Source organism: Nocardia sp. CDC159 (assembly GCF_023740735.1).
In the GTDB taxonomy this organism is placed as follows: domain Bacteria; phylum Actinomycetota; class Actinomycetes; order Mycobacteriales; family Mycobacteriaceae; genus Nocardia; species Nocardia pulmonis.
In genome coordinates this window covers 287,312-344,333 of sequence record NZ_JAMRXH010000005.1, presented here as the reverse complement: position 1 = coordinate 344,333, position 57,022 = coordinate 287,312, and the positions used below count along the sequence as shown (strand labels likewise).

The following is a 57,022-nucleotide window of genomic DNA, read 5'->3' as shown; positions in this document are numbered from 1 at the left end:
GGTTGCCGCCCTCGGCGCCGGTCATGTCCCCGCCCGCTTGGTGCCCGCTCTCGAACGACTTGCCAGCAGGGTCCCGGTTGTGCTGGCCTCCCGAACCGGTGCCGGCTCCGTTCTCGAATCCACCTACGGTTTCCCCGGTTCCGAGCGCGACCTCATCGCCCGTGGCCTGCTCCCCGCGGGGTACCTCAATCCGCTGAAGTCCCGCATCCTGCTCGCTGCCCTGCTCGCCACCACACGAGACCACACCACCCTGCGAACGGCGATCGCAGCCGCCGGTGGTTACACAAACCCCGAAACCTGGCCCTGGCCCACCGATTCGAGCAAGGACGCCTGATGCGTGCCCGCCAACTCACCCTCGGCCGGACCTTCGGTGTCGCCTTCGACCACGGCGACGACTTCTTTCCCGCCCTTACCCAGTTCTGTCGAGAAAACAATCTCCGCAGCGGCTACATCCCCTCGTTCATCGCCGGTTTCAGCGAGGTCGACATCGTCGGCGCCTGCGACCGGCTCGACAATCCTGACGCACCCGTCTGGTCGAAAGTGCACCTGCGCAACGTCGAAGCCTTCGGTGGCGGCACCCTCGCCTACGACCCGGACACCAGCGAGATCAAACCCCACATCCACGTCGCGGTCGGGATAAAGGAACACTCCGCCACCGGCTACACCAGCCATCTTCTCGGCGCCCGCGTCCAGTTCCTCACCGAGATGCTCGTCATCGAAGTCACCCACCCCCAGCTGCAGCGCACACCCCAACCGGACCTGTTCGACGTCCCTCTTCTGCGATTCGTCTGACACTGGGCCAAGGAAACCGATCAGGGGGCAACAAGGTCTCCCCAGCAGTTGCCCCCTCCCCACGCGGTGAGCCGGTGCCCCATGAGCGCGTCGAGCTGGACGGGATAGTCGGTGGCTTGATTCTCAGGCGTTTGGCCAGGGCAGGGCGGCGTTGGATTGGAAGTCGTCGTGGCTGGATCGTCGGATGACCGGAACTGCCCCCACTGCCGCGGGGCTGATCGAGCAATGGGCGAAGCCCAGGGGGAAGGGTCACGGCACGGATCCTCCTACTTGGTGGTCAGAGCCCACGTATTTCAGGCGCGCCGTCGTCCGACGCTGATGATGCCGATCCACCATTGACCAAGGCCGTGGACGTAGTCGGTGGATCACGAGCTTGCGGTCGGCGTGCTTGCGCGAACTCTGCGAGAATCGCGGCATGGCCGAGGCGCGCGCAGGACTTGTCATTTGGGATGTCGACGGCACGTTGATTCCGGCCGACTTGCGTTGGCTCCGTAGGGCTGTCGCTCACACGTACGGTTTGCAGGAAGCGGATGTCGTCTTTCCATCGCAGCGAGTGCATGGGTACACGGACGAGTCCATCGTGGTCGACACTGCGATCGCCTCGGGCCTTTCCCCGGAGGTGGCCGAGGGTGGGGTGTCGCGCTTCCACGAGGTTCTGGCAGAGGTCATGGCTGAGGGGGAGCAGGAGCTGGCTCGGGACCAGCCTGCGTATCCGGGTGCTGCGGAGTCACTGGCGGCCTTGCAGAAGGACGGCTTCGTTCAGACCGTGCTGACCGGGAACCTGCGTGTGGCGGCGGAGGCGAAACTCAAGGTCGCTGGCTTGGACCGGTGGGTGGACTGGGAGATCGGTGCGTTCGGCTCGGACGCTCGGGATCGTTTCGACCTGCCCGCAGTGGTCGCCGAACGCTTCCAAGCTCGATACGACAGCGTGCTCGACCCCGCTCGAACCGTCGTCATCGGCGATGCGCCCAACGACATTGCCTGCGCTCGTCACGCGGGCTTCCATGTGATCGCGGTGGCTCACCGCATCGGTCGTGATGAGCTCGGCCAGCATTCCCCGGATGTGATTGTGGACACGTTGTCGCCGGATTTGGTGACGGCTGCGGTGAATACGGTTGTCGGGTCGGACGGTCACTGACTGTCAGCGGTTTTGATCTGGTCGTCGAGTTGGCGGACCGGGGGTTCGTGCTGCCACGGTTGTAGACGTTGGCGGGCACGCCGTGCTCGTTCGATGCCTCGTAGGTTTCCCATGGCGTTGAGCGTGGCGTAGGCGTTGCCGAGGATGCGGCAGCCTTCTTCGAGCTCGCCCGCTGTGGCGTAGGCGCTGGCGAGGTCGACATAGGCGGCCAGGCCGACGCTCTTGTTCGCTCGATCGGATACGCTCACTACCTGATTCAGCGCGGTGAGCGCTTTCTGGGGTCTGTCGAGAAACAGCCAACAGGTGCCTTCGTAGACAGGTAACCGCGCGGCGGTCCAATCGCTGAACAGCCCGGTGCGGTCGGCGTCACGGATATGTTCGGCGGCGCGGTGAGCGCGGCCGAGCGCATCCTGGCATTCTCTGGACAAGCCGAGCACCGCATACGCCTGAGCCTGCTCGGCTGCGATCCTTGCACGGGCGGCCGGTGACAGAAGGCGATCGACAGCAGCCGCCTCCGACAGCAGCCGCAGGCCGTGCACGATATCGCCGTCGATGCCTATGAGTGTGGCGGCGTCGGAGGTGAGATTGCTTTCGAACAATCGTGCCAGCGCGCCGAGTGCCGGGTCGTGCAGCTCGTCTGCGAGATGACGGGCGGACGCGCAATTCACCAGCGCCATATTGCGATTGCCCATCGCGCTCCACAGCCGACTGGCGACGATCGACGTTTCGACCAGAAGCGCACCGAGCTCTCGCTTGGCCTTTGCTGCTGTCACGGCACGAAACAGCGCTGCCACTGAATCACGTTGGACAGCAATAAGGTTCAGTAGTGCGTCTGGGGCAAAGCTCTGCCGGTGTTCGGCGAGAAGGCGAGTGACTGCGGCATAGCTGTGGAGAGCGCGGGCCGTGACCTGCCCTGAGCGGACGAGTGCGTCCACGGGCTCGGAGAGGGCAATGGTGACCGGAAATATTGGCGCAGCGGGGTTTTCGTCGACGAGTGCCTCGTTCGCCGCTGTTGAATATTCGATCTGAGGTCCGGCGGTTGTTGCGGCTGACGTGGTCAGTGGCTCTCGGGGGTATACGGAATCTCGCAGCTGGAGAGCCGTAATGCCGTCATCTGTAGTCTCAGGCTGATGCCGCGAGGTCGCGGTAGTCGTCGTTTGCGCAGGTGTGCGCTGGGATTGTTGTTGGCTTATGGCCCGTTCGCGCAGGGCGCTCAGTTCGCCGTGTGCGCCGAATGCTGTGTCCATGGCGGCGACCAGCTGGGCGGAAGGGATGTTGCTGTCTTCCCATTCGGCCATGGAGACGTACTGACGCGAGTAACCGATCACGGTCGCCAGCTGGCGCTGGGTCCACCCGGCATTCTCCCTGCGTCGCTTGACTTCTCGTGCAAGTTCATTTGCCACCGACCGCCCGTCACCGGGGTGCGGGGCGGCGTCCCCTGGCCGATCACCCCTGCGCATGACTCATTCTCACCATCGGTGCGGCCGGTGGCAAACCGCTATTTGCCTCATTTGCCATCTAGCCGACGCGCCGACGGCCTCGGTTGGCTGAGGGGCAGAAGCGGCGTGGTCCACGCTGCCGGGCTGATCGGAGAAATAGCCTATGACCACCGCAACAAACCGTGTCCCTCCTACATCGGAATGGCCGCCTTCCCCGACGTTCTGGGCGGAGTCGTTCTTCAGTGCGACGTCGTCGGCGACGGCGCCAGCGTTGTTCTCGCGGCTCGTCCCGGCCAATGTCCTCGGCACCGCGGAGGTCGTTGGCGGCCTGCGGCGCCTGCGTCGCGCGCACGCCGAAGGGGAAGCGGCCAGCGCCCGCATCCGGGTCTACGTCGGCGAGGAACGGCGCGACGAGGTCGTCGAGACCGTGCTGACAATGCCCTGGCCGGACTCGGAAGACGTGCTCGAATGGATGCAACGCGTTTGCAAGGCCGAGCGATTCAGCCTGGTCGTCAACAACCTCGAAACCACCTCGGCCGCCTTAATGTCGAGTCTGGGTACCTTGATTCAGTCCGCCTTCTCGGGGTGGGGAATCCCGATCGGCGGCTGTGAGCAGGTCGCATTCGTCGGCAACTACGCGGGTACCGCATTCGGGATCCACGAGGGGTTCGAAGACGCGTTCCTCGTGCACCTCGGGCCGGGAACCAAGCACTTCTACTGCTGGTCACAGGAACGCTACCGGGAACTGACCGGCGGCACCGAGCCGCTGTTCGGCGACTACCGATGGATGCTCGAGCATGGCGAGTGTTTCGACCTGACACCAGGGGATGTGTTGTTCCTACCTCGGCGCGTCTTCCATGTCGGCGTGCAGGACGAGTTCTCCATGTCGGTGGCGGTCCCGCTCTACACCTACCCCGACACCCGGCTGCTCGCCCGGTCGATCTTGCCGCGACTGCTGGAAGCGGTCGCCGCCGGTGATGACAGTGTGCCCTCACCCATGCATAACCTCGCCGAGGGGCCCGAGCCCGTCGCGCAGGCGCTGGCGAAAACTGCGGAAACCCTGATGAGCTCGGCGTTGGCGCAGCTTCACGACCATGTCGGTGCAGTCGTCGAACAGCAGTGGGCCGAGCTGCTGAGCAACGGCGGATGGGAGATCGCCGAACACGATCTGACCAGAGCCGACGCGGCGCGATCGGCGCGCGAGGCCCTGGCCGCGGGCGGTACCCGGCTCGCAGTCGTGGCGCCGTTCCGGCTGTCGTGGACTCAGGCCGACAGCGACCTCGACATCGTGCTGCGCGGGTCGCGGCTGCGAGTGCCGGCATCGCCGGTGCTGGTGGAGGTGATCACCGCGCTGGCCGACGGTAAGCCCATTGAGATCCCCGATGCCGCAAGAGATTTGCCCGCCCTGCAAGACCTCCTGCAGACCGGCGGCGTGGAAATTCTCGTCGACGAGCCGAGGTGACCGGACATGACACAGCAATCGACAGTCGACGCCTATCTGGACACGCACCCGGACACGAAGGCCGTGATCGAGAAGGTGCTGCTGAACGCTCCCGACGTGACCGGGGATGAGCTGATCGACAAGCACCTGGCGCCGATGATGGACGGGATCTTCGAGCTCATCACCGAACAGATCGCGCCTCAGAACCTTTCGGTGCAGCAGGCCGAGCTCTACATCAAGGAATTGTCGGTGTTCGCCCGCTACAACGCCCAATTCCTGCGCCGCGCAGCCGCATCGGTCGAGGGGGCGTGCTTCGAGCTTGCCCACGAGTTCCGGCGCAACCACCTTGAGGAGGGCGGGGAACGCGGACACATCCCCGCGCACTACACCCTCTACTCCGGGGCCCTGCTGGCCGACCTCGGTCTACGCGTCAACGGGCATGTGCCCGCACCGGAAACCCTCACCCTGTTGACGTTGCACGACCTGCTCGTCGAGGGCTCCTCGGCCAGCACCATCTGCGGAGGCTACTACGCCACTGAAGGCGTGGCCATCAACGAGACCGTGCTGCTGCGCTCGATCACCGATCGCTACGGAGAACTGACCGTCGGTGCGCCCAGCGCGCAGCTGCCCGCACTGGATTACTACTACCAGCTGCATTTGGACGAGGAGCACGAAGCGGCGGCGGGGGACGGGCTCAGCGTCGAGGCTGCGCACATCGAAGGGATCGCGACCTTCATCCGCAACCGCGACCTCTACCACCTCGATCTGCCGCAGATCCTGGATGGCTTTCTCCAGATCCTCGAAGGCATGGCGCGGTGGTGGGGCGAGCTCACCGTCCGCGCGCACAGCCTCCCCTGACACCGGCACCACACCGGTGCCGGTCCACAGAAAAGGAGATCACCAGTGAACATCCTCAAATCCGGCGTCCGCCCGGACGCCACACTCAAATCCGGCGTCCGCCCGGACGCCGGACTGAAATTCGGCGTGCGCCCGGACGCGATACTGAAGGCCGGAATCCGGCCGGACGCTATGAAGTCCGGCGTGCGGCCCGACGCCTAACCAACACCTGATCGGCCCGGCACCCAGCGCATACGGCTCGGCGATGCCGCGCTGAGTGCCGGGACTCCGCCCCACCCGGCTCGGTTCGGAGCGCTGATGCGACGCGGTGAGCGCCCATTCCCGCGGCGGCAGCACCGTTCTCACGCACACCTACCGGACCTGCGGTGAGGCCGGGGCGCTGGCGGCGGTCCGGGTCGCCGCCAGCGTCACCGATCCGGGGTTCTCCTTCGACGAGGGATTGGATTCGATGAGCATTTCCACAGGTAAACCAGCGCGCCGTCGCCCGACCGCCGGCGCATCGGGCGCCATTCGGCGTGAGTTCGGTAGCGACCTGGTGCACCGGCTCGACCAGCTGTGCAGCCATGGCCGGTCCGAAGGCCCGGTCGATCTGTCGCGGGACTACCTCGCCGCCGCTGTGGCCGCCGCTGTGGGCACTCTCGTCGGCGGGCCGATCGTACCGGCATTGTGCGCGGTGTATGTCGGTGTCCGCCAACGACATCTGTCCAACCTCACCCACGAATGCATACACACCAAGTTCACGCGATCACCCCGGGCCAACCGAATCTTCGGTCACCTGATCACCGTCACCCTCGGTGAACCGTTCACCCCCTACAAGCGCAGCCACCGCGTACATCACGCACGCCTGGGCTCTCCCGACGACCCCATGCTGCGGTCCTACATCTCTCGCAACGCCAACCGCCGGTGGCCGGACACGACCGCGTTCGTCGTCCACGTCATCATCAAGAACGCCGCCTGGGAGCTCCCCAAATTCGGATTCCTCACCCTCGCAGCTAAATCCCGCGACGAAACCTGGACCGCGGCCGTCAGCCGATGGACCGCCTGGGTAGCGGCCATCGCACTCGCCGCAACCTGCGGACACCTGACCGAGTTCGCGCTGTACTGGGCGCTGCCGCTGATTTGCGTGCGCCCGGTCATCACCTGGCTCACCGACCTGGGCAACCACGCCGGACTGATCGAGTCCGACGACCCGATCCTGCAGACCCGCGGTTGGACTTCCCACGCCCTGACCCGCCATTTGCTCGGCGGCCACAACGACGACATGTACCACCCGATCCACCACTGGTGCCCCAACATCGGGTGGCGCCAACTCCCCGCCGCAGCCGACATCCTGCGCGCCGAGTTCCCCCGTTGGCCCGAGGTCCCCTGGTGCAGCGGCTTCTTCTTCCGCCGCCGCTCCACCCCGGACCGGCCATCGGTGATTGAGGACATCGTCGTGCGCCTGAACAGCCAAACCCAGCAGACCCGACCGATTCCCGGGCACCACCCCGCACGAGAAGAGCGCCACGAAAGGCAATGAAGGTGAGCATCTTTCGTCTCATCGACCACCTTGTGAAGGACCGCATCGCCATGCTCCCGCCGAACGGAGGGGCCCACAGTTTCGACGAATGGTCACGCCTGATCGAAGTCGTCGTCGGTGAACCCGCCCACTACACCTCCCACGACCTGGACACCTCGTTTCGACTGTTCTACTTCGACAACGTCCGCCCCACCGCCGCCTACGGCGCCCGGCCCGGCCGGGAGCTCACCATCCCCCGGCACATGGTCGACGAACTCGAAGAAGACGTCGAAGGATTCGCCGCCGCCTTGGCCGAGTGCGGCGTGAGCGTGCTGCGGCCCCAGCCACTCACGCGACGATCGACGATTTCCTCGCCACTGTGGACCGCGCTGGAAACGCCCGCCCTCAACGTGCGCGACCAGACCATCGTGCTCGGCGACGCCATCGTCGAGACCGCCCCGCACGTGCGTGGCCGTTTGTTCGAAAACGACTATCTCAAACCCATCTTTTACAACTACCTTTCCCGCGGCTCACGATGGCTGGCAATGCCTCGCCCGGCGCTGGCCCGGCACTCGCTGGATCCCGGCTACTTCACCGAGCAGGGCATCGATGTGTCCGGTCTTCTCGACGACCCTGACACCCACGACCTGCCCGGCCTCGGTCACGAGCTGGTCTTCGATGGCGCACAATGCATCCGCCTCGGCCGCGACGTCCTGGTCAACGTGGCCAACGCCAACCACGAACTCGGCTACACCTGGCTGCAAACCACCTTCCCCCACCTGCGGTTCCACCGCCTCGACGCTATCGCCGACAGCCACATCGACTCCATCGTGATCCCGCTACGGCCCGGCCTGCTCCTGCTGCGCGCACCCGCCTACCGCGAACAGCTGCCCGCCGCGCTGCAGCGCTGGGACGTCATCTACCCGCCCGAACAGGACGAATCGCAGTTCCCCGACTACAGCAGCTTCGGGTTCAACCTCGCAAGCCGCTATATCGACATCAATGTGCTGTCGGTCGACGAAGGCACCGTGGTCGTCAACTCACTGTGCCCGGACCTGATGCGCACCCTGGAAAAACACGGCCTCACCGTGATTCCGGTCCGCCACCGTCACCGCCGCCTGTTCGGCGGCGGCTTCCACTGCTTCACCCTCGACACCATCCGTGCCGGCGAATGCGAGGACTACCTCCAATGACGACCCCTGCCACACCCCCAGCCACGGCCGAGCACACCATCGCCCTCACCGACCCGATCAGGTACACCTCCGATCTGCTCCGCAAGATCCGAAACTATCTGCACGACAACGGGTTCGTCGAGGTGGTGACACCGGTGTTTCGGCAGGCTGATGATCTCACCGGCAAACGTGCCACCGCTGTCCTTGGTGCGGGAGGGTTCCTGCGCAGCATGATCGGTCCCGCGCTGCGCTACAACCTGCAATACGCGCCGCGCATCTTCGAGATCGGGCCGTGCTTCCGACCCGAGCGCCCGGACGCGACCCACAGCCGCGAGTTCACCATGCTGGACCTCTACGCGGCCAATGAGGACTTCGCGTTCCTGTACGAGCTCGCCGAAGATCTCATCGCTCTGGCCTACCCAAAGCCATTGCCGCACATCTCCGTGGCCGAGCACCTAAACCGTGACTTCGGTGTCGACCTCACCCGGCACTCACCGCAGAACCTCGCCGACGCCATCGCCCGACGCCTCGCCCTGCCGGCGACAACACCGATGCACGAGCTGATCGACACCGCGATCGCCACCCACATCGAACCCCTCACCCGAGGCACCGCCGCGTTCCTCGTCGACTACCCACTCGGCGGCAACGAGCCCTGCGCCCGCCGCCGCGACGGCACGACGGCAATCATCGACCGGTTCGAGGTATTCATCGACGGCCTCGAAGTCGCCCATGGCTACCGGGACGAAACCGACCACGACGCGTTCATCGAACGCGCCACCACCGCAGGGCTCTACAACCGCGAACAAGCCCTCGTGCTCGACGCCATCACCGCGGGCGACCTCCCGACCCGCAGCGTCGGCCTCGGCATCGGCATCGAACGGCTGTGCATGGCGGCCACCGGCATCGACGAGATCCGCACCTTCCAGCAGTCCCGCTGTTTCTGAACCACCACCGGAAAGGCTACTTCACGTGAAAGCCTATGTGGGCCAGTCGATTCCCGTTGACCTGGACGAACAGCTCGTAACCGCCGGGCGTGAGGCGCCGGGTCGCCGTCGACCGCATCGGCCGCGTCTTCGTCACCGCCACCTTCTGCCCTGCCCGCAGATCCACGGACTTGAGCTTGTACACCGACTCCCCGTACCCCGGGGGAGACCGGCGCGGGTGCCGGATCACGTAGTCGATCAGTACCGATTCATCACGGGGAGAGGCGATCACGAAACTGAAGGTCAGCGGATCGCCGACGGCGATCACGGTGGAGTCGAGGGTCAAATCGAGGACCCTGGCGGCTGGCTCGGACGACAGCCCGAAGTACGTGAAAGCCGCCGGATAGCCCTGCTTGATCAGCGTGCGCAGCGACTGCTTGGCGATGAAGGCCATCTCCGCAGCGGACTGGGCCCCCGCCGCCCGCCACCGCGTCAGCGTGGACAACACCAACCCAGGGTCTATGCGAGAAATATCGTTCAGGTGGTTGGCCACCGAAGTGGTCACGAACCGATGCCGGTCAGCGAACAGATTGTCCAGGACCGGAATCATCGTTGCGAACGGAATCTCGATACGTGGCGACCAGGGAAGCAGCGGGCGCGTACCTTCGCTGGCAAGCCTACGGACGTGATAGTCCGCATCGCGACTCCACTGCAGCACGGCGGCCATGGTCTCGTCCGGGAAAGCGTTCAGGAAGTACCGCAGCGCGTCCTCGGCAGAGAAGTGCTTCGTCATCTCCGGCAGTGCCCGAAGAGACGTCTGCAGCGCCGCCCGGGTACACCCATGACGTGCAACAAAGTCCGAATAGGGAGCGTAGGTGTAGATGCCGAAGTCGGGTCCGTGAAACGTCCGATCGTCATGGCGTGGGAGCGCGGACACGATGATGTCGACAGCATCGGAGTAACGGGCCGGGAGGAACGCGGCGAGGTTGTCCGCGACGCAGGCCACGCGCGCCTTGAGCTCCAGATGCGGCAGCTGCCCCATGACCGAACCGACAAAGCCGTCGGCGTCGAAACCCGACCAGACGGCTGCCAGCTCCGCAGCGATAACTCCCACCCGCTGCCGGTTCAACGCCGACTCCTTCAGCGGGACGCCCTCGGCCATGCCGCGAGTGTACTGCCCACACAACCACGTCAGCGTCTTCCACGACCGAGGGGACGGGCGAATCCCGAAGCCGCGGCACGACGATTCGCGAATACTCCTGCGCTGCGCTGTCCTGCCGCGCGCCATCACGTAGGCATGGTGAGGGAGCTGCTTGCTACAAAGGGGTTGCGGATATGAACCACTACCAGATCACCGCTCTCGCCGCGACGTTCGGGGCGAAGGTATCAGGGCTCGACCTATCGCGGCCTGTCGAACCGGAGTGCGCTCATCGCCTCGTCGCTGAACTGGAAGCCCATCGCCTCCTCGTGTTCGAAGGGCAGGACATCTCCCACGCCCACCACTTGGCCGTGAGCCGCTTGTTCGGCTCCCCGGAGAGCCACGTCCAAAGCCAGTACACCGTGGAAGGGTTTCCCGAGATCGTCAAGATCAGCAATATCTTCCAAAACGGACGGCCGATCGGGCTGTATGACGGAGACGACGAGGAGGAGTGGCACACCGACTACTCCTGGAAGAAGCAGATGAGCACTGCCTCGCTGCTGTATTCGGTGATCGCTCCCGAAGCAGGTGGCGCGACTCGATTCGCCGACACCACCGCGGCCTACGACGAACTCGACAACTCGATCAAGCAGCGAATCGCCTGCCTGCGCGCAGTGCACTCACTGACGCACCTTTTCGACCGGCAACTGGCCCAGAACCCCGAAAAAGTCCCGCTGACCGCCGAACAGCTGGCTCTCGTACCCGATGTCACCCATCCCCTGGTGCGCCGGCATCCAACCACTGGCCGTGATTCACTCTTGCTGGGCAGCATGATCATTTGCGGCATCGCCGGAATGGCGCCGACGGAGTCCGAACCGCTACTTGCCCAGCTCCTCGCCCACGCCATCTCGTCCAAGTACGTCTACACCCATCAGTGGGACGTCGGCGACCTGGTCATCTGGGACAACCGTGCCACCATGCACACGGCCTCACCCTGCGACCACAAACGACATCGGCGGCTGCTGTACCGGACTACGGTGATGTGAACGGCTCCCCGTCGGGCGGAAAGCACGGTCTAGATTCCGATCGGCATCCCGGGGTTCTCGACCCCGATGTGAGGATCGAAGCGAAGCGCTCTAATCCCTTCTATGTCATCGACTCTGAAAGGAATGCTCATGTACGAGGGCGGTTGTCTGTGCGGCAACATCCGATTCCGCGCGGCGGGTGCGCCGGACTTCCCGCACTTGTGTTCGTGCCCGCATTGTCAGCGTCTGTCCGGCGCGCCCGTGATGTCGTGGGTGGACTTCCCGATGGACGGGTTCGAGTGGACAGGCCCCGGCGGGGAGCCCACCTGGTTCGACACCTTCCCTGGCGAGACTAAGCGAGGCTTCTGCCCAAAATGCGGAAGTTCCGTCGCCGCTGAAGATTACGGTGACGCCATCGTCGGAGTCACCATGATGAGCCTCGATAACCACGACGGGCTGGAACCGGAGAGGCAAAGCTTCCGGGAGAACGCAGTGCCCTGGCTCGCACCGATCCAGCCGCGCTCCTGAGCACGATTCGAAGACGCTTGACGCGTTGTACTGACCTCTCAGGAGGACTCTGGTGAGCACGAAGGCGCCCAACTCGGCACGCGACGACTCACACGATCGGATCGCCGGCATCGACTGGGCCCGACTCGGTGCGCAACTGGACGCGGTGTCACGCCGATACGCGCAGCAGCACGGCATCCAGCGCACCCAGGACTGGATGGTGATGAAAGTGGCAGAAGAGGCGGGCGAGCTGATGCAATGGTTCCTCGCCGAAACAGGACAGGGCCGATCACGGGGCAAATCTCCCGAGGAGCTGAGCGCCGCGGTCGACGACGAGCTCATCGACGTCCTCGGTCAGGTGCTGCTCCTCGCGTACCAACGCGGCACCGATGTCCAAGCTGTCCTCGACCGGAAGTGGCTGCGGCGCCAGGAAAGCGATGAACCCTTGCCGGTGTCGACCGAACTGATCGCCCGAGCGGTCATCCGGTCTGGCGACCGCATCCTCGTGGTACGCGAGCACGGAAAGCACTACTGCATGCTGCCAGGCGGGCATGTCGAGCCCGGCGAGCCGGTCGAGGACGCTCTGACCCGAGAGCTCTCCGAGGAGCTGGGCGTCACCGCTCGCGTGGGGGACTGGGTTGCCGTGATCGAACACAGTTACGTCGACGACACCGGTACCGCCCACCACGAGCTGAACCTGGTGTTCACCGCTGCGATCGTTGGGAACCCGGACAGCCGGGAAGCACACTTCGAATGCTTCTGGCTGCCAACGGATCGCATCGCCGCCACCGACTTGCGACCACACACGATGAAAGACGCGCTATGGGACACCGCGGACAGCCCGATCTGGCGCAAATAGAGCCACGTGATCTGCCATTTTGTCGTCATTCGACGCCGACTACACATCGATGCTCGGGGTGAACTGAATTGAGAGACTGAACTCATGGGCAGGATTGAGTACTACTACGACTCGCAAGCTCCGAAGCCGAATTCCCTTGTGGTGGCCTGCAACCTGCTCGTTACCGACGATTCCGGAGCGATCCTGCTGCAGCGCCGCCGCGACACCGGCCAATGGGCGCTACCGGGCGGAGTTATGGAGTTCGGTGAGACCGCCGCCCAGTGCGCTATCCGTGAGTGCAGCGAGGAGACCGGCATCATAGCGGAGATCACGGGATTCCTTGGCGTGTACAGCAATCCGAATCACATCGTCGCCTACACCGATGGTGAGATTCGCCAGCAGTACGAGAACACCTACATTGGCCGACCGGTCGCCGGGGAACCGACCGCCAACGAGGAGGCCGACGGAGTGGCCTTCGTGAACCCTGTAGAACTGGACCGTTACGACATTCACCCCAGCATGCGACAGCAGATCGGCGACTACCTTTCAGGCAACTACCCGTACCTCGGTTGAGTCGCTGAAGATCCGCATTCAGGAGTGGCTGTGGCGGTGAGTTGTTCGAGGAGACCCAATCTGATGCACCAAGGCTCAATTTGCTGGCGCAGACGACTTATTCCGTCGTGCCCAATTCGTCGGTGTGCCTGATCGGAGGATGACTGTCGCGACTGAGGGAAGCGGCCAGCTCTGGCCATGGTCGACGCAAGCGATCGGTAAGGCCGATTATTTACGTGCGTCGGCTTTATGACTGGCATGCAAGCGGCGCCACGCCACCGTGCTGCTGGTTCGGCTGACATGCCGATCATCGCGAACTACCATCTGAGCCTTCGGATTCAGGGAGGGAGCATCGGTGATCGGTCGCGAAGCGTTGCGTGGAATCGTTCTCGAAGAGGTGCTGGCGCGGTTGCTACAGGACAACGGCTACAAGCTCCTCGTGTCCGAGCATCAGGATCCCGACGCACTCAAGCAGGCCCAGCACGGATTGCTGGTGCGGGGGCGCGGCGGCGAGCATCAAGCCGACGTCATCGGCGAGCTCGACCTACCCGTACCCTTCTCTCTTCCACTGCGGCTGTTCGTTGAAGCCAAGTTCACCAAACAGAAGGTCGGAATAGCGGTGGTGCGCAACGCCCACGGCACCATCCACGACGTCAACGAGCAGTACTCGTCCTTCTCCTCGGGCGCGCATTCAGTGCCGATCCGGCGATACCAGTACAGCTACACCTTGTTCTCGGCCAGCGGATTCGCTCCGGAGGCGCAGCGGTATGCTCTGGCCCAACAGATCTCGCTCGTCGATTTGTCGAGCTCTGGCTTCGCTGAGCTTCTCAGTCTTGTCAGCGAAATTGCAGACGCGACACGCGATCTCGCGATTACGCAAGGGATCAACCGCTTCCCAGTTGGGCAAGTGCGCGCAGCCCTCCGGCGCGCGCTGGGCACGTGGACCGGAGGATTCGAAACACCCACTGAGAGCGACGAGACAGACGCACAGGTCGAGGGGGCCCCGGAGAAGGGTGTCTCGCCCTACATGACTGTGGGTCGCATGCCTGGCAAACATAGTTCGCAAGTGCTGCCGCAGGCCCAGCTCATGACGATCGTGACTCAAATGCACAGCGACCGGCTCGGTGACTTGATCGTCGGGTTTCCCTCCGCGCCCTTCATCCTGGTTCTGAGGATCGAGTCCAGGGCAGACTTCGGGAACTATCTCGCCCAGAACCCCGGCTCGGAGATCGCCGTGCATATCGAGTTCGCCCATCGTGGAAAGCATGACGGCGATTGGGTCATCGTCCCCGCTGATGGGTCGCCGCAGTTCCGCCTGGTTTTTGCGCTGCCGGAGCTGCTCGCTGACTGGCTGCTCAACAGCGACGGCCCCGCAGCACCGCGGGTACGCGACATCAAGCGAGGCATGCTGTCCTCGATCGTCATCTTCCGATTCGGCAGCCGACTCCTGCGCCTGCTGTACGAGCCGCACCGCCGCCGGTGAGTCCGACACATGCGAACAAGGTGTAGCTTCGGGTGTGCACCCTGCAACGAGGCCGATCGGCCATGTCGCCCCTCTAGAAGCCGCCAACGATGTTCACTGGCGGCCAGCAGGCGCGGCGATAGCCCGAACACTGCGAACGCACTTTCATGCCGTCTATTTAGCGTTCGCCGGTCCTGCTTGCTGCCTGAGCTGGACGCGGACACGGATCGACAGCCCTCTGCATAATGTTGCATTAGACGCTGACGCAACCCTGTTGCAGGACTCGATCACCGCTGGCAGACGAGTTCTCGCCGACTCCACCTGCTACTGGACACCGCCACCACTGGCGTGATCGCCGTGACCGACAACCGAGAAGCAATGGCTGGTGCGCGATACCGCGGCCGGCTCGACGAGCTGCGGTGCGGCACGGCCGAACACGCGAGGGAGCTTGCCCGGTACGTGGAGTCGATGCGGGCGCATCGCAATCAGCCAGGCGCGCAGGGATTCTGGGTCGCCAGCAGCGATCCGCGCGCGGCCGAGGAGGCGATCACCGGGTGGCGACCGCTGGCCGAACTCGACGCGTTCGCCGTTCTCAGCGACGGTGCCGCCCGGCTGGTCGACCGCTTCCACCTCGCCACCTGGCCGCAGGTGCTGCAGGTCCTCGCCAATGATGGGCCGGGCGAGTTGATCAGCCGTGTCCGCGCGGCCGAGCACAGTGACCCGCATGGTTGCCGCTGGCCTCGCGGCAAAGCCCACGACGACGCGACCGCCGCCTACGTCCCCCTCACCGGCCCACCGGCTTGATGCGCGACCGGTCGGTTGTGTCGGTGCCTTGCGCCACAATCGGTTCGGGTCGGCTGACGGTGCGGCCCCTGGGCTGTTCATAAAGGGAGCGGGGGTGCTGATGTCGGAGCGACCCAGTGATCCTGTGGTCGATCTTCTGGTGTCGGTGGCGCGCGAACGCGGGTACGTCTGTGGCTGTCCTGCTCCTGGGGTTGTCGAATTGGTCGGGCCGTACTCGTTTCGGCGGGAGGTGGACGCGATCCGGCGGGAGCTGGCGAGCCACCCGCGGGAGCAGTGGCCGAGGGTGATGGGCGATCTGTTCGACACCTCCGTGATCACCGCCATGATGGACGCCGAGAATCCCCTGAACTGCGGCGATTTCGGGGCCATGCGGGGGTTGATCAGAACTCGGCTCGACGGAGCCGCAGGAGGCGAGCTCGGTACCGTGCGGCGGATCATGGCGCCGGGGCTGGTGCAGCGGGTGCTGATCGATCGGGTGCACACGGTCGAGTCGGTCACCTACGACATGCTGCGGGACTGGCCGATCGGCGAATACGAGCTCTTCGCCTTGTCCGAGTACAACGTTCGCGCCGACGACGGTGTCGACATCGTCAGTGAATGCATGGATGTGCCGATGGGCGAGGGGCTGCCGCCACTGTCGCTGTTGTCCGGCCCGGAATACCTGACCGCGCACGCCCTGTGGCTCGGCGAATACCCGGTCACCGGTCCGAGCGGGGATGCCGTGGTGATCCTGCCGTCGAAGGAGTGGGTATACGCCTACCCCGTCATCGATCTCGACGTCATCCGGGAAGTCAACCTGCTGGCGCGGATCGCCGCCAACGGCTACTTGGAACGACCGTGGCCGATCAGCCCGCACGTGTACTTGTGGCGGCAGGGGCGTCTGAAGCTGGCGGCGACCGTCGCGCAGGATGACGACACCGTCCGAATCACCCCCACCGAGGACTTCCTCGCCTACCTCAACACGCTCTCTGCTCCGCCGGGCAGGAGATGACCGAGCCGTTGCCCCTGGCGAGAAGCAGTGAGGTGAGGGTTCGATTCACTCCGCCTGGTAGCGCTGCAGGATGGGTTTCACTGCCTCGGTGACCGGTGGTTCGCCGGTGGGGTCGATCCAGGCGTAGTCGTCATGCTCTTGCAGGGCAACCGGTTCGGCCGCGTAGACGTCGACGGTGAAGTTGAACTGGCGGGATTTCTTGCCGCTGCCGGATATGTAGTCGAAGGCGCCCAGGTACGTCCCGATCCGCAGGACGTCGAGGCCGGTCTCCTCTTTGACTTCCCGGATGAGCGCGCGGTCGAGCTCTTCGCCGGGCTCGACCTTGCCGCTGGGCAGCTCCCAGATGCCACCCATGAAATCGTCGGACGGTCGTCGCAGCAGCAGCACTTTGCCGTCACAGGCGATGACCGCACCGACGACCAGCTGCTGCACACCATCGCGTGTGGCATCGGCGGTGAGGTGGTCGAACAGAGACATCTGCGGCATCGGCGCGCACTCCTTTCGATCGACGGACTCCACACCTTCCCCGCGGGCCGGTCGGTCGCGGGGTCGGGTGGTACTGCCCAGGTGGCGGATCCAGTAGCGGCGCTGGAGGGTGCCGTCGGTCCAGGGGGTGATGGATTCAAATGTCCCGCCGCAGGTTTCGATGATGCGTCGCGACCCGAGGTTGGTGTCGTCGCAGGTGATGAGGATCCGGTCGATGCCGAGATCGTAGGCGACACTGAGGGACTGGCGCAGCATCTCGGTGCCGTAGCCGCGCCGCCGGTGTTGGGCGAGCACCGCGTAACCGATGTGGCCGCCTCGCTGGCGGAGGTAGTCGTTGAGGGTGTGCCGGATGGATACCCGCCCGACGAGCTCCCCGCCGACGGCGGCGGCGAGGAACGTGGCCGGCACCAGGCCGTCGGGGAGATTGACCCCGCGCCGGTAGTCGTCCAATGCCTGCAGGTATTGCGACCACGACATCCCGGGCCGCAGGCCGAGGGCGAAATCGAATTCGTCGTGCTGGCGGATCGACTCGTGCGCGGCCCGGACTGCCTGTTCGTCGGGTTCCCGCAACGGTCGCAGGCGCAGTCGTGCGGTTACGGTGCTGGGTGACCCGGCCCGCGAAGACATGGGTCGACAATAAGAGCCGCACACGTTGACGGTCGACAGAATATTGGGCCGCTGTCGCGGCCGGTGCGGCACCGGTCAGGGTGTGGTGTCGTCGGGGTGGGTGCTGACACCGGTCGCGGCCAAGTCGCGGCAGATCCGGTCGGTGATCGCCTCGAGGGGCCAGGTGGAGTCGATCCGGGTCTCGGTGGTGAACGCCAGCGGCTGCCACCCGTGGTACCACTGCTCCATCAGTTCCGGCGGGATGGATGCGGCCTGGGGACGCTGAGCATGGCGGGTCAGGGTTTCGGCGAGGCTGAGGTCGAACGCGTAGAACAACGCCGCGTCGGCATTACTTGCCACGCGTTCGAGCATCGCGCTGTACCGCTGTGCGTCGAGGATTCCTTCGACGATCGTGATCAGACCGCGGGCCAGGCAGAACAGGGCGATGTGCTCGATTAACGCGATGTTGAGACGGTCGGGTTCGTCGGGTTCGCGAAGCAGCTGGCGGCGCACTGCGTCCTGCGACACCACCGCGCACGTCCCGCGCTCGAACCGGCGCTGCACCGCAGCGGCCACGCTCGACTTTCCCGAACCGGAATTGCCCCGCAGGACCACCAGCACTCCAGGGTTTTTCATTCCGCCGCCCGGTCGGGCAGCGTGGTGTGCAGTTTGGTGAGGAAGCGGCCGAGGTGGGGGTCGGATTCGGGGATGCCGTAGGGGTCGATGTCCCACCACCGGCCGCGTGCGAATTCGGCGGGGTCCAGGGCGTATTCGCGGGAACGGTCTCCGCGAGCCACGTACCACACGCTGACGTCTTCATGGGGATAGCGCCCGACGGTGGTGGTGACGGTGACCATCAGCGGCTGGTCGCCGATCACGGTGAACTCGGCGTCGATGCCGAGTTCCTCGGCGGCTTCACGGCGCGCGGCGGTGAGGGGGTGTTCGCCGGGTTCGACGTGTCCGCCCATCGGTAGGTGCAGGCCGGAGTTGCGGTGCAGGCCGAGGTAGACGCCGCGCTGGTCCGGGTCGACCAGGATTACGTAGGCGACCAGGTGCGGGGACGGGGTGGCGGGCTTGATGCGGCGGTAGATGTCGTCGGTGGTGGCCAGCCAGGTCAGGGTTCGGTCGATGTGCCGCTGCTCCAACGCATCCAGCGGCGCGATGGCTTTCACGAGCGTCGCGACGGTGGCGGTAGCCGACTGCATGGCGGGCACGATAGCGGGAGGCACCGACAACTTCGGTGAGTCTTCTCCGCTGCGTGGGTTGTCCCGACGGGGCCGGAGGCCGGGAGGCGAAACGCCTGTCCCTGTAGTGGATTGGGTGTGCTCGGTCATCGCTGATCGGGCGTGGGGTCGTGGGTGCGGCTGCTAGCGTCCCCGCGTGTGACTGACTCCGGTTATGTGCCGCATCTGTATTCGGTCTCGATCAAGGGTGTGGTCGTGCGCGAGGGCCGGGTGCTGCTGGTGAAGACCGATCGCGGCGAGTGGGAGTTGCCGGGTGGGCGGATCGAGCCGGGGGAGACGCCGGAGGACTGCGTCGCTCGTGAGGTGGCCGAGGAGACGCGGTGGCCGGTCACGACCGGGCCGATCCTCGACGCACGGCTGCACTACATGACCGTCACCGGCAAGTACGTGTTCATCGTGACCTACGGCTGCTACCCCGACACCGATGCGGCACCGGTCCGGTCCGATGAGCACGAGGAGATCGGCCTGTTCGCCGAGGACGAGATCGCCGCCCTGAACCTGCCCGAGGGGTACAAGCGGTCGATCGCGACCTGGTTCACTCGACTGCGGGCAGCAGAGACGTCGAGGAACTGACCGAGCCGCGTGAGTGAATCAGCACCGGGAGGGAAACGGATGCAGGCAGACGGACCCGATCAGCTGCAGGGGCCAGCGGGCAACGCTGCCCACGACGGCATCGACTGGTCGACCTTGACGGCCCAGCTCGATGCGGTGTCCCAAAACTACGCTCGGCAGAACGGTTTCCGTCGGACCCCGGAATGGCTGGTCATGAAGGTGACCGAGGAGGCCGGCGAGCTGGTGCAATGGTTCCTCGCCGAAACCGGACAAGGACGCCCACGCGGCAAAACGATGACAGAGTTGCGGGACGCGGTCGACGAGGAGATCATCGACATCCTCTGTCACGCCTTGCTCGTCGCACACCACCGCGGAACCGACGTTCAGGCCGTGATCGAGCGGAAATGGTTGCGGCGCCTGGAAGGATGACCAGACCGAGCCGAGCGGTGCGCGATAGAGACAGGTGGGCCGGTGCAGGTATCCACGGCGACCGAAGCGATCGTTATGGCCAGGAGAGCCGTCGGGTCATCCATGTGGTGGTGAGGTGGGCTTTGCGGGCTTGATGCTGGCGCAGGCTAGGCGATCTCGGTGGGGCGGGGAGTCTGCTGTTGTGTGCCCAGTAGCCGGCGAGCGCGCAGACGAACGCGTCGATGGCGGCGGGATCGGTGCCGGCGGTGACGGGGTGGGTGGCCAGGATCGGGTCGGGGTCGACTCCGGCCGCGAGCATCGAGGGCACCAGTGAGGCCGTGTCGACCCAGGCTGCGCCTCGGCACGGCCACGCCCAGTCCACGACGACCACACTGCCGTCATCACGGAGCAGCATGTTGTCGGGACGAAGGTCGGTGTGCAGCAACGTCTCCCCGACAGCCCCCACGCTCCAGGTCGACTCCAGCTCGGCCAGCCGATCGAGATGGCGCCGCGACCAGGGATCGAGATCGGCGGGTGGGCCGTTCTCGGCGAACCCGCGCCACCCGGTCAGCACGGGCCCGTAATCCTGCACGATGGTGGGGGTATCGGGGAGCGGGCTGGGCGTCAGCGCTGCGGCCAGCCGTTCGACGGCTTCCAGCACGGCCGCCAATTCGCCGGGCCGATCGAGGCGGGGATGGCGGCCTGCGACCGCGTCGAATACCGCCACTATCCATCCGGCGATCTCGGCGGAGAACATGATCGCGGGCGTCGGCACCGTGCGTGGCAGCTGTGTGACGGTGTGTGCCTCGGTGCGGTATCGGTCGGCGAGGGCATCGTCGGAGTTGATGGCTTTGGCGAAAACCGTTCGGCCGTCGCCGAGGTGGAGCAGCGCGGCCATGCCGTGGCTGTAGCCGCCCGGCGGGACGGTCACCGCGCGCACCGGTGCGCCCAGGCGGTGCTCGATCACGGCGCGGACCGGCGCGGGAAGCTGATCCCACCCGATTCGATCGGCCGCGCGTTCCTCGTTGGTCACCACGCCATCGTCGTGCTCGGACGTATCGAGCGCCAGCCAATTACGCGCGCCCAGGTGGCCCCGGCGGGCCTTGATCAAGCAGGTCCCGGCGGGTGTCGTGTTGGCGGAATCGGATGCTTGATAACCCGCGTGACAACCCGGGCCTTCCGGTCTTCACTGGCACTGGCACGCGCGACCGGTGGCGGGAGGAGTTTCACGATGTCGAGGAAGGTCGTAGTCGAGAAGGTGGTGTGCTACATCGTGCGCGATGGTCGGCTGCTGGTGTTCCGGCATCTGGACTTCGGGCCCGAGGAAGTCGGCATCCAGGTGCCCGCGGGAACGATCAAACCGGGCGAGGCACCCGCCGAGGCCGCGTTGCGGGAAGCCCGCGAGGAAACCGGGCTGCACGACTACCGCATCGTTCGCAAGCTCGGGACAGCCGAAGACGACCTGACCCCGTACCGCTCGGAGATCCAGCTCCGCCACTTCTACCAACTCGAACTCCTCAGCGCCACCCCGCCACAGCGATGGCAGAGCCAAGAAGACCACGACGGGGTCGGGACACCGACCAGGCTGGAATGTTTCTGGCTGCTGCTCGAGGCGGCTCACGTGCTGCAATCAGGGCAGGGTGCCCTGCTGGGCCGCCTGCCGAACCCCGCGACGCGGCCGCTGCGGCTGCTGACACCCCCGGCGAGCAGCAAGCACTCGGACGGTCTGTCGGCCGCCAGTCGAGCGAGGTGACGGTGCGGCGCGCTGTCGACGTGGATGTCGATCGGATCATCCAGCTCAAGGGGGATGTGGCGGGTGAGGGGAAATGGATCGGCGCGCAGGTCCCGGTCGACACCGAGGCGACCGCGCGGGGTGCCCGGGCGAGGCTGACCGAGGCCGGTGGCGCGGTGTTCGTCGCCTGTCCTCGCGATGGTCGTCTGGTGGGGTTCGCGACAGGGTCCTTCGCCCACATCGGGGTCACCGAGATCGCGATGATGGTCGCCGCCGACTGGCGTGGTCGCGGTGTCGGCACCGCGCTGCTGGAGAGTTTGATCCGCTGGAGCGAAGAGCATGGGGCGCACAAGGTCACGCTGCAGGTGTGGCCGCACAACGTGGCGGCGATCGGCCTGTACGAGTCGGCGGGCTTCGAGATCGAAGGCCGATTGCGACGGCATTACGTGCGCCGGAACGGCGAGTTGTGGGACGTCGTGGTCATGGGCCGCACTCTCGGGGACGTTGGGTGCGGCGACGGTGGCACCGCCGCTGGCCGGTGAGGCGCTCGCCGCCGTGGCGAGGGTTTCTGTCGGTAGGTGCGGTCACAATCGGATGCGGGTCGATACCTGCTGCGGCCCTGACGGATTCACCGAGGGAGGGCGTCCCGATGTTCGAGCGATCCAGCGACCCGGTGGCTGATCTTCTGGTGTTGGCGGCGCGGGAGCGTGGATATGTGTGCCGCTGGCTGGCTCCCGGTGTCGTGGAGTTGATCGGCCCGTACTCCTTCCGCCAAGAGCTGGACACGATCCGGCGGGAGCTGGCGGTCCGCCCGCGGGAGCAGTGGCCGAGCGTGATCGGTGATTTGTTCGACACCGGGGTGGTCGCTGCGATGACCGACGCCGAGGATCCGCTCGCCTACCGCGATTTCGCGGCCATACACGGATTGATCAGGACCCGGCTCGACGGTCCCGCCGGGGGCGGGGTCGGCACCGTGCGGCGGATCGTGGCGCCGGGGCTGGTGCAGCGGGTGCTGATCGATCGGGTGCACACGGTCGAGTCGGTCACCTACGACATGTTGCGGGACTGGCCGATCGGCGAATACGACCTGTTCACCCTGGGCGAGCATAACGTTCGCGCCGACGGCGGTGTCGAGATCGCCAGTGAGTACATGGATGTGCCGATGGGTGAGGGGCTTCCGCCGCTGTCGCTGCTGTCCGGCCCGGAATACCTGACCGCGCACGCGCTCTGGCTCGGCGAGTACCCGGTCACCGGCCCGGACGGCGCAGCCGTGGTGATCATGCCGTCCAAGGAGTGGCTGTATGCCTACCCCATCGTGGATGTCCGGGTGATCCAGCAGGTCACGTTGCTGGCGCAGATCGCGGGCCACAACTACGAGGAGCAGCCCTGGCCGATCAGCCCGCACGTGTACTTCTGGCGCCGGGGGCGTCTGGGGCTGGCGGCCACCATCACTCGCCGCGACGACACCAACTCGATCCGACCCACCGACGAGTTCATGGCCTATCTCAACACCCTGTCCGGTCCAGTCGAATAGCGGGACGGCAGGGCGGCCAGCGTGCCTGGGCGTGTGGTCGATGCGATCCAAAAGCGGCGCTGGAGGGTGCCGTCGATCCAGGGCGCGATGGATTCCAATTCAGCGCTGCTGAAATGACGCGGCGTGCAACTAGGCATGCGAGGGATCGAACCGGATGACCCGACTTTCCGGCGGCGCCCCTGAGACCCGATCGCTAGGTTCGGAGAAGTCGGCCGACGCCACACATTGATGGTGCTAGGCACCCGATAGCAGCTTTGTGATCAGAGAGTTCTTTGCCGATGTATACGCCTGTCGATCGTCGGCATGCTGCGCGGCCAGCTGACATTTGAGCTGGGCGTAGGCGCGGCGTGCAGCAGGATCGGAACGAAGTCGGTCGCGGAACATCAGATACCTTCGCCACTGCGGATCGCCGTGTCGGACTGCGTGGACATGCGCGACCCGGTAGAGCGGTCGGGTGCTGTACACGAACAACCATCCCCCGTCTTGGTGCTTATCGCCACGGAACTCGTAGCCGAGCGGCGTCAGAGTCGTGATGACGTCGACGAGCTGTGTATCGGCTGCCAAGCCGACGGCGATGTCCACTATTGGCTTGGCCGGAAGATCCGGCACCGCAGTCGATCCGACATGCTCAATTGCTACCGCCAGATCACCGAGGGCGGGCCACAGCCTCGACGCGAGCTGCTCGAACACCTTCGGCCAACCCGGCTGGCTCTCCAGCACCCGCACAGCCCCCTTGGCCAGGCCCAACTGCGCCTCGCTCCATTCGGCATGCACAACGGCATTCTGCACAACGGCCAAGGCACACGGTAGAGACCGCTCCACCCGAGCAGGCCCGGACATTGTCGTGCATGGCCGCGCCCGCCCTCGGCGCCCTGCCCTGCCCCAGCTGGGCATACGAGGCTCGTGCTTGTCTACCACATCCCCAGGGTGGGCGTGGTGCGAAAGACGAAGCGGGACAGCGGCTCCCCCGTCCGGGGGCTGTGCCCTATTACACGCGAAGGAGATGTTGCGGATGGCGAGCTCGCCGGTATCAGGGTCGATGTAGCGGGATTCGATCAGTCTCCCATCGGCCCGGTAGTACCGCTCACGGTCATAGCTGGGCCCTGATAGTTCTCGATGCGGGCGGTATCGGCGAAATCGATCGTGTCGGGTGCTGGTCTAATCCCGGTACGCACCGGCGAGGTGATCGAGCTGCGAGTTGATCGCTTGCCGGGTCAGGTCGGGGTGCGGGCCGTGCGCATAGCATGGGGCTTCCATTTTCGTCCGGGTACAACAGCAACCCGAACTACATCGTCGCTTACAGCGGCGGGGAGGGCCGGCAGCAGTACGAGAACACCTACATCGGCCGACCGGTGGCCGGGAAGCCGACCATCAACGAGGAGGCAGACGGCGTGGCCTTTGTCCGGCCAGAGGAGCTGGATCGGTACGACATTCACCCCAGCATGCGGCAGTAGCTCGGCGACTACCTGTCCGGGAACTACCCTATCTCGGCTGAGCTGCCAAGGCGTGTTCGATCCGGGCCGCGGACGCGAGGAGATCGGGTGCGGCACGCTGAATGAAACGTCCGACCACGGTATCTGGTCCGTAGCGATTCAGGATCTCGGCGATCCGAGCGTGCGGTGTGGTGGGCAGGCCGTCAGGCGTGGTGGTGAGGTCTGTGTAGGTCAGGGCGTCGACGAGGAGTGGGTTGTCCAGGATCGGGAACTCGGTCATTAGCTCGCGGCGCAGGCCGCGTTCCTCCGCCTCGAGCAGTGCACCGGTGTGGTTGGCGACCAAGCGCACCAGCCGATCATCGGCTTGGTGTGCATCCCGAAGGAAGCGGGCACCGTCGAGCGGATGAAAGCCGGTCAGCGCCAAGCGTGGTGCATAGCCGACATCGTGCAGGACAGCCGCCGCCGTGAGCAGTTCTGCGTCATCGCCCACCAGAACCGCGCATGTGCGGGCCGCGCGTGCGACTCCCTGGCAGTGGCTCCACCGCCGCGGCAGAACCGTCTGCAGCTCGTTTTGAGCCACTTCCCATGCCCAACTGCACCCGCGAGCTCTCACCAGTTCAAGCTAACTACAGGACGGCCCGCGTGGCGGCTGAATACCAGTGCCGAGTCGAGCTTCTACCGGCCAGAGAGGGGTGCACGTGCAGTGTGTGGCTGCGAGAGCATGAGGATCGGCCGCGACGAGTGGGGTAGGCGGGGCCATCGCTGTGGAACCGGCGGGGCTTGTGGGTGCGTCCTATAGTGCGTAGAGGCGCGAGGAGGGGTGTATGGCCGATGAACTCCAGGTGGAACCGGCCCGGTTGCGGGAGGCAGCGCGGTTCATCAGCGACAAGGCCCAGGTGATCCGGGAACGGGTGCAGGAGCTGGATCGCTCGGTCGGCCAGGAACTGCTCGCTGATGGGTGGCGAGGCAGCGCTGCTTCGGCGTATGACGAGTCCTGGCTCGAGTGGAAGCACGGCGCCGAGGAGATCGTCGCGGCGTTGGAGCAATCGGCGACCAGCCTGGCCGATACCGCGAACCTGTACGAGGCGCAGGAGTCTGCCAACCGGGACTCGATCACCCATGCGGGAAAGCAGGTGTAGGTCGTGGCCGACGATTACAGCTACCGGGTGAATCTGCGGCAGCTCGACGACGCGATCGCGACCATGGCGACGTTCGGGGCCGAGGTCGACGGCTGGCTGGGCGAGGTCGATCGCCATGTCGCCGATCTGCATCTGTCCTGGTCGAGCCAGGCCGCCGAGGCGCAACGCCTCGCGCACGCTCGGTGGATGGCCGGTGCGGCGGAGATGCGGGAGAACCTCGAGGAGCTGCGTGAGGTGGCGCGACGCGCGCACACCAACTATTCCGGTGTCGCCCAGACCAACGAAGGCATGTGGCCGCAGTGACTGCGCCGACGTTCCCGATCATCGTGTGCCGCCAAGAGGATTACCGCTCGGCGAGTGAGAATTTCGGCGGTATCCGTGACGGCTGCGTGGATGTGCACGGCGCGTTGGTGCGCACCTTGGCCGGGTACGGCGGCATGGGCGGCAGCGACAGCGCGGGCGTCCAGTGGGCGGCCAGCTACGACGAGGCGGTCGGTGCCGCGTTGGAGACCTCATCGAAGTTGGTGTCGCAGTCCGCGCGCATCCGTGACCTGCTCGCCGCGGGTGCTTACAACCACGCCTCCGGGGAGGCAGGGTCCCGCCCGAGTGGTGGCGAGCCGCCGGCACCGCCGGTGCTGGGGATGGAGCCGTGCTTGGTGAGCACGGTGCCCTCCGCTGCGGGAGGCGGCGGGGACGAACCGTTCGGGTGGTCGCTGATCAAGTCCACGGCGGGGTTGATCTGGCCGAACGGGCACCAGGACCAGCTGCGCGCGGCGAAGACGGTCTGGTACGCGGCGGCCGAATCACTGGACACGGCGACCAGCTCGATCCCCGGTGCGGTCGGATTGCTGGAAAACCAGATGTCGCCGGAGATCCCGGCGGCGGTAGCCACGTGCAGCCAGGCAAGTGGGGATTTCATCGAGCTGTCGGCGTCGTTCCGGGAACTCGGCGACGCGTGCGGTGAATATGCCCAGCACCTCGACGACGCGCACAGTGAGATCCTCGACGAACTGAGCAAGATGCTCGCCGAGACCGCGGCGTGGGAAGCGGCGATGGGGGTCCTCATCCCGTTCACCGGGGGTTTGTCCGAACTCGGCCACGGCGGACTGGCGGCGCGGATCGGTGTCTACGCCGCCCGCATCGGCCGGGTCATCACCCGGCTCGCCGGGGCCGCCGCGAAAATCGCCCTTCGGGTCACCTCCACTGTCACGGGCAAGCTGCGGCCGCTGGCGGCCAGGATCGGGCAGTGGCTCGAGAAGGCCAAGACCAAGTTGTGGCGATCCGGCGAAGAAGCCGGACCGCCACCCGGGGTGGGCCCGAAGCCGCCAGCGGTCAAACCCGAGGTGAAAGATCCCAAGCTGCAAAATCTCATCAACAACCTGTACAAAGGGGCGAACTCCCCGGACAGGGTCGGTGACGGTACGACCGCAGACGCGGTCCGCAACGAGCTGCAGACGCTGCAAATGACCGGCGGCCGCTGGCATTTGACCAAGGCGATGGAAACACAAAGGTCGCTCGCGAACTGGCTGACGAACAAGGCCAATACCGATCCGGCCGACCGAGCCGTCGCGATCCAAGAACTCAAGAACCTGATGGACGCACTGGCTGGACGCTGAAAGGTGACACGTGAGCGAGGGAACTGACAAGACCCAGCAAGAAATCTTGGAGATGCTGGAAACCTGGACACGAAGTCTCGTGCCCGAGCAGGCCCGGTTCATCAACGATCTGGCCGACCTCGAACCGGAGATCCGGCCGATCATCGCCGAGCACATCGAGGACAACCACGAGATGCTGCCCACCATTCTGATGGCCGACATCGCCCGCTGGGTCACCGATGTCGCACACAACAGCGCCGACCCGGCGGGGCGCCTGAAACCGTTGCTCGACACGATGGAGAACGCCTGGGGCGACGGGCAGAACACCGTGGCCGACCTGATCGCCACCGGCTTCGTCGAAAACATCTTCGACGAACCGGACGTCGTCAGACTTCTGGGCCCCCACCTCACCCGCTCCTACCGGATCTACACCGGGCAAGACACGATCCGAGAGGACGAAAAGCGCCCCATGCCGGAGGTGATGAAGGCGATCCTCAAAAAACTGGGGCGGATGTGACCGACCTGCCGGCCTGGGAGCAACAGCTCCAACAGAACCTCGCCGAGATCCGCCGCAACAGCGAAAAAATCGCCGAGGCCGTCGCCACGGTCCGAGGACGCGGCGAGACTCGCGGGGTCACCGTGGAAGTCGACGCCGCCGGGGACATCACCAGCCTGCAGATCGCACCAGCGGCCATGCGCTGGCACAACAACCAGCTCAGCACCGCGATCACCGACTGCCACCGCCGTGCCCGCGCCGATGCGAAAGCCAAAGCAGAACGGATCATGCAGCGCGCCGACCCTCGATTGCAGGCACCTCTACGAGAGCTGTTCGGCGGCAACGATTCCCCGCAAAAACCCCCGCCCCGACGGCCGATGACCGAAGCAGAGATACAAGCAGCCGACGACGCCTACTTCGAGCGGATGAACCGGTCCGGCTGGGGCAAGTGACGATGCCTGAGCAGCGATTCATCCGGGTGATCGCGGTGTCGGCGCATTGCCTTGGCCCGGCTGCCCCCACAGCCGCCAGGACAACTGGTTGTTCGAAACCGCACCCGGTCAACATATTGGCTCGATCAACTCGCCACCGCCGGATAGCACTCACTGGTCGTCTCACCGCCCGGCCGCGACGAGTGTTGCCCGCGTCACGGCCGAAAACCTCGGTGGTCACGTCGGTGGTCTGGGTAGCATCTCTGGATGATCGATGGTGTGCACGAGGGGAGCTTCGAGCCGAATCGACCTGCGAGCTACAACAAGGACGAGGTGGACGCCTTCATTGACCTGGTAGAACAGGAAATGGCTCGCGTGGTCGACGAGAACCACGACTTGAAGGCGATCGTTACCGATCAAGCCGCCGTCATAGCTCAGCTCCGCGCGGAACTGGGCAAAGGTTAGTCACCGGTTGTTGACCCCCGAGCACCTTTTTCAGTTCTGCCTTTCGGCCAGCCGGTGGTGGTGATGCCCAAACGAGTTCGTCGGCGGCTTCGCGTCGTGTCGCGGCGAGGGGGTGTTCGCCGGATTCGACGTGTCCGCCCCATCGGCAGGTGCAGTCCCGAGTTGCGGTGCAGGCCAACGTAGATCCCGCATTGGTCGGGGTCGGCCAGGGCCACGGAGGCGACCAGGTGCGGGGAGGGGTGGCGGGTTTGACGCGCCGGAAGGTCGTCGGTGCGGGCCAGCCAGGCCAGCGTCTGGTCGATGTGCTGGTGTTCGAGCGCGTCCAGCGGGGTGATGGCGTGCACGATCTGCGCGATGGTTGCGGTGGCCGACTCCATGCCGGGCACGATAGGGCGAAGGCCGACATCTGCGGTGGGCGCCGAGTCCGGTGTCAATGCAGGTGCAGGGTCATCTCGAATTCTGGCCTGGGGTCGTCTGGGGAGATGATGCCGTGGCGGCCGGTGCGCGTGAATCCGTGGCGGAGGTACAGCCGTTCGGCGCGGATGTTGGGGTCGCTGACCTCGAGCCGGATCGCGGTATGCCCGGTGGCTATGGCCCAGTCGATGACGGCGTATATGAGCTGGTCGGCGATACCGGTGCCGCGGGCCTCGGGGGCGACCCAGGTGGAGATCAGGTGCGCGGTGCGGTGTTCGGGGCTGGCAGTCGCGGCGATAGTCCCGACCGCGGTGTCACCGAGAGTGGCAATGAACACGGCGCGGTCACGCAGGCGGGTGTGCCACTGCTGTTCGGTTCGGGCACGCGCCTCGAGCAAGGTGGCGCCGAACGCGGACGGTGCGTCGGCGAGGGCACGCAGCCGGATATCGCGCAGGATGGGCCAGTCGGTCGGGGTGAGCCGCCGGATGCTGGCCGTCGAGGCGAGGTCGGTCATCGGTGGTGTCCGGTCATGAGGGCGGTCAGTTGGTCCCAGGCGTCGCGGTATGCCTGGTGGCGGGCACGGTAGGCAGGCCACAGCCCGGCCAGCTCGCTGTGTTTGTCGAACAGGTACTCGTGCAGGCTGTTCAGGTCGCCGACCTGGATGCGGGGGAGCAGTTCGCGGGTGAGGAACTCGTCCTGGGGTTCGTCGTTGGCGCGCAGGATCTCGAGGACGGTCGGGTCGATCATGCGATCGTCGGCGGGATTGACTCCGACACGGCCGGGACCGTAGACGTGCGAGAAGATGCGTTCGACGCGGCGAGCGTGAAATCCGTTGGTGACCACCGCGACATCACCGATACCGAGAGGGTCGGTATGGGCGACCCGGCAGTAGTAGGCGTTGGCCAGTGTCGATTTCGAGGCGTCCTCTTCGACGATGCGATCAGCGGGCACATCGAGCGCTATCAGGGTGTCGGCGAGTGCTTTCGCTTCGGTACGCAGGTGCGGGACGGGTCCGCGGCCGCTGGTGAGGAGCACGTCGAAGCCGCCGGTGTGCCAGAGCCGGGCCGCGTGGTCGGCGCGGATCTCGGCCCAGTGCGGCAGTGACCCATCCGGATACAGGCCGCCGCCCAGCACAATCAACGCCCGCCCAACCATGCTCTCCCCCTGCGTGAACCGTGACTGATCGACGATGCCGAGCCAGGATCGTACGCCCCCGCCCGGCCACGCGACCGGCAAATGATGCCACCGCCGAGGTACGGTGGCGGGCCGAGACGGGTTGCCGGTGTCGGCGGGGTGAGTGGCTCTAACGGTGGTCGGTGCCTGCGGGGTGGGGCAGTGGTTCGAGCGTGGTGCGGCCGGTGTGCTGGACGTGACCGACGACGAACCCCAGGGTGACCCGTACCAGCCGCTGCCACAGCTGCTGGCGAGCAGGATCTACCGCCAAGGCCGCGACCGTGGCCAGCGTCCCGGCGAGTGGTGACCAGTGCTGGGCCACTGCCGAATCGGCGAGGTCGCGCATCGCGGCGGTCGCCGGGTCCAGGCGCAGCAGATCGGCGACCAAGGACAGTTCGAGCCCGTCGAACAGGTCCGGCGCATGCGGGGCCGGGTCGGGGTGCCCGGCGAAGACGCCGCGCGCGAGGCTGACATCGCGTGCCAGTCGCGCGGTATCCCAAATCGCCCAGGCCAGCAGGGTCGTGACCGACTCGGCGCCGACACCGTCGGTGGCGACGGTGTCCCACCAGGACGGGTCGGCGGCGATCCGCTGCCGGGTGAGCTGGCCGGCGTGCTGAAACGCGGTAGGCCACAAGTCGGTGTCCGCGCGCAACGCATCCAGCGCTGGCTGCCGGATATCGTCGTCGTCGTGCACGGCCGCGCCCTCCCTCAGCGCCCCCTGTGCTGCCCCGGCTGGGCATACGAGGCTGGTGCTTGTCTACCACATCCCCAGGGGCGGGCGGGGTGCGAAAGGCGAAGCCGGGCAGCGGCTCCGCTGCCCGGGGAGCTGTATCCGGTTACATGCCGTAGCCGATGTTGCGGATAGTGAGTTCGCCGGTGTCGGGGTCGATGTGGCCGCCTATTGGCGGATGCAAGCCGGAGTCACAGTGCAACCCAAGGTTGATCCCGGGTGCGTCGTGGGTCGACCAGGGTCAGCCGGCGACCAAGCTGGGCGATATAACTGCTCGATCCTACAGCCGACCGCGGCGGCCGGTGAGCAAGACGATGAACAGTGGCACCTTCAGGTAGCGGGGCCATGCGATCTCGGCCAAGTCAGGATCGGCAGTAAGCAGAAGCATCGAGTCGACCTTCTCGGTCTCTGCGTAGCGCACGAGCTGCTCTTGAACCGCTTCGAAAGACCACAACCCTGCGGCCTTGATCTCAACCCCCACTTTGTGCAGGTCATCGTAGTAGATGCGGAAGTCGATCCGGCTACCGCGCGCTGCGGAGCTTCCCGACGAGAGCTCCTGCTCGTGATCGATGGTCACGTCGTTGTCGACGCCGGCGTCGCACCACACCTCCCAGATGAGGCGGTGGAGCTCGTCCTCATCGCAGTACCGGAAGTTGCGGCCGTCGTCCACGAACGGATCTACGAGCGGCTTGATGTAGGTACTCCAGACGGGAGAGTCGTGGACGTCGCCCGGTCGCATGCAGATCAGGTGCTCGAAGTGCTTGTCAACGTAATCTGGCCCGTCTTTGCTTGGCTCATCCCATCGCATAGCAAGTCCCCTGCTGTCAATGTCGTAGGACAACAGCATGCCGCGGGGTATCTCTGCCGCGTGTCTTCAGGCTGGGCCCGTCCCATCGTTGTTGACGTTCACGAGACGGTCAGATGCCGGATTGATTGCGCACGTGAGACATTGGCTCGATCGTTCTTAAACTGTGTCGAAAGGCAGTGTGCCACAGCGCGATATCTGCTAGCGTCGGCGTGTACTCGGATACTTGTCCGACTGGTGAGATCGCTCATGGCCAGGCTGTTGCGAGGGGGTCCACTCGATGCGAGCTTTTGTGCCGCGACGCGCCTGTGGTCGGTTGGTGGACAAGGGAGGCTGCGAGTGAGTGACATCGGCATTATGGGTTCGGTCGCGGACCAGGAAGCTCCAGAAGGTCTCACCCCGATCCCGTTATTCGAGATCGTCCAGGGTGGCTGGGCGGCATCGACGCTCGCCGCGGCGCTCGAGCTCGAGCTCTTCGAGAAGACCGCCACACCGGGAGGACTCACGCGCGAGGAAGTCGCGCAGGAGTTGGGGATCGAGGACCGGCCCGCCGATATCCTGCTGGCCGCCTGCGCTTCCCTGGGGTTGCTGACCAAAGTCGATGAGCGATACCGGAATTCGCCGATATCAGATGAGTTCCTGGTCAAGGGGCGCACATACTATTTCGGCGGATTCATCCGGTACGCGGACCGGCGCAGATATCCCGGTTGGCAGGAACTGCCGACCGCACTGAGAACGAATCGGCCGACTACGTGGGATCCGGACGAACAGGAGAGCGTGTTCGACCGGGGCGACCAGCTTGTACTGTCCATGTTCTGGGAAGCCATGCATTCGATGTCGAGCTTTACCGGACGAGTGATGGCGCGTGCATTGCCGATGCTGTCGGAGCGCAAAGCGCTGCTGGACGTGGGTGGTGGCTCCGGGGCATTGGTCATCGAAGCATGCAAGGCAGTGCCCACGCTCCGTGCGGGGGTATTCGAACTCCCGCATGTCTGCGAGATCGCAGCCCGCAAGATCGCCGCGGCGGGGCTTGAGGATCGAATTACCACCGAGGCAGGCGATTTCATAGCGGACTCCACACTGCCCGGCGGCTACGACACGATCAGTCTGTCCGCGGTGCTGCACGATTGGGACGAGACGACCGGCCGCGCAATACTCGGCAAATGTTTCCGTGCGCTTCCTGCAGGCGGGGTGATCATTGTGCTGGAGGACCTCCTCGATGACGACCGCAGCGGACCGCGGCGAGCCGCGCTGGTGGGAGTGAACATGCTGGTGGAGACCCAGGGAGGCAAGAATTACTCCGGCAGCGAGTACACACGCTGGCTGACCGATACCGGTTTCACCGACGTGCAACGGATCCGCTGTGAATCGGTGACCACGAACAGCATTATTGTGGCCCAAAAGCCGTAACAGGCGAGGTCCGGCTGGGCCGGTTCAGCCGCCATCGTTCACGGGGTGGAATCGGCTCGCTCCGGTCCTGCGGGTGGCGACCGTTGTCGGTGCCGTGAAGGCGCGGCCTCAGTCGCCCGTTGGGCAATCGGCTCTCGCCAGGCACCGCCGATGGTGCGAGTTCGAAAGCCGCAAAGACGATTGCCCCCTAGTTGAGTGACGGTGTTCGAGTGGTCGGAGTAGCAAGTGCAACGAACTGAACTGGTCTCGGTCGATGGTCTGAAGCTGGATGCCGCTGTGCACAGTGCGACCTCGGGATTACACTGCGGTGTGGTACTTCTCGTTCACGGCATCGCCGTGGATATGGATGAGGGCGGGGGCATGTTCGTGCGGTTGGCCGATCGCCTGGCTGGGGCGGGGTTCGATGTAGTCCGATTTTCGTTTCGAGGCCATGGCGGCAGCGACGGTACGCAGCGTGGTGTGACAATCGCGGGTGAGTGCTTGGACCTGCAAGCAGCAATCGGCTTCGTACGGCAGTGGTTCAATGGCCCGATGTCGATCGTCGCCGCGAGTTTCGGGGCGGTTTCGACCATGTTGTCGCTGTCGTGGCTTGAGCCTGCGTTGTATCGCCTCGTGCTATGGAATCCGGTTTTGGATCTTCGGCACACGTTCCTGGAGCCCGAGTTAGCTTGGGGTGTGGAAAATTTCGGCCCTGACCAGCAGAAGGTTCTGCAGGAGAACGGCTTTCTCCGTGTTGACGGGGAGTTCGAACTAGGCCGTGTGTTGTTCATGGAGTTTGCCGGGTATCGGCCCTCGGATGCGTTCGGAACCAGTCGGGTGCCGGCTCTTGTTGTGCACGGTGACAGAGATTCGTCAGTGTCGTACTCGATTGCGGCCGAGGCTGTTCGGACTCGCCCTGAGGCGCGGCTGCACACAGTTGCGGGCTCCGATCATGGGTTCGATGGTCGGGAGCGGGAGGACGAAGCGATCGGGGTCACGGTGGACTGGCTGGTGGATCAATCGACCCGATCATGAAGGTCGAGGAGCTGTACGCGCCGGTCAGGTTCGGAGACGGCACGGTGATCGGCGAGCAGTGTGTGCTCGGATATCCGAAGGAAGCGCGGATTCGCGAGGCTGCCCAGCAAGAACAGTCGACAGTGGCGACCCCGGTGGTCATCGGCGATGGGTGCTTGCTGTTCAACCAGGTCATCGTGCACGAAGGGACGGCGTTGGGCAGCGGTTGTGTCGTGGAGGACCGAGCACGGATCGGATACGACTGTGCCGTCGGAGACCGCTCGCGCCTGGCGCATGGCGCCTACATCTGTGACCGGGTGCGGATTGGGGCGGATGCGTGTGTGGCTGGGTTCGTTTGTGACGCGACGACGATCGGGGACCGATCGACGGTGATGGGGGACCTGGTGCACGAATATACCCGTCCGGATTTGGGGTGGTGGGGTGTCGACGAAGCGCCGCCGGTGGTCGAGCACGATTCAGTGGTTGGGTTCGGGGCTCGGGTGGTCGGCGGCGTGCGGATCGGGCCTTATAGCTATGTGGCCGCGGGAGCCGTGGTGACTCGGGACGTGCCGCCGGAGCATGTGGCGACCGGCACGAATGTGTTGACGCCTCTCAGCGGCTGGCGCGGTAGGCGGTTGGCGCCGCTCATCGACCGTTGGACGGGGAACTCGCATCGTTAACGGCGGGTCGCGGCGGCCGGAGGTCGATGAAGTCGGACTCTTCGGTGTCGCTGCCTGCTTCGTGTTTGGGGCGCTGGGACGCCAACGGCGGCTCGAAGGCCAGGGCGGTGATTTGTGGTGGGAATCGGGTTCGCAGGTCTGGCCGTGGATGCGGCAGATACAGGGCGGGGAGGAATTCGTCGATCGGGACGATGGCTTCGTCCAGCCTGGTGGCGAGCAGAGTTCTGAGTGCTGATCGGGTGAGTAGGTAGGCGTAGGTGCAGTGGCTGTATCCCGGCCGGACGAAACCGGGTATTGGGCCGGGATGGTCGGGTTCGAGCATGTATCGGCCGAGGTAGAGCAGATCGAGTTGCGTGTTCGCGGTGGCGAGTCGGTGCAGGCCGCTGCAGAGGGTGTCCAGGAGGTCTGGGGGCAGGACGGCGTCGTCTTCGAGGATCAGGATGTAGGGGGCGTGGGTGTGGTGGGCTGCGTGGGTCCAGCAGGCGAGATGGGCTAGCGTGCAGCCGATTTCACCGTATTTTAGTGGCCGGTTCCACCACGGGTTGTCGGAGTCGATCTGCCAATCGAACAGTTTGATTCCCGCAGCGTCCAGGTCGGTCAGGGTGAGGTCGTGGCCGTCGAAGGGGGTGTCCCAGTCCGAGGTGTAGGTGACGGGTAGCCCGGGTGGTAGGTGGCTGTGGATCCAGTTGCGGCGGTCCGGTCGGCGGGCGAGGTTGATGACGTAGGTGTCGATGGCGTCCGGTGTGATCATCTGGCCTGTCTGGGGATGTGGCGGCGGGTGAAGCGCTTGGTGTTGTCGATGTCGATGCCGAAGTCGTCGCCGGTTCGGCGGGTCAAAAGAAGGAGGGGTTCGACGACGGTGAGGTCGGCGGTATCGGTGATGCCGCCGACGCGGCGGGATTCGGCGATGAGTACGAAGTCGTCCTCGCCGACGCGGTCGCGGAGGTAGCCGGCGTTGGCGGGGCCGCGGGCGGGATCGAGCAGGGTGCGTGCGGCGCCGAGCACGCCTAGTGTCAGACATCCGCCGAGCAGGAAGACGGTGGTGCCTTGCACGGTGAGCCGGGTGAACACGGCGAGGTCTTCGATCAGTTCACCCCGCGAAGTCCACCGTGGCGCGAGAATCATGTAGTCCAGCGCCGGGACGACGAGCGGATCGTCCTCACCGAGCGGATGAGGTTCGAAGTGAAACGGCAACTGGGGCAGGAATTCCCGGTATTTTGCGTTCCACGGCGGGCCGCCGATGACGATGAGCACGTCGGCGTGGGTGTCGTAATGCTCGGAGGGGGCGAAATCGCGAACCACGGTGTTCGGAGCCAGTTGGGCCAGGCGAGTGCGAACGTAGATCAGGGTGTCCAGGTCGGCGAATTTGGCGTACCGCAAGTAGTTGCGGTCGGACGGATCGGCATAATCCGGGCGCTCGTCCGGCGGGATCTCCGAACAGACGATGTCGATGCGCACACCCTGCTCGAGGCGCCAGAACGAGGCCAGGCCACTGGCTGCTGTTACGTCGGTCGATCTCGCCGGCATATCCAGGGCAGCCGCTGGGGCGTCGGCTGCTGGGGTCAGTAGAAGATAGGCCAGGGTTTGCAGGGCTTGGCCGCCGTGGCGGCGGATGGTTTTGGTGGCGCATCGTTGCTGGCGGGCCAGCGATTCCTGCCGATCGGTCAAGGTCGGGTAGCGGTGGTCGGGGACGAGGTTGAAATCGACACGGGCATAGAGGCGTTCGGTCTCCGATAGTCTGCCGATCGCCGCCGTGATGGCGGCGGTCACCGTGGCGATCTCCTCGGCAGAGCCGGGCTCGTAGGCGTGGCCACGACACAGGTGCTGCCGCACCGCGTCGTCGAGAACTTCGAGCACGACGGTGGGGCGCGCCAGTCCCTGGCCCTGCCGTAGTCGCTTCAGGTTGTCTGTGACCTGTTCGACCGATATCCGTGTGCTGAGCACCATCGGTCCACGATATGTCCACCCCGCCAGTGGTTGACATCGAGATTCGCTCTCGTTGTCCACATTCTGTCCAGCGGCGGGTCCGGGGTGTCCAGGAATACGGGTCGTAATCGGGATGGCCGAGTAGGTATTCGCAGGTCAGACTCGATCCGTGTCGAGTTCGTCCTCCCCCGGGAAGACCGGTCCGGACGAGATGCGACGGCCAGGATTCCCGACGCGGAGGTGGTTGTGCAGCAGGGCCTTTGCTCACTCGGCTGGTCGTACGAGGAACCGGCGGAAGTCTTCACCGTCGACACCGCGCATCAGGCGATGCGCCAGCACCGGTCGTGTCGGGTGGGCGAATGCCCTCGCAAAACCGAGGCGTTTCGTATCTTGGTCGCCGCCGGGCGGATCGTGCCCGACGAGCGCGTGGAGAAGTACGTTCGCCAATGAGCCCGAACAGTGCCCGGCTGAATCGTGATGAGCGTCGCTGCGGCGAAATGAAAGGATCGCGAATGCCCGAGAAGTCCTTGCGGGACAAGGTGTTGTGCTACATCGTCCGGGAGGGGCGGCTGCTGGTGTTCCGGCACACCGACTATTCCTTGGAGGAGGTCGGCATCCAGGTCCCCGCCGGCAGCGTCCGCGCGGGGGAGACGCCCGAGGACGCGGCGCTGCGGGAGGCGCGGGAAGAGACCGGGCTGTCGAAGTTCTCCATCGTGCGCAAGCTGGGCGAAGCCACCTACGACATCACCCCGTACCGGTGGGAGATCCAGCATCGGCACTTTTTCGAGATGACGGTGGACGAGGACACCCTGGAGCGCTGGCTGAGCCAGGAAGACCATGACGGCGAGAAAAAGCCGACCCGGTTCGAATGCTTCTGGATCGGCCTGGAATCCGCGCACATCCTGCAATCCGGACAGGGCGCGCTCCTCGGCCGCCTCTTCGACTGACACATCGACAGCACTGGCCCGAGAAGGGGGTAGCTTCGTGGCCACCGACAGCGACAGCCACTGCGAGAACCTGTATCGCACGCTCACCGAGACCGGTGCTGACACCGCGGTGTCGGTCATTCTCAAACTGCGTGGGGAGACCTGCGACATCGACTGCCTGTATTGCTTCGAGAAGCGCAAGGAGGCACCGGGCGGCGCCCGGATCGGAGTCGAGGACATCGTCCGGCTGCCGGCGCTGTTCGGCGGCCGCCCCGTGGTTCTGGAGCTGCACGGCGGCGAGCCGTTGACCGCGGGCCAACCTTATATCCGTGAGGTACTGACCGAGCTGGCGCGCCAACCCGTGGTGCAGCGGGTGACCTTGCAAACCAACGGGATTCGGCTCGACGAGTCCTGGCTGGACCTGTTCGACGAGGTGTATCCAGCGTTGCGGATCGGAATTTCCCTCGACGGTGACCGGCAAGGCAACAGCTGGCGGGTCGGCTACGACGGGCAACCGACCTACGCGCGCGTCGAGGCGGCCCTGGACCGCTGCGGTGCCCGCGGGCGCGCGGTCGGTGTCATCACCGTCGTCACACCCCGGGTGCTCGGCCGCGCCGCGGCCGTCCTGGATCACCTGGTCAGCTTCTCCGCCGTCGACGCGATCAGCGTCGTCCCCTGCTTCGACACCACGATCACCACCGCGACCGCCAGCTCGACCCACCGGGCCACGGCCAGCCGGATCGCGCAGCGCGCCAGCATCACCGCGGCCGGGCCGGCCTGGGCGATCAGTCCGGACGAGTATGTCGAGTTCGTGCTCGCCGCCGCGATCCGGTGGGTACATAGTGGTGCGTACCGGCGGGTGAAGTTGGAACCGGTCGTGTCGGCCATCCGGCGGCTGCAGGGGTTGGATACGGGGTTCTGCCATTTCTCCAACCTCAAATGCGACCACGTCTTCACCCTCTACCCCGGCGGCCGGTTCGGGAGCTGCGACGAACTCCCTTGGCCCGCAGCCCAACTGGCCGACATGAAAGACCTGACCGAGCCGGGCGAGATCACGCTCGCGCAGCGCCGGTTACCGATCCTGACCCAAGGCCGCGAGCTGGTCGGCAAATGCCGATCCTGCCGGTACCACGACAGCTGCGGCGGGGGATGTGTAGCCAGCCGATTACGCGCGGTCGCCGCGACCGGCAGCGACGACGCCTACTGCCGCCACCGGATGCGCCTGATCGACGGCGTCGCGGCCTTGATCACCACGCCCACCGTGCCGTCGGCAGTGTTCTGCCGCCACGCCCACGCCCGGCCTCGGCGGATCAACGAGATGGCCGACGTCGCCGGATTCCTGGCCTCATGGTGTAACCCGAGTTCGCCGCGCTCACCGGTGCGCCTGGAGCTCAGCGAGCACGGCAACATCAACACCCTCGGGGAACCGGGAATCCACGAAGCCGATGACCTGGATCCGCTGCACCCGAGCTGGCGCGACGCGATCGAACCCGGAGTATGGCCGCTCGTTGACACCCTCACCAGCACCTTGGGTCTGGTCACCTACGACAGCTGCCAAGGCCACCCCTACCCCGGTCTCTCCCTCGAGCCCGTCGAGCGGCGGGTCGGTATTCTGCCCCGCACCCGCGACGAGTACGCCACGATCGCCGCCGCACTGTGTCGCGTGATCACTGCGATCGAAGCCCTTGTGCCCCAGGCGATCCGGATCGCCATCGGTCGCGCCGAGTTGACCTGTACCACATCCGGGGGTCGAACCCCGGTGTTGGATCTGCGGCTCGAACGCGCCGACGGCCACGACTGGCCCGCCTACTTCGCCAGCATCGACGCCGCCACCACTGCCCTGGCTGGCAGTCTGGCGGCGACCACGCCGGGCGCGAGCAGCGAATGCGGTTGCGTTCCACCAGGACACAGCGACGCGGGTGCGGCATGAACACCGACGAGAAGATCACCATCCATCAACTCCTCGGACGCATCGTGTACTTCCACGTCCTGATGATCGAACCCGCACTCCCCGGCACCACGCGACACCAACAGCGGCTTGACTGCGACTGCTGTCGCCACCGCCTCGGCGTGACCGGCCCGGAGGACCCGATCACCATGCCTTGGACGGTGTTGCTTGACATCGCCACCTCTCTCCGGGTGCCCGTGTGGTGCGCTCGTGAGGGGCCGTGCTGCTCGGTCTGCCGTGTCCGGCGCAGCACCGCGGCGATCGCCTGCAGCTGGATCGACACCGAGACCCTCACCTATGCCGACACCGAACCCGCGGCCGCGCAACGCGGGAGCTGGTGCGGTCTCATCGCATCTCAGATCGCTGATGTCTTCGCCCACTACACCGACACCCGATGCGCCGCGCCGCACGCTCCGATCGCCACGATGCCGCCGCCGGGCGACCGGTTCCCGTTGGCTGCGGAGCAGGCCGCGTTGTGGGCTGCGCCGATCGGGCGCGCACCGGTGATCAGCTGGCTCAACCATTGCGCCGATCTCGGCGACATCGCCCACGAACTGCACACCAGGAGGGGACACCATGAGAACACCGTCACCGATCGGGCTGGGTGAAACTCTTGCTCTCGGCAGCATCGAAGGCTTCCTCGACCACACCGAAACCCACGAGCTGACCACCGTGATGGAGCAGCACCTCACCGGCATCGACCGCGCCGAGACCGAACACCGCCGGGCGACCTCCATTCATGAAATCCCCGGCCGGACCCCGCGGGAAACGATGAGCATCTACGAGCCCGCCGGTCGGCTCGAGATCGCCGACATCCCCACTGCGGCAGAGAAGATCCTGCAGATCGCGTTCGACCGCGCCCGGCCGACGATCGCACGCCTGCTGCCGTCGGTGACCTCCTGCCGCCCGTGGACCTATGTCGAATACGGTCCCGGGCAACACATCACACCCCACCTCGACGGCATCGCCCCCGACCCACGCCGGTGGCCCCGCCAGATCGCCGGTATCGGCGTCAGCATCACCAACGACTACGCCGGTGGCGAGTTCTTCGTCGAAACCACTTCCGACGACCGTCTGTGGAACTGCGCACTGCCCAGCGACATTCCCGGCTACGCGCCCACCATGGCCTTTGCCCACGACGGCGCGGACAACTCCTCACCCTGGTTCACCAGCATGGCCCGCACCCGATGGACGACCAGTACAACCACCTGCGGCACGGCACTGTTGTACGGGTCGCAGCTCACCCACGGCACCCGCCCGGTCACCCGCGGCCGAGCGCGCAAATTCATCAGCTGGCTGTTCACCGACTGAGCCCCTGAGACGAGCACGCCATGCTGATCGCCCTCGAAGGCCCCGCCGGTACCGGCAAAAGCACGCTGCGCGACCACCTTCTCACCAACCTCAGTCACAACACGATCGTGCACTTCGGCCAGTTCTCCTGGCTGTCGCTCCCGGCCACCCGCATCCTGGTCGCCCTGCGCGCCGGACACCCGCGCATCGACGAAAAAACCGCCGTCGCAGCCGCTCTCGACGACCTCGCCCTGCATCACCGCCACAACCTCGCCCCCGCCGCACGGATCGGGCACGTCCTGGCCGATCGGCATGTGATGTCCACCGCCTGCCTGCTCGCGCTCACCTACCAGCGGCCCGTCGAGACCTACCTGACCGCCCTGGCCGCGGACCCGGCCGTGCAACCCCGCCTCACGATCCTGCTGACCACCCCCGCCGACGCCTGCCGCAACCGCCTGGCCTGTCGGCCCACTGCACACCGGCTCATCGACGACCCCGCCCTCGCCGCCGAACTCCACCAGCTCTACCAGCAGGCCGGAAACCACTGGGCACACCTCACCGGCCGCCCGCTCTGGCGGCGATCGCTACTCACCCCCGCCGACACCCGCCACACCGTCACCGACATCGTGGCCTACCTGCGCTCCACCCTGCCCGGAGGATCCCGCTGATGCGACTGCACCCCCTCCACCCGGCACAGTGGGTCCTCGACCAACTCCACCAGCACGGCTGGCACACCTATGACCTGCTGGCGTTCACCCGGTCCAGCACCCTGGTCCTCGCCTACCGCGGCGACCAGGAACCGGTCGTCGTCAAAGCAGGATTCGGCAGCAACCACGTCCTGGCCGCCCTGCCCGCCGCCGACCGGCCCGCCGCCTACGGCTTCTACTGGTACCAGCAAATGAGCCCCGAAGAACGCGCCCTCACCCGCGCCGACTTCCAGCACGAACTCGACCTCACCCGCGCCGCCACCGGCACACCCCACCTCGTACCGCTGCTCGACTACGGCCACTGCGACGACTTCGACTGGTACACCATGCCCTATTACCCCGACGGCAATTTTCGTGCTGTCTTGGTCGCCAAACAGCCAGTCGCCCAATACCTTTCGATCCTCGCCGATGTCGCTTCCGGGCTGGCCGAACTGCATGCGCGCGGCATCGTGCACCGAGACGTCTACCAGGAGAACATCCTGCTACACCGCGGGCGTGGACTCCTCACCGATCTCGGCGCCGCCCGCCGACTCGGTACCCCACGCGGACCCCGCCACCGCGGACCCGAAACCCACTGGCCCCCCGAATACCTCACCAACTACGCCGACGCCGGGCCCGCCGCCGACGTTTACAGCCTCGCCGTCCTCACCTACCGCACCCTCGTCGGCGACATCCCGCGCCCCACCCTCCCCATGCCCACCGACACACCTACACAGCTACGAGACCTGCTTAATGCCGCACTCGCCCACATTCCCGCGGACCGGCCACCTATGACGTGCCTACGCGACATCCTGCGGCACGCCGCCGCCCAGGCCAGTGCCGAAGCGAAAGCCTCGTGAATCACCGAAAGGAGACAACCCCCAGCACAACTACCCGGCAAACGTATTCGCCTTCTAGAGAACGGATTTCGCAATGATCAACACGACCGACGAGATGACCGACTTCCTCGACGCCGTCGAACGACTTCGTGAGGACGACACGACGATCCGCACCACCGCTCACACCTCCAGCATCATCTCCGACGGCTGGGCCGCTACCGAACGGTAGCCGCCGCAGCACCAGGAGAAGCGGCTGCGGCGTCACCGAAATGACGCCGCAGCCACCCGCACGAAAGGACTTCGCGTGAACGACCTGGCCGCGGCCTTCCACTTCCCTCAAATTACCGAACTTCACCGCACCCGAATTCATACCACCTGCACTCTTCTCAAGGCCTCCGCGCCCTCGCCATTGGACCTCGTCCACCCCGCATTGACCTACGCGCTCACCCACCACTGCCTCGAAGGTGCCGAACATGCAGCACGACAGAGCGACAGTCAGCGATTCTGCTGGTATCGCACCGCGCTGAGTCAACCACCAGGATCGTGGTTCGAACCCACACCGCACGGGCTTATAGTCATCCAAGCCCCGCCCAGCAACCAGATGCTGCGATCAACATTGTCCGAAACCCCGTACTACTTGCTCGGCCCCGACACACAGCCAGCACCACCAGAACTGACCGACCTCGTGACCGCCGCACTCGACATGGCCCACCAGTGCGGATTCGGAGGCCTCGTCGGGGGACATGCGCCGATCGTATGCCTCCTGAAAGGAAAGGAACCCACCGACACATTCGACAGTTGGACCCTCAGCCGGTTACCGGGCACCGTATTCCTCGACTACACCACCGATCCTTACCTGCTCGCCCGCGACATCATCCACGAAGCAGGTCACAACTGGCTCAACGACGCACTCAACGCCACCGGCGCCGTCATCCGTGACACGGCCAGATACTTCTCACCGTGGAAGCAAGCCACCCGACCCGCTTTCGGCTTCCTCCACGCATGCTGGGCATTCCCACTGACTATGCTGTTCGGCGCAGCCGTGTGCAACAAATCGGAAACGCCGCCAGCTACGCGACACCGCTTGACCACGTATCTTCGTCAGCAACGATCGAAACTGCGTGCCACCACAATCGATCACCAGCATGCGTTAACGCTGATCGAAGATCGCGAACTCCGCGATCGTCTGCGCGAAATCCACAGGGCCGCATCGCATTTCGATGACCCCGGCAGGGACAATCGACAACCCGCGTGAAGTGTGCCGACCCGGCGATGCGGCTGTGTGAAGGGCATCCAGCCAGGGCGACGCACTTGGAGCGGTCAGCAGGACAAACTCCCCGCTGGGCAGCGGACTCACCGGCGCGCCATGCAGCTGATCTGCGACACGATTTCGGCGGCCCGGGTTCACTCTACGCGCGTCGCTGCAATTGCGGCCGAACCCGCCGACGGCATTGCAAGCAGTGGCCTCGGAAGTGGACACGGTCAGGATGAAAATCATCGTTTCGGCGTCAATCCGTGTGGCCGAGCGCGAGACTGGCAAGTGCAGGGGACGAAGCACAACAGCTGAACCGCCGTCTGGGCAGATCCGAGCCGGCTGTGCCCGCGGGGCGCGCAGCTCGGCGCGGGCGGATTCAGCAACACATCGTGTGAGGGGAAGAACGTGGCGACTGCAGCGTCGTGGCGTCGACCAGCGGGCATGACCGGAGAACCCGATCTGATCAGGATCGGCACGCTGACCGGTGAGGACGACGAGTTCGGTTGTCCGTCGCAGAAATCGGTGAAAGTACGACCGAAAATCCGCCCACTGGTTCGACCGACCCGCAGTAACGAGAGCCTGGAAACCTTCGGCATGGGACCGTTTATGACAGCGGTCAATCAGATCGAGTTTTCAGGCGCGGCACCTGAGAAAGCCAAGGAGGCTCTGTACTCGGCGACGCCCCCATTGCACCCAGGGCTGATGCAGTTCACGCTGCATGCAATCGATAACTATGCCTGGCCAACTGCCGATGACGGCGAAACCTGTCTGCGTCCGGTGGCGAAACTCTGGGCAGTGCAAAATGTCACGACGCAGACATGGGAAATGTATGCCTGGGGGCGCCGATACGAGTCCGCAGACAAAACGTACCGCGAGTTCCGGTTCTTGCGTTTCAGCGCGGCTGGCGAGCGTGAACGCGATCGCACTCAAATCGCGATCGCTGCCTACACCAGCGCCTTCGGGGTCGAGGCGCCGTGGCCCGCCCCCTGGTACGAGCCGATGAAACTCGCCCACGGATCACCTGAAGTCGAACGCGTCCGAATTATCGAGTACGGGCTCGCCGACGGCACCATGGCAACCCTTTTCGACGGCACCACCGCGGAAGCGGGAGAGTACTTCCGTGCACATGGACGCCACCAGATAGTCGACATCGCCTCCGGTACAGATAGGCGTCCTGGAAGTGTGTGCACGGGATGCAAACAGCTCTCAGGATGCGACACCCTGCCCCGGATCCCCGGGCTGCTCGGTGTGACAGCGCAACGAGCGCCGCTGCGCAAGGTCTCTATCAGCGACTTGCGGTATTACGAACAGTGTCCCGCTCAGGCCCATCTGCGTAGCCTCAGCCTTCCCACGGCATATGAATACAGCGAGGAAGCCGAGCTCGGCCAGGCAGTGCATCACTGGCTCGAACGCGGGCACGGCGGCCGCACATGCACTGTGATGACACCACCCGCCGATTCCGCGGAATGGTCGAGTGGGAAGTGGACTGTCCGCGGGGAGCAGGCCGGGGTCGGTCGGCAGATGATCGCCCACCACCGCTCGGTGTGCGCGTTGGAATGTGTGCCGACGATCGGCGAGATCCAGCTCGAGCCGCGCCTGACGTTCCATGACACCGCCGCGCGGGCGATCGTGATCGCCAAGCCCGACATGCTGTATCTCGACGAGGGAGCCTGGATTTGGCGTGAGATCAAGACAACTCAGAAATCGCGTTGGTTTCACGACGACATCCTCGAAGAGTTCCCTCAACTGGCCCTCGGATTGCTCATTTTGGCCGAGGGAGCGTTGGGAGGCGCGATGACCGGCTCGCGGGTCGAGCTGGAAGTGCTGCGCCCCAGCGGCTCTGAGATCGTGTTGGTCGATCCGAGCGATCCCGAACGAGTCGCGACTGCTCGTGCCGTCGTGCGAAGGATGTCCGAATCCTGGCGCGTGGATGACGTGTTCGAGGCGCGGCCGGGCCGAACGTGTCAGTGGTGTCCGGTATCAAGATGGTGCCCGAGTTTCCCAGGCGATCGGCTCGACCGAACAGACCAAAAGGAACGATGAATGGCTGATCAAACTGCGTCTCCCTCAACACCTTCCGAGACTGGCTTCAACCTGCTTCAGCTCGTCGCCACTGCCTTGGTGCGGCTGTCTCGACGGTCGGTTCCGGCGAGCCCGGTCTACGACGACGCGGTACAGAGCGCATACAACCAGCTCGTACTGCACTGTCTGCGTCGAGGAGATGCGGCGCCGATGAGCATCGCGGAGATGGTGCGGTGGGCCGCGGAGCGGCCACTGGAGGGCTGGCCGATCGACTTGCCGGACGACTTGGCGACACCGGAGGCTTACTTGGTCGACGGCAAGACACGAACTCCGACGCAACAGTGCCTGGAATGGGCAATTGCAGCCCGCGATGCTGCCGCCGAACAGTTCGAGAACGAGCTGATGATCGGCGTCATTGGCGAGTGCCGCACAGCCCAAGCCCCGCAGTCCTACACCGCGTTCCGCCGTCTGCTGATCACCCGGCCTGTATTGACAGGAACTGATCTGGCATTGCTGGCAGAGGATCTGGACCTGCACCTGTTGCTCGAGACGATCAAAAGGGCGTACGAGCCCGTGCCGGCGGCGTACCTTCGTGAGGGTCGCTACGCCGAGTGCGTCCGCTGTAAATGCTTGCTCGCCCCGGTCGGCTCCGACGAGTACCGATGCGAGCTCGATCGCTGTCGCCGAGAACATCATCCCAAGATCGGCCGACTGATCGACCCCTCGGTCTGCAATGGCGTCTACCAGCTCGCGCGACCGCTGCGCATGTTCATCACCGGGCCCGGGTTGGCCGAAACAGACCTCGAAGCCGCACTGATCGCCCGCGGTCTGCCGCCAGAGATGTGGCCGAATTTCGACGCCTATGATCTGCGAATCACGCTGCCCAACAACCAGATCTGGGCGGTCGATGTCAAAGATCGCGCGAACCCGGCACTACTCGGTCGGGAAACGCGCTGTCTACCGAAGAAACCGCCTTACCATCGCGCATTCCTGGTAGCGCCCAAGTACCGGTTCGAAGAACGGGAATCCTACGGCAGGATCTTTGCCCACCATGTGCCCGACGAAATCGGCGACAAGATCGAACTGCTGTCCGACAGCGACTTTCTGCGGCTGGTCGGCCGGGAAGTGAAGCGGATCCACCGCAATCAACGCCAGGCCATCGCGGGGGAGAGAGGATCGGCCGATGCGTGACCGAAGCGGGTGGCATGCGCCACTGCTCGAACAGTTGCGGGCGGTGTGGCCCGAAGGTTCGCAGTCGTTCGAGCCCGGCGACATGCTCGACGTTGAACTCGGGCTGTACCTGCTCGAAACCGTCACCCCGACACGGGCGGCAGCGGATGTGTGGACACTGCTGGGCGGATACCCCTACAGCGAGGCGTTCGGGGACGTTCGAACCGACGCGCAGCGCCTGCGTATTCGGCGGGCACGCCACTACTTGTGGGATCTGCGGCGACGACGCGAATGGCGGCTGGCTTTGGAAAGCTACCGCCAGGTCGATGCGAGGTTGCGCGGGTACGACATCGACGACATCGACGAGGGCCCACCGAAGCGCCGACACCCCTCACGTGCGGGCAAGCGGTTCGCGCGGTACGAGGACCTGCTCACCCTGCCGCCGGCATGGGAGCGCACATTGCTGCCTATTGCCAGCGCGGGTGAGTACCGGTTCCAGGCTCGCGAGCATCGGCATTCGGTTCGTCTTCCCGGCTCCCTGATCCCCGGCACGGCGGCGCCCTCACACGACCTGGACAGCCTCCCGCCTGGTGGAGCTGCACCGATCGAGGTGGCATGGGTGAAACTCGAAGCCGCCGCGCAGGAGATGGATGCTGTCGAGTCCGCTGCGGCCGACGGTGGGAAAACCAACGGGTGGGCAGACCGACTGGCCCGGGTGAAACTGCTTGTTCGCGACGAGACCAAGGCGGCATTCTGCGACAGCGATACGTTGCGAATCGAGGGACTGCTCAACCTGGTGGGGATGGTCGGCGCGGGAAAATCCACGCTGCGCGACATCGTGACCTATTGGGCAGTGACGCAAGACAACCGGCGTATCACGATTGTGGTCGGCGATGTCGCCGAGGTGCTCTCGATCGTCGACCAGTTCACCAGACTCGGCGTGGCGGCGGCCCCGATACTCGGCCATTCCACTCGCGAACGCAACATCACCCGGCTGCATCGCCGCATCGACGCCGCCACCATGCTGGGCCACGACCATCCCGGATTCGCGTACCTCAGCAGCGCCTGCCCCCTGGATGCGCTGCGCGGCATCGAGGCCACCGCCCCCCTGGCGATCGGCCAAGCCCCTTGCGGCGCACTGTATCCCGCGGAGAATCCAACACCGAGCACAGCATCGAACCTGTTCTCCGAGGGCACACAGGACAATCCCCCCGAGCGGCGCCGCGCGCGACCCAAGAGGCACGGCTGCCCGCTGTGGGCGGTATGCCCCCGCCACCACGGCGCTCGCCAACTGGTAGACGCGCGAGTGTGGGTAACCACCTCGGCTGGCTTGGTGCACAGCTCAGTCCCCGAGCATCAGCATCAGGAAAAACTGCGATACCTCGAGCTGGCCTGCCGCGTGAGCGACCTCATCATCGTCGACGAGGCCGACCGGGTACAGATGCAACTGGACACCGCCTTCGCTCCGGCGACCACGCTGCTGGGCCAAGCACCCAACTCCTGGCTGGACGAGGTCGCCGGCCACAAACTCGACGAACTGGCCCGCGAAGGACGACTTCAGCTGTCCGACCGCGAGGTCGACGACTGGGCCAACGCCATCAGCACCGTCAGCGCCGCCGCGGACCGCCTCTACGCTCACCTGATACGAACCCCGCCGCTGCGAGCCTGGATCACCGAAGACTATTTCAGTGCCCTCACCCTGCACCAAGGACTCATCAACGCCTGGTTCCCCGACCTGAAAGATCCGTCGCCGGCACCGACACCACCCGGAACCACCCCCGCAGAACGCATCGCGGCCCGCGACCGGGTAAACCGCATCCTGGACCGATTCCGCGACGATCCGCTCGAGGAATGCCAATCCGAGGACCAGGATCTCACCAACGCAGTGAACCGCCTGGTCCACCTGACGTTGGAGATCCTGCACGCACCACGAGGCTCGACTGCCCGGCGGCGTCTGCGTGAGGCGGTGCTGGATCTGGTCGGGCGCGATCCCCGCGTGGAGAACGATATCGACCTGCACGCCAGTCGGTTTGAGTTCACTCTGCTCTTGGCGGCCCTGCATCATCGGCTCAATTTCGTGACGACACTGTGGCCGCGGGTCGAGGCTGCGCTTAACCTCGAGTCGACATCAAATGTGCTCTCGCGCCGACCACCGCGGGACTATGAACCGATACTGCCCGAATCCCCGATGGGCAACGTGCTCGGCTTTCAGTTTCGACTCGGCGAACGCAACCGCGACGGTGACCAAAGCGGTGAACTACGATTCTTCCGCTGCAATGGCGTCGGGCGCGAACTGCTGCTGAACATGGCCGAGCTGACAGCGATCGACAACCGACCGCGCCCGAATGTGCTGCTCATGTCGGCCACCAGCTGGGCCGGCACCTCGACGCGCTACCACGTCCACGCACCTGTCGAGGCGATCCTGCGCCCCCACGACGACGAGGCAGCCGCGATACTGAGGACCGAGTTCCGCAAGGAATTCCTCTACGTTCCCGGCAGCACTGTCGCCCTGCGGCTGTCGGGCGCTCCGCAGGAAACCCGTCCGCTGGCTCTGCAGCAGATGCTCGAACAACTGGCGGTGCCCGACCGCAGCTTGGCCGAGTCGACCAGCATGCTCGACCAAGAATTGACCGATATCGACGATCCCGACCGCCGTCGAATCCTGCTACTGGTCGGCAGTTACGTAGAAGCCAAGAACGCCGCGGAGTACCTCAATTCCATCCCGGAATGGACCGGCAGGATCACCCTGTTGGTCTCCGATGATGCCGACCTCGACAACGCCTGGACCTCACTGCCGCCCTCGGCTGCCCTTCGGCGCGGGGACATCGCCTCGTTCGCGCACACCAGTGGGGAGATCTTAGTAGCACCATTGCTCGCGGTCGAACGCGGACACAACATCGTTGTACCAGGCGGCAAGGCCGCGATCGGCAGCGTCTACTTCCTCGCCCGACCTCACCCTCGCCCGGACGACATCACGCTCGCCATTCAGGCAATCAACGACTGGTCTGTCCGGCAGGTTCGCGGCCACGACCGCGCCTTCGTGCAGGCAGCCCTCGCCGCAGGAACCCTCGACCAAGCTGGGTTGGCGTTTCGGCGCCGGGCACGAAAGCTGTGGAACCACTACCTCACCCGGCAATTGTCCTGGACCAGCCTGACTCCCGAGGAGAAGATCGCTTTCACCTGGGACCAGCTCGTGGTGATCTGGCAGGTCATCGGCCGACTCGTCCGCGGCGGCGTCCAGGCCCGAGTGGTGTTCGTCGATGCAGCGTTCTCACCCCGAGAGGCCGGGCTCGAGGCCGCCGACACGCCAGCTACCAGCCTCCTGGCCAGCATGCGAATGATTCTCGAACCATATTTCACCGCCGAGTCATCCGCACCAGACCTCGACAAATCCCTGGTCAAAGCCCTGTATGAACCGTTGTATCGGGCATTGGCCGGCATGGACTGACAAACCGGAACCGGAGGAACATCGTGCAATACAACAACATTCAACCCGCAGCGTTCGTCCCGACCGGTGACGGCGAACCGTACCGCATCTGGTGCCACACCCTGACCTTTCCGAAACAATGGCATGCGCCGATCCTCGAATTCTACAGACACGGCATGCCGGAACACCGCCAAGCCAAAATAAAACAAGTCCCCATACAACGACTCAACTCCGCACTCCGCACCGTCGCGCCAGACCTGATCACCGTGGGAATCAACGCCTCGTTCGACAACTCGGAACCTTGGCTCTACGCGAACGCCCAATACCCAGTACCAATACTGACCAGATTCATCTACGCGTGGCTTCGTGATTTGCAACCGGACCCGAAGATGAACCCAATGTTCCGGGAGACCGTCGAACGACTCGATCTCAAGTCCCTGCAATGGGGGAGTGAGCAGGTAAACCTCCTCGAACATGCGGTATCACCCGGTGGGACGAGCCTTCCCGCCGATCGACTTTATCGTCTACTTCCCGAGTTCCTGGCCGAACGAATCGCAGCACTTCCCGCATACAGACACTGTGGGAAAGAATTGTCATTCAAGCGGGTAGCGGTAGATTCTCGCGCTAATGGGGCAGAGCTGATGTCATGGCCGCCCATCGAGTACGAAACAAAGAAGATCGGAACCTGGCATTACTCGGCAGTCATTCGAGTGTCGCTCAAGACGGTTCCTTTCTCCGAAACGCCGAGGATTCATCTGAGTGCAGGCGTTCGACGCTGGGTCAAGGGCAAAATATACTTGCCGCGGAAGTCCGGTGTATCTACGTATTTGCTCGCGAAAAGCCCTCTTGTTCGGGAGGGGCTGGTGCCGCAACGATTCGCGGTAGCAACTCTCGAATACGATCGGACCGGTCGTGAAGAGGTATGGCGACAAGGCGGTCCCGAGGGGTTGTTGTCGACGATCTCGGCCATCGACAACCTGCCCTCACCAGGGGTATTCAGGAAAGAGCCGGAAGCCTGGCTGAACGGACGCGACGGACTGACCGCCGCCGCTGCCTACCACACACGAATGGGACGGCACCCCATCGGCGCCGGTCTTATGCCCAGCGAACGGCGTCGGCTCACCGAATGGGCAGCACAGGCCCTTCACCCGCTGTTCAAACCCGCCCCCGAACTCGAACGCAGCAGTATCAAGCGACAAAACCCCAAGCGAGCTCTCAGAGACAAAGTGTCAACACCCAAGAAGGCGACCGAGCAGCAAGCACGCGACATTGCAGAGATCAACGAGGGCATCGCGAAGAGCAACGCCCTCGCGAGACGAGCTCTCACGGCCGAAGCTCTGCCTGAGTCCAGTCTCGTCGTCTACCTGCTGTACCAGAAGGAGGCTATGCGAGATCATCTCCTCGCCGCCGCCGAGAAAAGCCTCGGTCTGGAGGGATATTGCACCAACGATGGAGAGGATTTGCGGGCGTGGAGGGCACCCGACCTGTCAGTTCGTATCCACATGCGGCGCATTGCCGACCTCGGCGGACCGCTCGGTGACATGAAACCGCCGCGACGGTCAGATGAACTGAACGACGCCATCGGTGACCGTCGCACTGCTGTAGCACTGTTTTTGAACACCCTTTCGGACGAGGTGGCCGAGTCGGCTCACCTGGTCATCGCCGAACTCGACGGAGAAAAAACCTTCGAGCCCCGAACTTCAGATCCGAAGTTCGCGATTCGCCTTGGGTGCGCAGACGTCAAAATCGTGAGTCAATTCATTCGACCGCACGATCCCAATACCCCCGACGAAAAGGACGATTCCCAATTTCGGGCTGCGGCAGCATGGGGTGACGGATTGCGGCAAGTCGGCGTGCGTTTCATACCAGCGCACACCCTCCCAGCCGACGCCATTCCCGAAAAACTCAATCAAGTCGCATTCTGGATGGTCAAGCGGCAGTCCACGGAACGGCTTCGCAGCAGTCAGTTCACCCCCGTCGCAATCCTGATCCGCCCGAGCCAGAATTGCATTCTGGGGCGAACCGCCGACATGGACCAGTGGGTCCCATATCCGGAACTTCTCACCAGCCTCACCGGGATCGTACCAGCGGCTGAAGAAAAAACCGTCGAGGCTCAGACTGCGCTTACTGCCAGCTTCGTCCAGAAAACACTCTACGCTCTGCGAGGACAGCCGACCCTCGTAGTTACCCATGCGCAGAACAGCCGAAGTCGCTGGCCCTGGTTATTGAACTCCGGCCTCGTGCAAGATCGCATCCAACTCGGTAACGGCGCTATTCAGCGCCTAGCGCTGCAAGGAAAACAACTCCGCATCGCCCGAATTTCCACCGGCGACCGGGACGAAACCCCACAGTGGTGGGCCACATCGCCATCGTCCGACGGAGGAGGCATCTCGAAGGGATTGTGGGTGTCCGCCGACGCCGCCGGAAGCGTAGAAAATCGGGTCTTCTACAGTACGACAGACAAAGCGAGTACACGCTCGGTAGCTGTCGAGGCATCAAAACTGACGCCTCGCACAAACTCCACAGGCGGGCTCGAGATCAAACCCACGGTGAATGCGTGGAACCCAGACCTTCTCGAGATCACCATGGCTGGCCTTCAACCAGGCGATGACGCCGAACAGTGGGCAATGTACCTACATCAGCAGCGATTCTCGGACGACTATCGAGACGGCCTCAAGCTACCGCTCATCATGCACCTCGCCGAACTCACATCCCACTACGCCCTGCCCCACAGCGACGAGACCGACCCTGAATCGGAGCTTCCTCCGGACGAGGACGAGGCGGCGGCAGGTACATACGACGACGGCCAGGCCGCATGACACGAAGAAGCGAAGTGTGCAGACGCGAAATTTCCACCCTCATCCCCAACGAGCAATTGTGCTGCTACAGGTTCATAGGTGCGCCAAGCCGAAGCCTCTCCGCGGCTTCGTCGTCTTTCGTACCTTGGGCCGTCTCTAACTCCCTAAATTGTTACCACTCGCTCATCAGTATGTCCGATAGGAGAACACGGGCACGGCCAGACGGCGCCGCCGCTCCAACAATGAAGGTTTGATGTTGAAGATCGGGGTCGCCGGATTCATCGTCCTGGCTCCGCTGTGGCGATTCGCCCACGACAATCCGAACCTTATCGCCGGCATTGCAATCGCGGCCGTCATGGTGGTGGCGCTTGCCTTGGGGTTGCGGATTAGGCACCGTCGCCGCCGCGCCGAGCGCGAACAGGACCACCTGCGGGCAGTACTGCCGTTTCATCACATGAACGACAAGCAGTTCGAACACGCGCTCGCATCCCTGTGTCGGGCCAGCGGGTGCCGCGAGGTCCAAGTATCCGGCGGGGCCGGTGATCGCGGGGCCGACGTGAAGGCGCTTACACCAGACGGGCGACGGCCTATCCTGCAGGCCAAGCGCTACAACATCAATCGCCGAGTCGGCGATCGGGAGATGCAGCAGTTGGCTGGCGGCTTGCTGACCTGGCACGAGTTCGACATTGCGGTCCTGGTCACGACATCGTCGTTCACGAGGTCCGCCCGTGAGACCGCCACCCGCAACGGCATCCGACTCGTCGACAACAAGGCTCTCGCGGTATGGAATTCCGGAACAGGTCTTACACCATGGGATGACATGTGCACGCGAGTCTTAACGAAACCGTCTGTGTTTGCCAGGTTCTCCCACCGCCTCCGTGGAACACCATTGCCGCATCACTAGACACCTTGCTTCGGGCCGGTTCATGCATCGGCCTCGATGCACAGGTTCCGGTCATGCGGGGCCGCGTAGGCATGACCTGCTGCGGACTATGGAGCCGGTGCCGCCGCGGGGATCGCAGCTGCAGTCGGCCGTCGCCAGTCCGATTATCGACCTGCTGGTGACGAAGGGGTATTCCGAGGTGGATGGCATGGGCACCACAACGGCCTAGCTCTCGTACTAGATGATGCTGATTTTTCGGCGGAGTTCAGTTGACGCGACCGGTTGGGTTCTACCTAAGGTCGGTGACAGAGATCATCGACAGTTCCGGATAGTGAACAGACCGGTTGCTAGTTGTCATGTACAGCAAGGCATTTCGCGATAGCTCCGCGAGGGTTGGCGTAGGCTCCCCGACGACGGGATGTTGTTAGTGTTAAGTAGCAGTTGTGGCTTGTGTGGCAAGAAGGCTCCTGAGTCCGATCCCAACTGGCGTGGCTTGGTTGTGATCTTGATACTTGTTGCAGGTGTGAACTGCGGTTTCCCGTACTCCACGCAACAGAGAGGGGTGGTGAACTGTGTTCCACCCGATGTAGCGCCGCCGAACTTCGATGGGCATACCTAGAGTCCACCCGCGCCGCGAGCGAGCCGTTGAGGCAAGAGAACGCTTCCGATCGGCCAGGTGCGTCTCAGACGATAACTTGGGAGAGTTCGAGATTCGTTAGTCGGCCACGATTGCGGCGTGCTGAGTAGTTACTGATCAGTCTGATCACTTCCGACTAGGACCGAACGTCGGCCTGGTCAGGTTCCCATCTGAACGGGACACCTGGCCCGGCGCCCAAATCGCCTTCCGGAGGTCGCCACGAACCTGACAGTCTGGCTCTGGCTCGGGAACGTCCAGGTAGGCACCATTTGTCGTCACCCGCTGCTTTCTGTCGGTGCGGAGTGGCATCATGCCTCAGAACTCAGCCGAAGGGTCGGCAGGAGCGGGAGGAGTGGGGAATTTATGTCAGATATTTACGATCGGCTCGTCAGCGCGGTCACCACCGGTGATGAGATCGCAGCGATTTCGATCCAGCAACGGTTGACGCCGCTACCGTTGGGTGGGCGGGTGTACCCGCCGACCTTCGGCAGTGGTGATTACCTGATCCACAAGCATGTCGTGGACGGGGAGTCCTGCGAGATCGTCGTATTGGACCAGCCTGCCTCGCAGGCGAACCGAGTCGAGAGCGAGCTTGAGGACGCGGTGGCGGCCGGGCGGATCACCTATCCGCGGACGGTCATCGTCGACACCGTGGCCGGAAAGCCATTGCGGTTGAGTACACTTCAGCTCCCGCACCGATTCACTGACGCTTACCTGCAGTATTCGCTGGTCGATGGGCAGCCGTTCGACAAGTCCGTGCTGGGGAAGGCGCTGCGCGACACCAGCACCGATGACCTGTCGCCACTGTTTGCGCAAGACCCGGCGTCGATCCTGTACGGGGTGTGGGACTCTCGTCGGCCGGGCGCCCGGATCAAGATCGCTCGCAGCTATGTCAGCGAGGTTTATGGTGTGGATCCGCAGCAGGGGCATCGGTTCGGGACCCGGATGGATCCGCTGAATCTGCAAGGCGGGACCAAGTCGCGGAGCGAGCACGGATTCGAGTTCGATGCCGGCACCAACGGATCCAAGTCCGGTAAGAAGAGCGACGACGCGCGGTTGAGTCCGTTGGGGCTGGGCAACATTCCGCCGTCGCCCGCGCACGGCGGGGTCGGGATCGCCGAGGCGCGCCGGGTGGCGAACGTGACCGTGGCGGGTATGCGCCGGTTGCGGTTCGGTGGACGGCCGGGCAGCGGTGCGGCGCGGGTGGCGCTGGTCGCGCTGGCGATGTTCGGTGATCGGCTGGCGTTCGGGGGCGCGGCGATGTGGCTGCGGTCGGGCTGCGAGCTGACCGTTGTCCAGGACACCGTCGCGTTGGTGTCGCGGGGCGGTGGCACCGAGCCGGTCACGTTGTCGGCCTCGAACTGGGCCCAGGTGTACGAGCGCGCGATTGTCGATGCTGCGGCCGGCGGTGTGCCGCTGCGGTCCGATGTGGTCGAGCTGGTTCCCAGCGCTGGTCTGCATGCCGCGTTCGAGTACAGCGTAACCAAGGCCGCGCAGGGCGACGAGTGACGATGAGCCTGGTGATCAGTGCGTTCTTCCCCTTCGGACGGTACGACGCTGCCGATGCCGCCGATCGGCGACGCCCGGAGTATCCGCCCTCGTTCGCCCGGTTGTTCTGCGCGTTGCGCGAGGTCGCCGACGAGAACGAGTTGCCGGTCCTCGATCTGCTCGAAGCCCTGCCGGCCCCGCAGATCTGGGCACCGGAAAACCCGCAGGCCGAGGATCAGCGGGCCGGGTTCGTTGTCGCCAACGACATCGATCGCAAGAGCAGCAGCCAGTTTCATCCCGGCCGGTCGAACGCGAGCAAAACCCGAGCGGGAGTGACACTGACCGAACCGACGGTCCGGTTCTGCTGGCCCACAACAGAGTTCGCCGCTGTGGACGCGTTGGACCGCATCCTGGCACGGGTGCACTATCTGGGCCGGTCGACCTCGGTGGTGCGGCTGGATGCTTCGGCGGTCGTTCCGGCCGATGCCCCGCAACGCTGCTTCCGGCCCGCGGTCACAGGCACGATCTCGATCCGAGTGCCCTATCCCGGCTACCGCCACGATCTCGAAACAACCTTTGCCGCAGGCGGTTCGGCGTGGATGGTGCCTGCAAGAGAACAACGCTACGTCTATGGAACAGACGCTGCCACCGCGCCCGCTACTGATACGAACCGGCCGATTGCGTCGAATTTCGACGACATGATCATCTGGCGGCTCGACGTTCGCCCCGGGGCAGTGGCACCGCGGGAGGTGTTCGGGTTGACGACGCTGCTGCGGCGGGCCGTGCATCGCTGCGTGTGGGCCAGCCTCGGACACGAGGACCC

At 64.9% G+C, this 57,022-nt stretch carries 62 protein-coding genes (2 of these 62 cut by a window edge); 47 read left to right on the top strand and 15 right to left on the bottom strand.

Annotated features, from left to right (window positions below):
* From NDR87_RS37730 to NDR87_RS14030, 3 genes are all read left to right on the top strand, one after another.
* A protein-coding gene (locus tag NDR87_RS37730; RefSeq protein WP_251912043.1) for an asparaginase crosses the window boundary here: on the top strand, positions 1-334 show its 3' end. 713 nt of this gene lie to the left of the window's left edge; the window shows 334 of its 1,047 coding nt (coding positions 714-1,047); its start codon lies beyond the left edge, outside the window; its stop codon occupies positions 332-334.
* Complete coding sequence (locus NDR87_RS14035) at positions 334-792, top strand: PPC domain-containing DNA-binding protein (RefSeq protein ID WP_251912045.1); 459 nt, start codon at positions 334-336, stop codon at positions 790-792. The genes NDR87_RS37730 and NDR87_RS14035 overlap by 1 nt, the downstream gene beginning before the upstream one ends.
* A 415-nt stretch (positions 793-1,207) precedes the next feature.
* Positions 1,208-1,930, top strand: coding sequence for an HAD family hydrolase (locus tag NDR87_RS14030; protein ID WP_251912047.1), 723 nt, complete (start codon positions 1,208-1,210; stop codon positions 1,928-1,930).
* Here NDR87_RS14030 and NDR87_RS14025 read toward each other — a convergent pair.
* Positions 1,924-3,333: a helix-turn-helix transcriptional regulator gene (locus NDR87_RS14025; protein ID WP_251912049.1), complete on the bottom strand. Its 1,410-nt coding sequence runs from the start codon at positions 3,331-3,333 to the stop codon at positions 1,924-1,926. The two genes, NDR87_RS14030 and NDR87_RS14025, sit on opposite strands and share 7 nt — an antisense overlap.
* 199 nt (positions 3,334-3,532) lie before the next feature.
* On the opposite strand from NDR87_RS14025, the gene NDR87_RS14020 reads away from it, so the two are divergent.
* From NDR87_RS14020 to NDR87_RS13995, 6 genes are all read left to right on the top strand, one after another.
* Complete coding sequence (locus tag NDR87_RS14020; RefSeq protein ID WP_251912052.1) at positions 3,533-4,831, top strand: cupin domain-containing protein; 1,299 nt, start codon at positions 3,533-3,535, stop codon at positions 4,829-4,831.
* Between the two features lie 6 nt (positions 4,832-4,837).
* A complete protein-coding gene (locus NDR87_RS14015) occupies positions 4,838-5,668 on the top strand; it encodes a DUF3865 domain-containing protein (RefSeq protein ID WP_251912054.1) in 831 nt (276 codons plus the stop codon).
* Between the two features lie 45 nt (positions 5,669-5,713).
* Positions 5,714-5,869 carry a hypothetical protein gene (locus NDR87_RS14010; RefSeq protein ID WP_251912055.1) on the top strand — a complete coding sequence of 52 codons (156 nt, stop codon included), beginning with the start codon at positions 5,714-5,716 and terminating at the stop codon, positions 5,867-5,869.
* A gap of 106 nt (positions 5,870-5,975) precedes the next feature.
* Positions 5,976-7,187: a fatty acid desaturase gene (locus tag NDR87_RS14005; protein ID WP_251912057.1), complete on the top strand. Its 1,212-nt coding sequence runs from the start codon at positions 5,976-5,978 to the stop codon at positions 7,185-7,187.
* A 242-nt stretch (positions 7,188-7,429) separates the two neighbouring features.
* Positions 7,430-8,359, top strand: a complete 930-nt coding sequence (locus NDR87_RS14000; RefSeq protein WP_251941149.1) for an inosamine-phosphate amidinotransferase 1 — start codon at positions 7,430-7,432, stop codon at positions 8,357-8,359.
* Positions 8,338-9,282, top strand: coding sequence for an amino acid--tRNA ligase-related protein (locus NDR87_RS13995; RefSeq protein WP_308212088.1), 945 nt, complete (start codon positions 8,338-8,340; stop codon positions 9,280-9,282). Before NDR87_RS14000 ends, NDR87_RS13995 begins: the two co-directional genes overlap by 22 nt.
* Positions 9,283-9,298: 16 nt before the next feature.
* Here NDR87_RS13995 and NDR87_RS13990 read toward each other — a convergent pair whose 3' ends face one another.
* A complete protein-coding gene (locus tag NDR87_RS13990) occupies positions 9,299-10,423 on the bottom strand; it encodes a hypothetical protein (RefSeq protein WP_251912071.1) in 1,125 nt (374 codons plus the stop codon).
* A gap of 173 nt (positions 10,424-10,596) precedes the next feature.
* Here NDR87_RS13990 and NDR87_RS13985 point away from each other — a divergent pair, with 173 nt between their 5' ends.
* The 7 genes from NDR87_RS13985 to NDR87_RS13955 all read left to right on the top strand — a co-directional run bounded on the left by NDR87_RS13985 (position 10,597) and on the right by NDR87_RS13955 (position 16,578).
* The gene (locus NDR87_RS13985) at positions 10,597-11,445 is read left to right on the top strand and encodes a TauD/TfdA family dioxygenase (RefSeq protein WP_251912072.1); all 849 of its coding nucleotides are present in this window, start codon (positions 10,597-10,599) and stop codon (positions 11,443-11,445) included.
* Between the two features lie 129 nt (positions 11,446-11,574).
* Complete coding sequence (locus NDR87_RS13980) at positions 11,575-11,952, top strand: GFA family protein (protein WP_251912074.1); 378 nt, start codon at positions 11,575-11,577, stop codon at positions 11,950-11,952.
* Between the two features lie 52 nt (positions 11,953-12,004).
* A complete protein-coding gene (locus NDR87_RS13975) occupies positions 12,005-12,790 on the top strand; it encodes an NUDIX domain-containing protein (protein ID WP_308212087.1) in 786 nt (261 codons plus the stop codon).
* 84 nt (positions 12,791-12,874) lie between these two features.
* Complete coding sequence (locus NDR87_RS13970) at positions 12,875-13,342, top strand: NUDIX hydrolase (RefSeq protein WP_251912077.1); 468 nt, start codon at positions 12,875-12,877, stop codon at positions 13,340-13,342.
* Between the two features lie 334 nt (positions 13,343-13,676).
* On the top strand, positions 13,677-14,804 hold the full coding sequence (locus NDR87_RS13965; protein WP_251912079.1) for a restriction endonuclease: 1,128 nt from the start codon (positions 13,677-13,679) through the stop codon (positions 14,802-14,804).
* A 357-nt stretch (positions 14,805-15,161) separates the two neighbouring features.
* Entirely contained in the window at positions 15,162-15,587 is a 426-nt protein-coding gene (locus NDR87_RS13960) for a hypothetical protein (protein ID WP_251912081.1), read from the top strand.
* Positions 15,588-15,711: 124 nt separating this feature from the next.
* The gene (locus NDR87_RS13955) at positions 15,712-16,578 is read left to right on the top strand and encodes a hypothetical protein (RefSeq protein WP_251912084.1); all 867 of its coding nucleotides are present in this window, start codon (positions 15,712-15,714) and stop codon (positions 16,576-16,578) included.
* Between the two features lie 45 nt (positions 16,579-16,623).
* Here NDR87_RS13955 and NDR87_RS13950 read toward each other — a convergent pair whose 3' ends face one another.
* The 3 genes from NDR87_RS13950 to NDR87_RS13940 form a co-directional block, all read right to left on the bottom strand.
* The gene (locus NDR87_RS13950) at positions 16,624-17,691 is read right to left on the bottom strand and encodes a GNAT family N-acetyltransferase (protein ID WP_251912087.1); all 1,068 of its coding nucleotides are present in this window, start codon (positions 17,689-17,691) and stop codon (positions 16,624-16,626) included.
* 75 nt (positions 17,692-17,766) lie between these two features.
* Entirely contained in the window at positions 17,767-18,306 is a 540-nt protein-coding gene (locus NDR87_RS13945; RefSeq protein ID WP_251912091.1) for an AAA family ATPase, read from the bottom strand.
* Complete coding sequence (locus tag NDR87_RS13940) at positions 18,303-18,875, bottom strand: NUDIX domain-containing protein (RefSeq protein WP_251912093.1); 573 nt, start codon at positions 18,873-18,875, stop codon at positions 18,303-18,305. Before NDR87_RS13940 ends, NDR87_RS13945 begins: the two co-directional genes overlap by 4 nt.
* Positions 18,876-19,052: 177 nt before the next feature.
* Here NDR87_RS13940 and NDR87_RS13935 point away from each other — a divergent pair, with 177 nt between their 5' ends.
* Positions 19,053-19,487 carry an NUDIX domain-containing protein gene (locus NDR87_RS13935; RefSeq protein WP_251912095.1) on the top strand — a complete coding sequence of 145 codons (435 nt, stop codon included), beginning with the start codon at positions 19,053-19,055 and terminating at the stop codon, positions 19,485-19,487.
* A gap of 39 nt (positions 19,488-19,526) precedes the next feature.
* Entirely contained in the window at positions 19,527-19,895 is a 369-nt protein-coding gene (locus NDR87_RS13930; protein WP_251912098.1) for a pyrophosphatase, read from the top strand.
* A 73-nt stretch (positions 19,896-19,968) separates the two neighbouring features.
* Here the strand turns inward: NDR87_RS13930 and NDR87_RS13925 are convergent, their stop codons facing one another.
* Positions 19,969-20,985 (bottom strand): phosphotransferase, encoded by a 1,017-nt coding sequence (locus tag NDR87_RS13925; RefSeq protein WP_251912100.1) that lies wholly within the window; start codon positions 20,983-20,985, stop codon positions 19,969-19,971.
* Between the two features lie 120 nt (positions 20,986-21,105).
* On the opposite strand from NDR87_RS13925, the gene NDR87_RS13920 reads away from it, so the two are divergent.
* The 3 genes from NDR87_RS13920 (at position 21,106) to NDR87_RS13910 (ending at position 23,140) form a co-directional block, all read left to right on the top strand.
* On the top strand, positions 21,106-21,627 hold the full coding sequence (locus NDR87_RS13920) for an NUDIX domain-containing protein (RefSeq protein ID WP_251912103.1): 522 nt from the start codon (positions 21,106-21,108) through the stop codon (positions 21,625-21,627).
* The gene (locus NDR87_RS13915; protein WP_251912106.1) at positions 21,624-22,148 is read left to right on the top strand and encodes a GNAT family N-acetyltransferase; all 525 of its coding nucleotides are present in this window, start codon (positions 21,624-21,626) and stop codon (positions 22,146-22,148) included. Before NDR87_RS13920 ends, NDR87_RS13915 begins: the two co-directional genes overlap by 4 nt.
* 131 nt (positions 22,149-22,279) lie before the next feature.
* Positions 22,280-23,140, top strand: a complete 861-nt coding sequence (locus NDR87_RS13910; RefSeq protein WP_251912108.1) for a hypothetical protein — start codon at positions 22,280-22,282, stop codon at positions 23,138-23,140.
* Positions 23,141-23,374: 234 nt separating this feature from the next.
* Here the strand turns inward: NDR87_RS13910 and NDR87_RS13905 are convergent, their stop codons facing one another.
* Entirely contained in the window at positions 23,375-23,929 is a 555-nt protein-coding gene (locus NDR87_RS13905; RefSeq protein WP_251941154.1) for a GrpB family protein, read from the bottom strand.
* Positions 23,930-24,384: 455 nt separating this feature from the next.
* On the opposite strand from NDR87_RS13905, the gene NDR87_RS13900 reads away from it, so the two are divergent.
* Entirely contained in the window at positions 24,385-24,594 is a 210-nt protein-coding gene (locus NDR87_RS13900; RefSeq protein WP_251912112.1) for a hypothetical protein, read from the top strand.
* A 28-nt stretch (positions 24,595-24,622) separates the two neighbouring features.
* On the opposite strand, the gene NDR87_RS13895 is transcribed toward NDR87_RS13900, so the two are convergent.
* Positions 24,623-25,153 (bottom strand): HD domain-containing protein, encoded by a 531-nt coding sequence (locus NDR87_RS13895; protein WP_308212086.1) that lies wholly within the window; start codon positions 25,151-25,153, stop codon positions 24,623-24,625.
* A 244-nt stretch (positions 25,154-25,397) separates the two neighbouring features.
* On the opposite strand from NDR87_RS13895, the gene NDR87_RS13890 reads away from it, so the two are divergent.
* The 6 genes from NDR87_RS13890 (at position 25,398) to NDR87_RS13865 (ending at position 28,699) form a co-directional block, all read left to right on the top strand.
* Complete coding sequence (locus NDR87_RS13890; RefSeq protein WP_251912117.1) at positions 25,398-25,712, top strand: WXG100 family type VII secretion target; 315 nt, start codon at positions 25,398-25,400, stop codon at positions 25,710-25,712.
* Positions 25,713-25,715: 3 nt separating this feature from the next.
* On the top strand, positions 25,716-26,015 hold the full coding sequence (locus tag NDR87_RS13885; RefSeq protein ID WP_251912118.1) for a WXG100 family type VII secretion target: 300 nt from the start codon (positions 25,716-25,718) through the stop codon (positions 26,013-26,015).
* Positions 26,012-27,328 (top strand): hypothetical protein, encoded by a 1,317-nt coding sequence (locus tag NDR87_RS13880; RefSeq protein ID WP_251941147.1) that lies wholly within the window; start codon positions 26,012-26,014, stop codon positions 27,326-27,328. The genes NDR87_RS13885 and NDR87_RS13880 overlap by 4 nt, the downstream gene beginning before the upstream one ends.
* A gap of 10 nt (positions 27,329-27,338) precedes the next feature.
* Positions 27,339-27,824, top strand: a complete 486-nt coding sequence (locus NDR87_RS13875) for a hypothetical protein (protein WP_251912123.1) — start codon at positions 27,339-27,341, stop codon at positions 27,822-27,824.
* Positions 27,821-28,255 carry a YbaB/EbfC family nucleoid-associated protein gene (locus NDR87_RS13870; RefSeq protein WP_251912125.1) on the top strand — a complete coding sequence of 145 codons (435 nt, stop codon included), beginning with the start codon at positions 27,821-27,823 and terminating at the stop codon, positions 28,253-28,255. The genes NDR87_RS13875 and NDR87_RS13870 overlap by 4 nt, the downstream gene beginning before the upstream one ends.
* Before the next feature lie 246 nt (positions 28,256-28,501).
* Entirely contained in the window at positions 28,502-28,699 is a 198-nt protein-coding gene (locus tag NDR87_RS13865) for a DivIVA domain-containing protein (protein ID WP_251912127.1), read from the top strand.
* On the opposite strand, the gene NDR87_RS13860 is transcribed toward NDR87_RS13865, so the two are convergent.
* The 5 genes from NDR87_RS13860 to NDR87_RS13840 all read right to left on the bottom strand — a co-directional run bounded on the left by NDR87_RS13860 (position 28,696) and on the right by NDR87_RS13840 (position 31,863).
* On the bottom strand, positions 28,696-29,076 hold the full coding sequence (locus tag NDR87_RS13860; protein WP_251912129.1) for a hypothetical protein: 381 nt from the start codon (positions 29,074-29,076) through the stop codon (positions 28,696-28,698). The two genes, NDR87_RS13865 and NDR87_RS13860, sit on opposite strands and share 4 nt — an antisense overlap.
* Before the next feature lie 53 nt (positions 29,077-29,129).
* Positions 29,130-29,627 carry a GNAT family N-acetyltransferase gene (locus tag NDR87_RS13855; RefSeq protein WP_251912131.1) on the bottom strand — a complete coding sequence of 166 codons (498 nt, stop codon included), beginning with the start codon at positions 29,625-29,627 and terminating at the stop codon, positions 29,130-29,132.
* Entirely contained in the window at positions 29,624-30,268 is a 645-nt protein-coding gene (locus tag NDR87_RS13850; protein WP_251912133.1) for a YdcF family protein, read from the bottom strand. Before NDR87_RS13850 ends, NDR87_RS13855 begins: the two co-directional genes overlap by 4 nt.
* Before the next feature lie 148 nt (positions 30,269-30,416).
* On the bottom strand, positions 30,417-30,980 hold the full coding sequence (locus tag NDR87_RS13845) for a hypothetical protein (protein ID WP_251912142.1): 564 nt from the start codon (positions 30,978-30,980) through the stop codon (positions 30,417-30,419).
* 316 nt (positions 30,981-31,296) lie between these two features.
* Entirely contained in the window at positions 31,297-31,863 is a 567-nt protein-coding gene (locus NDR87_RS13840; protein ID WP_251912144.1) for a hypothetical protein, read from the bottom strand.
* Positions 31,864-32,160: 297 nt separating this feature from the next.
* Here NDR87_RS13840 and NDR87_RS13835 point away from each other — a divergent pair, with 297 nt between their 5' ends.
* The 3 genes from NDR87_RS13835 (at position 32,161) to NDR87_RS13825 (ending at position 34,904) form a co-directional block, all read left to right on the top strand.
* A complete protein-coding gene (locus NDR87_RS13835; RefSeq protein WP_251912146.1) occupies positions 32,161-33,231 on the top strand; it encodes an acetylserotonin O-methyltransferase in 1,071 nt (356 codons plus the stop codon).
* A 225-nt stretch (positions 33,232-33,456) separates the two neighbouring features.
* Positions 33,457-34,245 (top strand): alpha/beta fold hydrolase, encoded by a 789-nt coding sequence (locus tag NDR87_RS13830; protein WP_251912148.1) that lies wholly within the window; start codon positions 33,457-33,459, stop codon positions 34,243-34,245.
* On the top strand, positions 34,242-34,904 hold the full coding sequence (locus NDR87_RS13825; protein WP_251912151.1) for a DapH/DapD/GlmU-related protein: 663 nt from the start codon (positions 34,242-34,244) through the stop codon (positions 34,902-34,904). The genes NDR87_RS13830 and NDR87_RS13825 overlap by 4 nt, the downstream gene beginning before the upstream one ends.
* On the opposite strand, the gene NDR87_RS13820 is transcribed toward NDR87_RS13825, so the two are convergent.
* Both NDR87_RS13820 and NDR87_RS13815 read right to left on the bottom strand, forming a co-directional pair.
* On the bottom strand, positions 34,870-35,655 hold the full coding sequence (locus NDR87_RS13820; protein ID WP_251912153.1) for a glycosyltransferase family 25 protein: 786 nt from the start codon (positions 35,653-35,655) through the stop codon (positions 34,870-34,872). The two genes, NDR87_RS13825 and NDR87_RS13820, sit on opposite strands and share 35 nt — an antisense overlap.
* Positions 35,652-36,911, bottom strand: coding sequence for a hypothetical protein (locus NDR87_RS13815; RefSeq protein ID WP_251941145.1), 1,260 nt, complete (start codon positions 36,909-36,911; stop codon positions 35,652-35,654). The genes NDR87_RS13820 and NDR87_RS13815 overlap by 4 nt, the downstream gene beginning before the upstream one ends.
* 165 nt (positions 36,912-37,076) lie before the next feature.
* Here NDR87_RS13815 and NDR87_RS13810 point away from each other — a divergent pair, with 165 nt between their 5' ends.
* From NDR87_RS13810 to csb2, 16 genes are all read left to right on the top strand, one after another.
* The gene (locus tag NDR87_RS13810; RefSeq protein ID WP_251912158.1) at positions 37,077-37,280 is read left to right on the top strand and encodes a hypothetical protein; all 204 of its coding nucleotides are present in this window, start codon (positions 37,077-37,079) and stop codon (positions 37,278-37,280) included.
* A 62-nt stretch (positions 37,281-37,342) separates the two neighbouring features.
* On the top strand, positions 37,343-37,777 hold the full coding sequence (locus tag NDR87_RS13805; protein ID WP_251912161.1) for an NUDIX domain-containing protein: 435 nt from the start codon (positions 37,343-37,345) through the stop codon (positions 37,775-37,777).
* A 37-nt stretch (positions 37,778-37,814) separates the two neighbouring features.
* On the top strand, positions 37,815-39,686 hold the full coding sequence (locus NDR87_RS13800) for a radical SAM/SPASM domain-containing protein (protein WP_251912164.1): 1,872 nt from the start codon (positions 37,815-37,817) through the stop codon (positions 39,684-39,686).
* Positions 39,683-40,312, top strand: a complete 630-nt coding sequence (locus tag NDR87_RS13795) for a hypothetical protein (RefSeq protein WP_251912166.1) — start codon at positions 39,683-39,685, stop codon at positions 40,310-40,312. The genes NDR87_RS13800 and NDR87_RS13795 overlap by 4 nt, the downstream gene beginning before the upstream one ends.
* Positions 40,281-41,015, top strand: coding sequence for a 2OG-Fe(II) oxygenase (locus NDR87_RS13790; RefSeq protein ID WP_251912169.1), 735 nt, complete (start codon positions 40,281-40,283; stop codon positions 41,013-41,015). The genes NDR87_RS13795 and NDR87_RS13790 overlap by 32 nt, the downstream gene beginning before the upstream one ends.
* Before the next feature lie 20 nt (positions 41,016-41,035).
* Positions 41,036-41,662, top strand: coding sequence for an AAA family ATPase (locus tag NDR87_RS13785; protein WP_251912170.1), 627 nt, complete (start codon positions 41,036-41,038; stop codon positions 41,660-41,662).
* Complete coding sequence (locus NDR87_RS37315) at positions 41,662-42,540, top strand: protein kinase (RefSeq protein WP_286013480.1); 879 nt, start codon at positions 41,662-41,664, stop codon at positions 42,538-42,540. Before NDR87_RS13785 ends, NDR87_RS37315 begins: the two co-directional genes overlap by 1 nt.
* Positions 42,541-42,613: 73 nt before the next feature.
* Entirely contained in the window at positions 42,614-42,748 is a 135-nt protein-coding gene (locus NDR87_RS37310) for a hypothetical protein (protein WP_286013479.1), read from the top strand.
* Between the two features lie 75 nt (positions 42,749-42,823).
* A complete protein-coding gene (locus tag NDR87_RS13775; RefSeq protein WP_251912171.1) occupies positions 42,824-43,774 on the top strand; it encodes an HEXXH motif-containing putative peptide modification protein in 951 nt (316 codons plus the stop codon).
* Positions 43,775-44,215: 441 nt separating this feature from the next.
* Positions 44,216-45,817 carry a PD-(D/E)XK nuclease family protein gene (locus NDR87_RS13770; protein ID WP_251912172.1) on the top strand — a complete coding sequence of 534 codons (1,602 nt, stop codon included), beginning with the start codon at positions 44,216-44,218 and terminating at the stop codon, positions 45,815-45,817.
* Positions 45,818-46,987 (top strand): hypothetical protein, encoded by a 1,170-nt coding sequence (locus NDR87_RS13765; protein WP_251912173.1) that lies wholly within the window; start codon positions 45,818-45,820, stop codon positions 46,985-46,987. It begins immediately after the preceding gene.
* Positions 46,980-50,414 (top strand): hypothetical protein, encoded by a 3,435-nt coding sequence (locus NDR87_RS13760; protein ID WP_251912175.1) that lies wholly within the window; start codon positions 46,980-46,982, stop codon positions 50,412-50,414. Before NDR87_RS13765 ends, NDR87_RS13760 begins: the two co-directional genes overlap by 8 nt.
* Positions 50,415-50,437: 23 nt before the next feature.
* Entirely contained in the window at positions 50,438-53,212 is a 2,775-nt protein-coding gene (locus NDR87_RS13755) for a pPIWI_RE module domain-containing protein (protein WP_251912177.1), read from the top strand.
* Between the two features lie 232 nt (positions 53,213-53,444).
* Positions 53,445-54,095 (top strand): restriction endonuclease, encoded by a 651-nt coding sequence (locus NDR87_RS13750; protein ID WP_251912639.1) that lies wholly within the window; start codon positions 53,445-53,447, stop codon positions 54,093-54,095.
* Between the two features lie 979 nt (positions 54,096-55,074).
* A complete protein-coding gene (gene cas7u, locus NDR87_RS13745) occupies positions 55,075-56,220 on the top strand; it encodes a type I-U CRISPR-associated RAMP protein Csb1/Cas7u (RefSeq protein ID WP_251912179.1) in 1,146 nt (381 codons plus the stop codon).
* Between the two features lie 2 nt (positions 56,221-56,222).
* On the top strand, positions 56,223-57,022 hold the 5' portion of the coding sequence (gene csb2 / locus NDR87_RS13740; RefSeq protein ID WP_251912182.1) for a type I-U CRISPR-associated protein Csb2. It continues 718 nt past the right edge of the window; only the first 800 of its 1,518 coding nucleotides appear in the window; it begins with the start codon at positions 56,223-56,225; its stop codon lies off the right edge, out of view.

Bases quoted from the DNA above. Each gene is read 5' to 3' on its own strand.
- NDR87_RS14035 (WP_251912045.1), top strand. From the start codon at position 334: ATGCGTGCCCGCCAACTCACCCTCGGCCGGACCTTCGGTGTCGCCTTC.
- NDR87_RS14030 (WP_251912047.1), top strand. From the start codon at position 1,208: ATGGCCGAGGCGCGCGCAGGACTTGTCATTTGGGATGTCGACGGCACG.
- NDR87_RS14020 (WP_251912052.1), top strand. From the start codon at position 3,533: ATGACCACCGCAACAAACCGTGTCCCTCCTACATCGGAATGGCCGCCT.
- NDR87_RS14015 (WP_251912054.1), top strand. From the start codon at position 4,838: ATGACACAGCAATCGACAGTCGACGCCTATCTGGACACGCACCCGGAC.
- NDR87_RS14000 (WP_251941149.1), top strand. From the start codon at position 7,430: ATGGTCGACGAACTCGAAGAAGACGTCGAAGGATTCGCCGCCGCCTTG.
- NDR87_RS13995 (WP_308212088.1), top strand. From the start codon at position 8,338: ATGCGAGGACTACCTCCAATGACGACCCCTGCCACACCCCCAGCCACG.
- NDR87_RS13990 (WP_251912071.1), bottom strand. From the start codon at position 10,423: ATGGCCGAGGGCGTCCCGCTGAAGGAGTCGGCGTTGAACCGGCAGCGG.
- NDR87_RS13985 (WP_251912072.1), top strand. From the start codon at position 10,597: ATGAACCACTACCAGATCACCGCTCTCGCCGCGACGTTCGGGGCGAAG.
- NDR87_RS13980 (WP_251912074.1), top strand. From the start codon at position 11,575: ATGTACGAGGGCGGTTGTCTGTGCGGCAACATCCGATTCCGCGCGGCG.
- NDR87_RS13970 (WP_251912077.1), top strand. From the start codon at position 12,875: ATGGGCAGGATTGAGTACTACTACGACTCGCAAGCTCCGAAGCCGAAT.
- NDR87_RS13960 (WP_251912081.1), top strand. From the start codon at position 15,162: ATGGCTGGTGCGCGATACCGCGGCCGGCTCGACGAGCTGCGGTGCGGC.
- NDR87_RS13950 (WP_251912087.1), bottom strand. From the start codon at position 17,691: ATGTCTTCGCGGGCCGGGTCACCCAGCACCGTAACCGCACGACTGCGC.
- NDR87_RS13945 (WP_251912091.1), bottom strand. From the start codon at position 18,306: ATGAAAAACCCTGGAGTGCTGGTGGTCCTGCGGGGCAATTCCGGTTCG.
- NDR87_RS13940 (WP_251912093.1), bottom strand. From the start codon at position 18,875: ATGCAGTCGGCTACCGCCACCGTCGCGACGCTCGTGAAAGCCATCGCG.
- NDR87_RS13930 (WP_251912098.1), top strand. From the start codon at position 19,527: ATGCAGGCAGACGGACCCGATCAGCTGCAGGGGCCAGCGGGCAACGCT.
- NDR87_RS13920 (WP_251912103.1), top strand. From the start codon at position 21,106: ATGTCGAGGAAGGTCGTAGTCGAGAAGGTGGTGTGCTACATCGTGCGC.
- NDR87_RS13900 (WP_251912112.1), top strand. From the start codon at position 24,385: ATGGGGCTTCCATTTTCGTCCGGGTACAACAGCAACCCGAACTACATC.
- NDR87_RS13890 (WP_251912117.1), top strand. From the start codon at position 25,398: ATGGCCGATGAACTCCAGGTGGAACCGGCCCGGTTGCGGGAGGCAGCG.
- NDR87_RS13865 (WP_251912127.1), top strand. From the start codon at position 28,502: ATGATCGATGGTGTGCACGAGGGGAGCTTCGAGCCGAATCGACCTGCG.
- NDR87_RS13860 (WP_251912129.1), bottom strand. From the start codon at position 29,076: ATGGAGTCGGCCACCGCAACCATCGCGCAGATCGTGCACGCCATCACC.
- NDR87_RS13855 (WP_251912131.1), bottom strand. From the start codon at position 29,627: ATGACCGACCTCGCCTCGACGGCCAGCATCCGGCGGCTCACCCCGACC.
- NDR87_RS13850 (WP_251912133.1), bottom strand. From the start codon at position 30,268: ATGGTTGGGCGGGCGTTGATTGTGCTGGGCGGCGGCCTGTATCCGGAT.
- NDR87_RS13840 (WP_251912144.1), bottom strand. From the start codon at position 31,863: ATGCTGTTGTCCTACGACATTGACAGCAGGGGACTTGCTATGCGATGG.
- NDR87_RS13825 (WP_251912151.1), top strand. From the start codon at position 34,242: ATGAAGGTCGAGGAGCTGTACGCGCCGGTCAGGTTCGGAGACGGCACG.
- NDR87_RS13820 (WP_251912153.1), bottom strand. From the start codon at position 35,655: ATGATCACACCGGACGCCATCGACACCTACGTCATCAACCTCGCCCGC.
- NDR87_RS13805 (WP_251912161.1), top strand. From the start codon at position 37,343: ATGCCCGAGAAGTCCTTGCGGGACAAGGTGTTGTGCTACATCGTCCGG.
- NDR87_RS13795 (WP_251912166.1), top strand. From the start codon at position 39,683: ATGAACACCGACGAGAAGATCACCATCCATCAACTCCTCGGACGCATC.
- NDR87_RS13790 (WP_251912169.1), top strand. From the start codon at position 40,281: ATGAGAACACCGTCACCGATCGGGCTGGGTGAAACTCTTGCTCTCGGC.
- NDR87_RS13785 (WP_251912170.1), top strand. From the start codon at position 41,036: ATGCTGATCGCCCTCGAAGGCCCCGCCGGTACCGGCAAAAGCACGCTG.
- NDR87_RS37315 (WP_286013480.1), top strand. From the start codon at position 41,662: ATGCGACTGCACCCCCTCCACCCGGCACAGTGGGTCCTCGACCAACTC.
- NDR87_RS37310 (WP_286013479.1), top strand. From the start codon at position 42,614: ATGATCAACACGACCGACGAGATGACCGACTTCCTCGACGCCGTCGAA.
- NDR87_RS13770 (WP_251912172.1), top strand. From the start codon at position 44,216: ATGACCGGAGAACCCGATCTGATCAGGATCGGCACGCTGACCGGTGAG.
- NDR87_RS13765 (WP_251912173.1), top strand. From the start codon at position 45,818: ATGGCTGATCAAACTGCGTCTCCCTCAACACCTTCCGAGACTGGCTTC.
- NDR87_RS13760 (WP_251912175.1), top strand. From the start codon at position 46,980: ATGCGTGACCGAAGCGGGTGGCATGCGCCACTGCTCGAACAGTTGCGG.
- NDR87_RS13750 (WP_251912639.1), top strand. From the start codon at position 53,445: ATGTTGAAGATCGGGGTCGCCGGATTCATCGTCCTGGCTCCGCTGTGG.
- cas7u (WP_251912179.1), top strand. From the start codon at position 55,075: ATGTCAGATATTTACGATCGGCTCGTCAGCGCGGTCACCACCGGTGAT.